At 64.5% G+C, this 56,124-nt stretch carries 54 protein-coding genes and 1 pseudogene (2 of these 55 running past the window's edge); 23 read left to right on the forward strand and 32 right to left on the reverse strand.

Annotation, left to right across the window (positions count from 1 at the left end):
• Window positions 1–362 carry the final stretch of a TCR/Tet family MFS transporter gene (locus tag ACFQX9_RS21425; RefSeq protein WP_247338069.1) on the forward strand. It extends 892 nt beyond the left edge of the window, so only the last 362 of its 1,254 coding nucleotides appear in the window; the start codon falls outside the window, past its left edge; it ends in the stop codon at window positions 360–362.
• A gap of 119 nt (window positions 363–481) precedes the next feature.
• Here the strand turns inward: ACFQX9_RS21425 and ACFQX9_RS21430 are convergent, their stop codons facing one another.
• The 7 genes from ACFQX9_RS21430 to ACFQX9_RS21460 all read right to left on the reverse strand — a co-directional run bounded on the left by ACFQX9_RS21430 (window position 482) and on the right by ACFQX9_RS21460 (window position 8,592).
• Entirely contained in the window at window positions 482–1,708 is a 1,227-nt protein-coding gene (locus ACFQX9_RS21430) for an ABC transporter substrate-binding protein (protein ID WP_377790378.1), read from the reverse strand.
• A gap of 169 nt (window positions 1,709–1,877) precedes the next feature.
• On the reverse strand, window positions 1,878–3,026 hold the full coding sequence (locus tag ACFQX9_RS21435; RefSeq protein WP_377790380.1) for a hypothetical protein: 1,149 nt from the start codon (window positions 3,024–3,026) through the stop codon (window positions 1,878–1,880).
• Between the two features lie 78 nt (window positions 3,027–3,104).
• Window positions 3,105–3,845, reverse strand: a complete 741-nt coding sequence (locus ACFQX9_RS21440; RefSeq protein WP_377790382.1) for an SDR family NAD(P)-dependent oxidoreductase — start codon at window positions 3,843–3,845, stop codon at window positions 3,105–3,107.
• Between the two features lie 144 nt (window positions 3,846–3,989).
• On the reverse strand, window positions 3,990–5,495 hold the full coding sequence (purF, locus tag ACFQX9_RS21445) for an amidophosphoribosyltransferase (protein ID WP_018459135.1): 1,506 nt from the start codon (window positions 5,493–5,495) through the stop codon (window positions 3,990–3,992).
• 28 nt (window positions 5,496–5,523) lie between these two features.
• Window positions 5,524–6,153: a CvpA family protein gene (locus ACFQX9_RS21450; protein WP_007592055.1), complete on the reverse strand. Its 630-nt coding sequence runs from the start codon at window positions 6,151–6,153 to the stop codon at window positions 5,524–5,526.
• Between the two features lie 165 nt (window positions 6,154–6,318).
• Window positions 6,319–7,764, reverse strand: a complete 1,446-nt coding sequence (gene radA / locus ACFQX9_RS21455; protein WP_377790384.1) for a DNA repair protein RadA — start codon at window positions 7,762–7,764, stop codon at window positions 6,319–6,321.
• A 102-nt stretch (window positions 7,765–7,866) separates the two neighbouring features.
• A complete protein-coding gene (locus tag ACFQX9_RS21460) occupies window positions 7,867–8,592 on the reverse strand; it encodes a sulfite exporter TauE/SafE family protein (RefSeq protein ID WP_094183584.1) in 726 nt (241 codons plus the stop codon).
• Window positions 8,593–8,786: 194 nt separating this feature from the next.
• Between ACFQX9_RS21460 and ACFQX9_RS21465 the strand changes: the two genes are divergently transcribed.
• The 3 genes from ACFQX9_RS21465 (at window position 8,787) to ACFQX9_RS21475 (ending at window position 11,566) form a co-directional block, all read left to right on the forward strand.
• Window positions 8,787–9,653, forward strand: a complete 867-nt coding sequence (locus tag ACFQX9_RS21465) for a L,D-transpeptidase (RefSeq protein ID WP_026233741.1) — start codon at window positions 8,787–8,789, stop codon at window positions 9,651–9,653.
• A 629-nt stretch (window positions 9,654–10,282) separates the two neighbouring features.
• Window positions 10,283–10,651, forward strand: a complete 369-nt coding sequence (locus ACFQX9_RS21470) for a GFA family protein (RefSeq protein WP_018459131.1) — start codon at window positions 10,283–10,285, stop codon at window positions 10,649–10,651.
• A gap of 99 nt (window positions 10,652–10,750) precedes the next feature.
• Complete coding sequence (locus ACFQX9_RS21475) at window positions 10,751–11,566, forward strand: DUF4886 domain-containing protein (protein ID WP_018459130.1); 816 nt, start codon at window positions 10,751–10,753, stop codon at window positions 11,564–11,566.
• A gap of 1 nt (window position 11,567) precedes the next feature.
• Here the strand turns inward: ACFQX9_RS21475 and ACFQX9_RS21480 are convergent, their stop codons facing one another.
• Window positions 11,568–12,338 (reverse strand): exodeoxyribonuclease III, encoded by a 771-nt coding sequence (locus tag ACFQX9_RS21480; RefSeq protein ID WP_377790387.1) that lies wholly within the window; start codon window positions 12,336–12,338, stop codon window positions 11,568–11,570.
• 40 nt (window positions 12,339–12,378) lie between these two features.
• Here ACFQX9_RS21480 and ACFQX9_RS21485 point away from each other — a divergent pair, with 40 nt between their 5' ends.
• Window positions 12,379–12,597, forward strand: coding sequence for a cysteine rich repeat-containing protein (locus tag ACFQX9_RS21485; RefSeq protein ID WP_247368419.1), 219 nt, complete (start codon window positions 12,379–12,381; stop codon window positions 12,595–12,597).
• 12 nt (window positions 12,598–12,609) lie between these two features.
• Here ACFQX9_RS21485 and alr read toward each other — a convergent pair whose 3' ends face one another.
• From alr to ACFQX9_RS21500, 3 genes are all read right to left on the reverse strand, one after another.
• On the reverse strand, window positions 12,610–13,890 hold the full coding sequence (alr, locus tag ACFQX9_RS21490) for an alanine racemase (protein ID WP_377791046.1): 1,281 nt from the start codon (window positions 13,888–13,890) through the stop codon (window positions 12,610–12,612).
• Between the two features lie 51 nt (window positions 13,891–13,941).
• Complete coding sequence (locus tag ACFQX9_RS21495) at window positions 13,942–15,450, reverse strand: replicative DNA helicase (RefSeq protein WP_018459126.1); 1,509 nt, start codon at window positions 15,448–15,450, stop codon at window positions 13,942–13,944.
• Between the two features lie 757 nt (window positions 15,451–16,207).
• Complete coding sequence (locus ACFQX9_RS21500; RefSeq protein WP_247368414.1) at window positions 16,208–17,458, reverse strand: cyclopropane-fatty-acyl-phospholipid synthase family protein; 1,251 nt, start codon at window positions 17,456–17,458, stop codon at window positions 16,208–16,210.
• A 281-nt stretch (window positions 17,459–17,739) separates the two neighbouring features.
• On the opposite strand from ACFQX9_RS21500, the gene ACFQX9_RS21505 reads away from it, so the two are divergent.
• Entirely contained in the window at window positions 17,740–18,768 is a 1,029-nt protein-coding gene (locus tag ACFQX9_RS21505; protein ID WP_204510985.1) for a hypothetical protein, read from the forward strand.
• Window positions 18,769–18,794: 26 nt separating this feature from the next.
• Window positions 18,795–19,033, forward strand: a pseudogene (locus ACFQX9_RS21510) (PaaI family thioesterase); the annotation flags it as partial.
• Between the two features lie 37 nt (window positions 19,034–19,070).
• On the opposite strand, the gene rplI reads toward ACFQX9_RS21510, so the two are convergent.
• From rplI to rpsF, 4 genes are all read right to left on the reverse strand, one after another.
• On the reverse strand, window positions 19,071–19,676 hold the full coding sequence (rplI, locus tag ACFQX9_RS21515; RefSeq protein ID WP_007609316.1) for a 50S ribosomal protein L9: 606 nt from the start codon (window positions 19,674–19,676) through the stop codon (window positions 19,071–19,073).
• Window positions 19,677–19,739: 63 nt separating this feature from the next.
• Window positions 19,740–20,717, reverse strand: a complete 978-nt coding sequence (locus ACFQX9_RS21520; RefSeq protein ID WP_204510986.1) for a hypothetical protein — start codon at window positions 20,715–20,717, stop codon at window positions 19,740–19,742.
• Window positions 20,718–20,845: 128 nt separating this feature from the next.
• Window positions 20,846–21,085 carry a 30S ribosomal protein S18 gene (gene rpsR, locus ACFQX9_RS21525; protein ID WP_007592020.1) on the reverse strand — a complete coding sequence of 80 codons (240 nt, stop codon included), beginning with the start codon at window positions 21,083–21,085 and terminating at the stop codon, window positions 20,846–20,848.
• Window positions 21,086–21,090: 5 nt separating this feature from the next.
• On the reverse strand, window positions 21,091–21,606 hold the full coding sequence (gene rpsF, locus ACFQX9_RS21530; RefSeq protein ID WP_085352909.1) for a 30S ribosomal protein S6: 516 nt from the start codon (window positions 21,604–21,606) through the stop codon (window positions 21,091–21,093).
• A 343-nt stretch (window positions 21,607–21,949) separates the two neighbouring features.
• On the opposite strand from rpsF, the gene ACFQX9_RS21535 reads away from it, so the two are divergent.
• From ACFQX9_RS21535 to gmk, 9 genes are all read left to right on the forward strand, one after another.
• A complete protein-coding gene (locus ACFQX9_RS21535) occupies window positions 21,950–22,654 on the forward strand; it encodes a TetR/AcrR family transcriptional regulator C-terminal domain-containing protein (protein WP_204510987.1) in 705 nt (234 codons plus the stop codon).
• Window positions 22,655–22,657: 3 nt separating this feature from the next.
• Window positions 22,658–23,683: a fatty acid desaturase family protein gene (locus ACFQX9_RS21540; RefSeq protein WP_204510988.1), complete on the forward strand. Its 1,026-nt coding sequence runs from the start codon at window positions 22,658–22,660 to the stop codon at window positions 23,681–23,683.
• A gap of 187 nt (window positions 23,684–23,870) precedes the next feature.
• Window positions 23,871–24,830, forward strand: coding sequence for an ACP S-malonyltransferase (fabD, locus tag ACFQX9_RS21545; protein ID WP_204510989.1), 960 nt, complete (start codon window positions 23,871–23,873; stop codon window positions 24,828–24,830).
• Between the two features lie 102 nt (window positions 24,831–24,932).
• Window positions 24,933–25,670 carry a 3-oxoacyl-[acyl-carrier-protein] reductase gene (gene fabG / locus ACFQX9_RS21550; RefSeq protein ID WP_085396013.1) on the forward strand — a complete coding sequence of 246 codons (738 nt, stop codon included), beginning with the start codon at window positions 24,933–24,935 and terminating at the stop codon, window positions 25,668–25,670.
• A 307-nt stretch (window positions 25,671–25,977) separates the two neighbouring features.
• A complete protein-coding gene (locus tag ACFQX9_RS21555; protein ID WP_006020277.1) occupies window positions 25,978–26,217 on the forward strand; it encodes an acyl carrier protein in 240 nt (79 codons plus the stop codon).
• A 108-nt stretch (window positions 26,218–26,325) separates the two neighbouring features.
• Complete coding sequence (gene fabF / locus ACFQX9_RS21560) at window positions 26,326–27,591, forward strand: beta-ketoacyl-ACP synthase II (protein WP_377790393.1); 1,266 nt, start codon at window positions 26,326–26,328, stop codon at window positions 27,589–27,591.
• Between the two features lie 125 nt (window positions 27,592–27,716).
• Window positions 27,717–28,991, forward strand: coding sequence for an endolytic transglycosylase MltG (gene mltG, locus ACFQX9_RS21565; protein WP_204510990.1), 1,275 nt, complete (start codon window positions 27,717–27,719; stop codon window positions 28,989–28,991).
• A gap of 118 nt (window positions 28,992–29,109) precedes the next feature.
• On the forward strand, window positions 29,110–29,997 hold the full coding sequence (locus ACFQX9_RS21570; protein ID WP_018459114.1) for a YicC/YloC family endoribonuclease: 888 nt from the start codon (window positions 29,110–29,112) through the stop codon (window positions 29,995–29,997).
• Between the two features lie 3 nt (window positions 29,998–30,000).
• Window positions 30,001–30,660 (forward strand): guanylate kinase, encoded by a 660-nt coding sequence (gene gmk, locus ACFQX9_RS21575; RefSeq protein ID WP_018459113.1) that lies wholly within the window; start codon window positions 30,001–30,003, stop codon window positions 30,658–30,660.
• Here the strand turns inward: gmk and ACFQX9_RS21580 are convergent.
• The 5 genes from ACFQX9_RS21580 to ACFQX9_RS21600 all read right to left on the reverse strand — a co-directional run bounded on the left by ACFQX9_RS21580 (window position 30,593) and on the right by ACFQX9_RS21600 (window position 36,197).
• Entirely contained in the window at window positions 30,593–31,801 is a 1,209-nt protein-coding gene (locus ACFQX9_RS21580; protein WP_377791047.1) for a hypothetical protein, read from the reverse strand. The genes gmk and ACFQX9_RS21580 overlap by 68 nt on opposite strands.
• Window positions 31,802–31,951: 150 nt before the next feature.
• Window positions 31,952–32,440, reverse strand: a complete 489-nt coding sequence (locus ACFQX9_RS21585) for a hypothetical protein (RefSeq protein ID WP_085395980.1) — start codon at window positions 32,438–32,440, stop codon at window positions 31,952–31,954.
• Between the two features lie 27 nt (window positions 32,441–32,467).
• A complete protein-coding gene (locus ACFQX9_RS21590; protein WP_085395981.1) occupies window positions 32,468–33,814 on the reverse strand; it encodes a caspase family protein in 1,347 nt (448 codons plus the stop codon).
• A 791-nt stretch (window positions 33,815–34,605) separates the two neighbouring features.
• A complete protein-coding gene (locus ACFQX9_RS21595; protein ID WP_247338059.1) occupies window positions 34,606–35,217 on the reverse strand; it encodes a protocatechuate 3,4-dioxygenase in 612 nt (203 codons plus the stop codon).
• Window positions 35,217–36,197 carry a tripartite tricarboxylate transporter substrate binding protein gene (locus tag ACFQX9_RS21600; protein ID WP_247368398.1) on the reverse strand — a complete coding sequence of 327 codons (981 nt, stop codon included), beginning with the start codon at window positions 36,195–36,197 and terminating at the stop codon, window positions 35,217–35,219. Before ACFQX9_RS21600 ends, ACFQX9_RS21595 begins: the two co-directional genes overlap by 1 nt.
• Window positions 36,198–36,310: 113 nt before the next feature.
• Between ACFQX9_RS21600 and ACFQX9_RS21605 the strand changes: the two genes are divergently transcribed.
• Together ACFQX9_RS21605 and ACFQX9_RS21610 are read left to right on the forward strand one after the other, a co-directional pair.
• On the forward strand, window positions 36,311–37,303 hold the full coding sequence (locus tag ACFQX9_RS21605; protein ID WP_377790399.1) for a LysR family transcriptional regulator: 993 nt from the start codon (window positions 36,311–36,313) through the stop codon (window positions 37,301–37,303).
• 166 nt (window positions 37,304–37,469) lie between these two features.
• Window positions 37,470–38,084 (forward strand): cupin, encoded by a 615-nt coding sequence (locus ACFQX9_RS21610; protein ID WP_377790400.1) that lies wholly within the window; start codon window positions 37,470–37,472, stop codon window positions 38,082–38,084.
• A gap of 63 nt (window positions 38,085–38,147) precedes the next feature.
• Here ACFQX9_RS21610 and ACFQX9_RS21615 read toward each other — a convergent pair whose 3' ends face one another.
• Both ACFQX9_RS21615 and ACFQX9_RS21620 read right to left on the reverse strand, forming a co-directional pair.
• Window positions 38,148–38,849, reverse strand: a complete 702-nt coding sequence (locus ACFQX9_RS21615) for a Crp/Fnr family transcriptional regulator (RefSeq protein ID WP_377790402.1) — start codon at window positions 38,847–38,849, stop codon at window positions 38,148–38,150.
• A 17-nt stretch (window positions 38,850–38,866) separates the two neighbouring features.
• Window positions 38,867–39,106: a hypothetical protein gene (locus ACFQX9_RS21620; RefSeq protein WP_018459104.1), complete on the reverse strand. Its 240-nt coding sequence runs from the start codon at window positions 39,104–39,106 to the stop codon at window positions 38,867–38,869.
• Window positions 39,107–39,264: 158 nt separating this feature from the next.
• Between ACFQX9_RS21620 and ACFQX9_RS21625 the strand changes: the two genes are divergently transcribed.
• Window positions 39,265–40,002 (forward strand): Crp/Fnr family transcriptional regulator, encoded by a 738-nt coding sequence (locus ACFQX9_RS21625; protein ID WP_018459103.1) that lies wholly within the window; start codon window positions 39,265–39,267, stop codon window positions 40,000–40,002.
• A 9-nt stretch (window positions 40,003–40,011) separates the two neighbouring features.
• On the opposite strand, the gene ACFQX9_RS21630 is transcribed toward ACFQX9_RS21625, so the two are convergent.
• From ACFQX9_RS21630 to lptF, 10 genes are all read right to left on the reverse strand, one after another.
• A complete protein-coding gene (locus tag ACFQX9_RS21630) occupies window positions 40,012–40,728 on the reverse strand; it encodes a Crp/Fnr family transcriptional regulator (protein ID WP_018459102.1) in 717 nt (238 codons plus the stop codon).
• 361 nt (window positions 40,729–41,089) lie between these two features.
• Window positions 41,090–41,326: a hypothetical protein gene (locus ACFQX9_RS21635; RefSeq protein ID WP_018459101.1), complete on the reverse strand. Its 237-nt coding sequence runs from the start codon at window positions 41,324–41,326 to the stop codon at window positions 41,090–41,092.
• A 71-nt stretch (window positions 41,327–41,397) separates the two neighbouring features.
• The gene (locus ACFQX9_RS21640; RefSeq protein ID WP_018459100.1) at window positions 41,398–41,559 is read right to left on the reverse strand and encodes a Flp family type IVb pilin; all 162 of its coding nucleotides are present in this window, start codon (window positions 41,557–41,559) and stop codon (window positions 41,398–41,400) included.
• A 90-nt stretch (window positions 41,560–41,649) separates the two neighbouring features.
• Window positions 41,650–42,708 (reverse strand): alcohol dehydrogenase, encoded by a 1,059-nt coding sequence (locus ACFQX9_RS21645; protein WP_377790407.1) that lies wholly within the window; start codon window positions 42,706–42,708, stop codon window positions 41,650–41,652.
• A gap of 16 nt (window positions 42,709–42,724) precedes the next feature.
• Window positions 42,725–43,585, reverse strand: coding sequence for a 16S rRNA (adenine(1518)-N(6)/adenine(1519)-N(6))-dimethyltransferase RsmA (gene rsmA / locus ACFQX9_RS21650; RefSeq protein WP_018459098.1), 861 nt, complete (start codon window positions 43,583–43,585; stop codon window positions 42,725–42,727).
• A complete protein-coding gene (gene pdxA / locus ACFQX9_RS21655) occupies window positions 43,582–44,598 on the reverse strand; it encodes a 4-hydroxythreonine-4-phosphate dehydrogenase PdxA (RefSeq protein WP_085352922.1) in 1,017 nt (338 codons plus the stop codon). The genes rsmA and pdxA overlap by 4 nt, the downstream gene beginning before the upstream one ends.
• Entirely contained in the window at window positions 44,598–45,524 is a 927-nt protein-coding gene (locus ACFQX9_RS21660; protein WP_026233734.1) for a SurA N- domain family protein, read from the reverse strand. The genes pdxA and ACFQX9_RS21660 overlap by 1 nt, the downstream gene beginning before the upstream one ends.
• A 69-nt stretch (window positions 45,525–45,593) precedes the next feature.
• A complete protein-coding gene (locus ACFQX9_RS21665; RefSeq protein WP_377790411.1) occupies window positions 45,594–48,077 on the reverse strand; it encodes an LPS-assembly protein LptD in 2,484 nt (827 codons plus the stop codon).
• Window positions 48,077–49,174, reverse strand: coding sequence for an LPS export ABC transporter permease LptG (gene lptG, locus ACFQX9_RS21670; protein WP_018459094.1), 1,098 nt, complete (start codon window positions 49,172–49,174; stop codon window positions 48,077–48,079). Before lptG ends, ACFQX9_RS21665 begins: the two co-directional genes overlap by 1 nt.
• Window positions 49,171–50,340 carry an LPS export ABC transporter permease LptF gene (lptF, locus tag ACFQX9_RS21675; protein WP_018459093.1) on the reverse strand — a complete coding sequence of 390 codons (1,170 nt, stop codon included), beginning with the start codon at window positions 50,338–50,340 and terminating at the stop codon, window positions 49,171–49,173. Before lptF ends, lptG begins: the two co-directional genes overlap by 4 nt.
• Window positions 50,341–50,680: 340 nt before the next feature.
• Here lptF and ACFQX9_RS21680 point away from each other — a divergent pair, with 340 nt between their 5' ends.
• The 4 genes from ACFQX9_RS21680 to ACFQX9_RS21695 form a co-directional block, all read left to right on the forward strand.
• A complete protein-coding gene (locus tag ACFQX9_RS21680; protein WP_085352926.1) occupies window positions 50,681–52,180 on the forward strand; it encodes a leucyl aminopeptidase in 1,500 nt (499 codons plus the stop codon).
• Between the two features lie 6 nt (window positions 52,181–52,186).
• The gene (locus ACFQX9_RS21685) at window positions 52,187–52,639 is read left to right on the forward strand and encodes a DNA polymerase III subunit chi (RefSeq protein ID WP_018459091.1); all 453 of its coding nucleotides are present in this window, start codon (window positions 52,187–52,189) and stop codon (window positions 52,637–52,639) included.
• A 166-nt stretch (window positions 52,640–52,805) separates the two neighbouring features.
• On the forward strand, window positions 52,806–53,297 hold the full coding sequence (locus ACFQX9_RS21690; protein ID WP_018459090.1) for a hypothetical protein: 492 nt from the start codon (window positions 52,806–52,808) through the stop codon (window positions 53,295–53,297).
• Between the two features lie 440 nt (window positions 53,298–53,737).
• On the forward strand, window positions 53,738–56,124 hold the 5' portion of the coding sequence (locus tag ACFQX9_RS21695) for a beta strand repeat-containing protein (RefSeq protein WP_377790414.1). It continues 460 nt past the right edge of the window; the window shows 2,387 of its 2,847 coding nt (coding positions 1–2,387); its start codon is at window positions 53,738–53,740; its stop codon lies beyond the right edge, outside the window.

The raw sequence follows: 56,124 nt of genomic DNA on the forward strand, positions 1-56,124 counted from the left end.
TGCTCGGCCTGTGCTGTGGCGCGATTGGCTTCGTGATCTTCGGCGCGGCGCCGACCGGGCCGCTGTTCTGGATCGGCATTCCCGTGATGTCGCTGTGGGGCATTTCGGGCGCCGCCATGCAATCGCTGATGACGCGGCTGGTCGCGCCCGATCAGCAGGGCCAGTTGCAGGGCGCGACCGCGAGCGTGCAGAGCGTGTCGCAGCTCGTCGGCCCGTTCCTGTTCACGCTGACCTTTTCATATTTCATCGGCGCCAGCGCGCCGTGGCAGCTGCCCGGCGCGCCGTTCCTGCTCGCGGCGGTGCTGATGGTGGTGTGCGTGGCGATCGCAGTGCGGGCGCTGGCTGTCGCCAAGGCGCCTTGAAGAGGGCCGTCATGGCCGGGCTTGTCCCGGCCATTCACGTTCTTCGTCCGGTCCAGAACGTAGATGCCCGGGACAAGCCCGGGCATGACGTCGTGGAGGCAGTTGCGCAAGCTACGCCCTTACTTCTTCACCAGCGGGCACTCGCTGTCCTTGAGCGGCTTGGCCGCATCTTCTGCCGCGATCGTGGCGATCTGCTTGTAGTAGTCCCACGGTCCCTTCGATTCGTCGGGCTTCTTCACCTCGAACAGATAGGCCGGGATGAGACGACGCCCGTCCTCGCGCAGCGGACCCTTGCCGAACAGCGGATCGTCGGTCGGAAGCTCCTTCATCTTGGCGACGACCTTGGCGCCGTCATGCGGATTGCTGCCGAGCGCATCCATCGCCTTGAGATAATGCAGCACCATCGCGTAATTGCCGGCCTGCGTCATCGACGGCATCGCATTCTTGTTGGCCAGCGCCGAGAAGCGCTTCGACCAGGCGCGGGTCTGGTCGTTCATGTCCCAGTAGAAAGATTCCGTGAAGGTCAGGCCCTGGGCGGTCTTCAGACCCAGCGAATGCACGTCATTGATGAACAGCAGCAGCGCCGCGAGCTTCTGCCCGCCCTGTACAATGCCGAACTCGGCGGCCTGCTTGATCGAGTTCGTGGTGTCGCCGCCGGCATTGGCAAGGCCCACGACCTTGGCCTTGGACGATTGCGCCTGCAGCAGGAAGGAAGAGAAGTCCGCGGTATTGATCGGATGCTTGACGCTGCCGAGCACCTTGCCGCCGTTCGCAGTCACGACCGCGGTGGTGTCGCGTTCGAGCGCATGGCCGAAGGCATAATCTGCGGTCAGGAAAAACCAGCTGTCGCCGCCGGCCTTGGTCAGCGCCTTGCCGGTGCCGTTGGCCAACATGTAGGTGTCGTAGGTATAGGAGACCGTGTTCGGCGTGCAGGCCTTGCCGGTCAGGTCGGCGGAGGCCGCGCCGGAATTGAGCAGCACCGAGTTCTTTTCCTTGACCAGGTTGCTGACCGCCAGGGCGACACCGGAATTCGGCGTGTCCGCGATCGCGTCGATCTTGTCGTTGTCGATCCACTGCCGGGCAATGTTGACGCCGACGTCCGGCTTGTTCTGATGGTCGCCGCTGATGACGTCGATCTTCCAGCCCTTCTTGAGCAGGCCGGAATCCTCGACCGCCATCTTGATCGCGACCACGGAGTTCGGGCCACCGATGTCGGCATAGAGGCTCGACATGTCGTTGAGCACGCCGATCTTGACAGTCTTGTCCTGAGCGAAGGCGGATGTGGCAAAACCGAAGGCGGCACAGGCCAGAAGGGCCGCAGAGCGGCGCGCGAACGTCGTCGTCATAAAAGGTTTCCTCCATTGTCAAACATGCGGACGGCTCTCTTGAACGGAGCCTTGTTCCGGCTGATGGCTCTACCGTGTCCCACGGCCGGCGGCAATGCGCCTAAAGCCGGATGACGCTGCGTCGCAGCGTCATCCCTCCGTTAACTTTTGGGCAAAATGCGCCGAGACGCTATTTCAGCGCGTGCGATGTCAGCTTGAATTTCTGGATCCGCTTTCCGGTGTCGACCTCGGCGGTATAGACGTTACCCTTGGCGTCGATCGCCATGGCATGCACCCAGTGGAATTGTCCGGCATTGCGGCCGTTGTGCCCGAAGCTGCCGACCACGCTGCCGTCCTCGCGCCTGATCACCCTGATCTCGTTGTTCTCACCGTCGGCGCTGAGCAGCCAGGTCTGCTTCGGATCGGGCCAGATCGCGATGTCCCACACCGCGCCGTTGCCGAGCGTGTTCTTCTCGAAGAAGAACTCCTTCACGAAGGTGCCGTCCGTCTTGAACACCTGGATGCGGTTGTTGATGCGGTCGCAGACGTAGACAAGCCCGTCATTGGCGAGCTTCACGCAGTGGACCGGATTGCCGAATTGCTGCGCAACCGGCGCCTTGGGATCGTAAGGAGCCTGCTTGGTATCGTCGGGCTTGTTGCCGTAGGCGCCCCAGTGCCGCTTGTAGGCAAGCGTGGTCGCGTCGAACACGATGACGCGGCGATTGCCGTAGCCGTCGGCGACGTAGATTTCGTTGGCGGCCTTGTCGATCGCGGTCTCGGCGGGCTTGCCGAGCTGGGTCGTGTCGTTGCTGCCGAGGCTCGGCGCGATCTTGCCGATCTGCGCGACGAACTTGCCGTCGAGCGTGAATTTCAGGATCGCGTTGTCATTGTCGGCATTGCCGCCGACCCAGACGAAGCCGCGCTCGTCGACTTCGATGCCGTGCTCGCGGCCAACCCATTCATAGCCTTCGCCCGCGCCGCCCCACGATCGCAGCAGATTGCCATCCGTGTCGAATTCGAGCACGGGCGGCGCCGAGACGCAGCATTTCGAGCGCGGCGGAGTGAGGCTCGCGCCTTTCTCGTCGTCGGTGAGCGAGCGGGGACGATGGATCACCCAGATGTGGCCCTGCCAGTCGACGGTAATGCCGCCGACCTGGCCGAGGATCCAGTTGTTCGGCAACGGCTTTGGCCAGGAAGCATCGACCGCGAAGGTCGGGACATCGCCGGCGGTCGCCGCGCCCGGAAGCGCAAACGCGACGGCCACGATCAGAACGGAGAGGACGCGAGAGACATTTGCGAGCGCACGCTTAAAGCCTGCGCGATTCCGCCATGGCGCCATGGCAACCTCCCTTTATTGGCTTGCGGCTTGCTGCCGCTTGAGCGCGGGCAGTCAATCGCGGGGAGGCCGTCAAGTCAATCAGGCCGGCGAGCGGAAGCTCATCAGGCTGCGGGTCTTGTAGTCGTAGAACTTGCCGGTCTCGGTCCAATCAGGCGCGCACATCGGCACGATGAATTCGGCGACCTGCTCGGCTGTATCGAGCGTCGTTGGGTCTTCGCCCGGCATCAGCGTCGCGCGCATCCGGGTGCGGACGGGGCCCGGATTGAACAGATTGACGCGCAGCTTGGTGTTCGCGGTCTCCTGCGCCCAGGCGCGCGCCAGCGTCTCCAGCGCCGCCTTGGAGGCGGCGTAGGGGCTGACATAGGCGGTCGCCTTGTTGGCGGCGCCGGAAGTGATGAACACCGCGCGACCGGCGTCGGACTGCTTGAGCAGCGGCTCCATGCAACGGATCAGCTGGAAGTTCGCGGCGACGTTGACCGCCATCACGTCGGTGAAGGCCTTCAGCTCGATATGGCCGATCGGTGAGGAGGGCCCAAGCACGCCGGCATTGCCGACGAGGATGTCGAGCTTACCGTATCGCTCATGCAGGCCGGCACCTAGGCGCGCGATGCCGTCGGAATCGGTGAGGTTGAGCGGCACCAGCGTGGCGCTGCCGCCGTCCTTGCGGATCTCGTCGTCGAGCTCTTCCAGCCCGCCCTGCGTGCGCGCGACCGCAACGATATGCGCGCCGGCCTTGGCCAGCGCCTTGGCCGTGGCGAAGCCGATTCCGCGCGAGGCGCCGGTGACGAGAGCGATGCGGTTGGCGAGGGGATTTGTCATTGAAAGGTTCTATCCAGCGTCGTCCTGGCGAAAGCCAGGACCCATACGCCGTGACGTTTATGGCTAGGGAAGATGATTGTCACACCTTCTTCGTACCAGAAAGGCCTGTGGTAATGGGTCCTGGCTTTCGCCAGGACGACGAGCCTAGCTCGCCTCCGCCAGCAACGACAATTGCCGCGGCTGCTGCTCGGTCTGGGTCTGGTCGGTGAGGTGGGTCGGATAAGCCCCGGTGAAGCAATGATCCGAGAATTTCGGATTGGCGGGGTCGCGGCCGGGCTCGCCCATGGCGCGGTACATGCCGTCGATCGACAGGAAGGCGAGCGAGTCGGCGCCGATGATCTCGCGCATCTCTTCCAGCGAATGTGTCGCCGCAAGAAGACCACCACGGTCCGGCAGATCGATACCGTAATAGTCGGGATAGAGGATCGGCGGCGAGGCGAGGCGGAAATGCACTTCCTTGGCGCCGGCATCGCGCATCATGCGGACGATCTTCTTCGAGGTGGTGCCGCGTACCAGCGAATCGTCGATCAGGATGATGCGCTTGCCTTCGATCGCGGCGCGGTTGGCCGAATGCTTCATGCGCACACCGGATTCGCGGATCGCCTGCGTCGGCTGGATGAAGGTGCGGCCGACATAGTGGTTGCGGATGATGCCGAGTTCGAACGGGATGCCGGAATGCTGGCTGTAGCCAACCGCCGCGGGCACGCCGGAATCCGGCACCGGCACCACGACATCGACCGGCACGTGGCTCTCGCGCGCAAGCTGGGCACCAAAGGCCTTGCGCACCTCGTAGACCGAGCGGCCGTGGACGATGGAATCCGGACGGGAGAAGTAGATGTACTCGAAGATGCAGGGACGCGGCGCGATCGGCGGGAACGGCTTGTGGATGTCCTGCCCGTTCTCGTCGAACACGATGACCTCGCCGGGCTCGATGTCGCGGACGAAGCGTGCGCCGATGATGTCGAGTGCGCAGGTCTCGGAGGTCAGGATCGGACAACCATCGAGTTCGCCGAGCACCAGCGGACGGATGCCGCGCGGATCGCGCGCGCCGACCAGCTTCTTGTTGGTCAGCGACACCAGCGCATAGGCGCCCTCGATCTCGCGCAGCGCGTCGATATAGCGCTCGATGAAGCGGCTGCGCCTGGAGCGCGCGACCAGGTGCAGGATCACCTCGGTGTCGGTGGTCGACTGCATCATCGCGCCGTTCCTCACGAGCTCGCGGCGCAGCGTCAGGCCGTTGGTGAGATTGCCGTTGTGGGCGACCGCAAGGCCGCCGGCATTCAGTTCGGCGAACAGCGGTTGCACGTTGCGCAGGATGGTCGCGCCGGTGGTGGAATAGCGGACATGGCCGACTGCCATTGTGCCGGGCAGGCGGTCGATCACCTCTCGGCGGGAGAAGGTGTCGCCGACGAGGCCGAGGCGGCGTTCGGAATGAAAGCGGCCGCCGTCATAGGAGACGATGCCGGCGGCTTCCTGGCCGCGGTGCTGAAGGGCATGGAGGCCGAGCGCCGTGATGGCGGCGGCATCGGGGTGGCCGTAGATGCCGAAGACGCCGCATTCCTCGCGCAGCGTATCCCCCTCCAGATCGTCTTGAAGTTCCAGCGCGGCCGGGCCGAGATCAAGTAGGGCGTCCTGGTCAGGATTTCGCATCTCGTCCGAGCCTCTCGTTAGGGCTTAATCAACGCGCCGCGGGTTTCTCGATCAGCTTTTTAAGGCTGTCACGAGCCGGTTTGCTGTATCCGTCGCCACTGCCCGAAGGCTGCTGCTCGGAATCAGTTTGCTCTTCATCTGGTTTGTTTTTCTTGAATCTCTTCAAGATGGTGTTCTCGGGGTCGTCAGGCAAGAGGGCCATCAGCCAATCCCCGGTTCCCTGCAGCACCACGCGGGATTTGGCCCCCGTGACCCAATCCGGGCGCTGCTTGTCCGGCACGAGCCAGGTGAAGAACAGGAAGGCGACCACGACGATCAAAAGTCCGCGCGCCAGCCCGAACAGAAAGCCGAGGGTGCGGTCCAGTGCGCCGATGCGCGAATCCAGGATCATGTCGGAGATCCGGACCGTGATCACGGAGACCACGACCAAAGTGCCCACGAACACGCCGGCAACCACGACCACGCTCGCGACGGTATCGTTGTTGAAATAGGTCTTTGCGGTCGGCAGCAGCTTCGAGAATGAATAAAGCGTGACAATCGCCGCCGTGCCCCAGGCCGCGATCGACAGGATCTCGCGCATGAAGCCGCGAACCATGGCGAGCAGGCCCGAAATCAGCATCACACCGAGCAGGATCAGGTCGAGGATGGTTACTGGCATCGGCTGGTCTGGTCCGCTCGTACTTCAAGGTGCTCAGCGAATCGGTGCTTGGCCGCCGCCCTAAGTGAGGGCCAGACGACGTTCCCGGCAAGGCCGCAACCACGCAATCCCATGCTGCTTTTGTGACGGCTGTATAGCGGCGAGGGCGGGGGACGTCACCACCGGCTAACCCTCTCCACGGCGGAATCTTGCTGGTGTGGCATTTTTCTCTGCCGGTGCGCTCGAGTCGCCCCGCCGGGAGCCGCGTGCGGCGATCTCGGCGACCAATGTCGTCAGGCTGTTGATCGCGTTCAGCGACAAGCCGGCATCGCCGCCGGCTTCGCCCCGGGCCGATTCGGGCAGAACGGCACGCTGGAAGCCGAGTTTTGCCGCTTCTTTCAGCCGGGCCGGGGTCTGCGCTACCGGGCGCACCACGCCGGACAGCGAGATCTCGCCGAAATAGACCGCATCGGAGGGCAACTGCGCATTAACCAGCGAGGACACCAGCGCCGCCGCGGCGGCCAGATCAGCCGCGGGCTCGTGGATGCGCAGGCCGCCCGCGACGTTCAGATAGACGTCGTGGCCGGACAGCTTCACCCCGCAATGGGCTTCCAGCACCGCCAGCACCATCGATAGCCGGCTCGGATCCCAGCCCACCACGGCCCGGCGCGGGGTGCCGAGCGAGGTCGGCGCCACCAGTGCCTGCAATTCGACCAGAACGGGTCTTGTACCCTCGATACCCGCGAAGACTGCGGTGCCGGGCGTGCCGAGATCGCGCTCCGACAAAAACAGCTCGGAAGGATTGGTGACTTCGCGCAGGCCAAGCCCGGTCATCTCGAACACGCCGATCTCGTCGGTCGGCCCGAAACGATTCTTCACGGCGCGCAGGATGCGGAATTGCTGCGAGCCTTCGCCCTCGAACGACAGCACCGCATCGACCATGTGCTCGACCACGCGAGGGCCGGCGATCTGTCCGTCCTTGGTGACATGGCCGACCAGGATGATGGCCGCGCCGGTCCTTTTGGCAAAACGGATCAGGGCCTGCGCCGAGGCGCGCACCTGCGTCACCGTGCCGGGTGCCGATTCCACCGTGTCGGTCCACATGGTCTGGATCGAATCGATCACGATCAGCCGCGGCACCGCGCCCTCAGACAGCGTCGAGACAATGTCCTCGACCGACGTTTCGGCGGCGAGCTGCACCGGCGCATCCGACAGCCCGAGCCGTTCGGCGCGCAACCGCACCTGCGCGACCGCCTCTTCGCCGGAGATGTAGACGACGCGGTGTCCGGTGCGCGCGAGCAGGCTTGTGGCCTGCGTCAGCAGCGTCGACTTGCCGATGCCGGGATCGCCGCCGACCAGCAGCACCGAGCCGCGGACAAAGCCGCCGCCGGTCACGCGATCGAGCTCCGTCATGCCGGAGGACAGGCGCGGGGCGTCCTGGGTTTTTCCGGACAGGCTCTCGAGCGCGAAGGTCCGCCCCTTGCGCTTGGAGCGGATCGACACCGGCACGCTGCCGGTCGTGTCCTCCTCCGCGAGCGTATTCCACTCGCCACAGGACTCGCACTTGCCCTGCCAGCGGTTATAGGCCGCGCCGCAGTTCTGGCAGACGAAGGAAAGTGTGTTCTTGGCCATGGGGACAGCGAGTCCGGGGACAGCGAGTCGGGGGTTTCAGGTTTGCTGATAGCACGGAATGACGGGTCGAGAGAGTGAGTCCGGGCGCTCCCCGAAGCCCGGCTACGGCTGCGCCGCGTTCCAGAGCATGGAGAGGCCGGCCGCGATCATGATTGCGTCCATCACCAAGCGGAACATCTCCGGCTTCAAGCGCAGCACGAAGCGTTTGGCGATGAAGGCGCCGGCCATCAGCGACGATCCTGCGACCAGGCCTTTGACGAACACATCGCCGGTCAGCGCGCCGAAACGTTCGAAGGTCACGGATTTCGCAACATAGAGCCCGAGCGAAGATGCCGCTTCGGTGGCGAGGAAAGCGCCGCGGGACAAGCCGTAGAACAGGAATAGCGGCACGCTGAGCGGGCCGGTGGAGACGACGATGCCGGTGAGATAGCCGATGACGGCCCCACCGATCGCCAGATGCCAGAGATTGGCCTTGAGATCGTGCCGCGCCAGCCAGTGCCGAACCGGCACCATCGCGATCAGGAATACGCCGATGGCAAGATCGACGGCGTGCGAGGGCAGCGCCAGCAGTGTCCGCGCGCCGAGCACGGCGGCTGGAATGCCTGTGACCGAATAAGCCGCGCAGGCGCGCCAGTCGACCTCGCGCCACCACGCCAGGATTCGTGAGAAGTTGGCCATGACGGCGGCCACCGCCATGATCGGCACCGCCTCCTTTGGCCCATAGGCATAGACCAGCACCGGCATCAGCATGATCGACGAGCCCGTGCCGACGATGCCGGAAATGGTGCCTGCGACGAGGCCGACGATGAGGACGAAGAGGAAAGCCAAAACCGTCTCCACGAATCGGGAGAGTTTAGCCGCGGCCCGCGGCGCGGGCGATCCGCGAGGCGAGAGAACCTTATCTTGCCGAGAGCCCGGCGTTAACCATCGCCGACGGTTCCAGTCTGAGCGAAATCGCTTCGAAGTTTCTTAAATCTTACTGGGTACCTCTCTTGGGCATAGTGACCTGGGGGAAGAAGAGTATGGGTAAGCGAGCCAAACGCGGAAAGGCGCAGACGTTCGCAATCCCGATGGCAGCGCGAGTTGCAGTTGGCGCCGTCGCCGTCGCAGCGTTGGGGTACGGCTTGCTGTCCCGACCGGCGAACGTGCAACCGGCACGAAAGCCGTCCGCGCACGAAGCCCAAGCGTCATCAACTCCGGTTTACGTCTCAACGCCTGTTCATGCATCAGCTCCGACGCCGGCTTCGGCTCCGCTTACGGCCCCGGCGCCTCTGGTCGAACCGCCCAAAGCGGCTGACGTTCCCGGAGCATTCGTGCGGCAGGTGGTTGACTACGCCAGCCGCCAGACGCCGGGCACCGTGATCATCGATACCAAGAACACATTCCTCTATCTCGTTCTGAACGACGCGCAGGCACTGCGCTATGGCATCGGTGTTGGCCGCGAAGGTTTCACATGGTCCGGTGAGCAGACTGTGGCTCGTAAGGCAGAATGGCCGGATTGGCATCCGCCTGCGGAGATGGTCTCGCGTCAGCCTTATCTGCCGCGGTTCATGGCCGGAGGTCCTGGCAACCCGCTCGGCGCTCGGGCGATGTATCTGGGCGAGACCGAATATCGAATTCACGGCACCAACAAGCCCGATACGATCGGGAAGCGGGTCTCGTCCGGCTGTATCCGACTGACCAATGAGGACGTCGTTGACCTCTATGATCGCGTGAAAGTCGGCGCGAAAGTGATCGTGCTTCCGACGACCGTTGCCCGCCGAGCACCCCAAGGAGCGCCAGCCGACGCCGCGTTCCGGTTACCGGACCCGGCATCACCGCCGAACCGGCCCTCGGCAACTCACGCGCAGATGCCGTCATCTGGAGCGAAGATCGCCGAGGCGCAGTAATTCGTCCTCCGTCCTCATCCTGCAACGGAGGACAAGGAGGCAATTCAAGTCGCCTACGAGGTCATCCGGTCGGAAGCTTGTGACAGGCACAAACAATTTATGGCTTGTAGGGCGGAGGACAGACCACCACCTCGCCCGAAGAACTTCTCCGGCACGGCTCAGTCACCCCGATTGCGGTATGAGTATAAGCGTAGCTCAGAGCTGCGCCGGTTAGAGCAGCACCAAGGATTGCAATTTGCCATCGCAATTTCATGCCGTCGACGTCCCCGAAGAGGGGCGTCGACGGGCTGCCCCTTCATATCGAAGCCCGAGCTGTCTCCCGTAGGCCCTTCGCATCGCATGACGCGCTGCTGCGATGAAGTCCACGCTCCACCGTGTCGACGACCGCTTCTGAAAACATCCCGCCAGTGTTTGCCCGACGCGTCAAATCAGTGTTTCGGAGCATGCGTAACCCATTGATTTGCCAGCCATCGGCTACTGTGCATGGGGTTGTTTTTCATGTTTTTGTTGAGTTGGCGGGGCAAGTCGGTGCTCGCAGCACATGGGGCAAGTCCGGCTGCGCGCTGCTGACAGCATGTTGGCAGCAGGGTCCGGCTACGACCATCTCCTGACAAAACAAAGAGTGGGTCATGCGGGTCGAGGGAAGCTGTCATTGCGGTGAGACGGTGTTCGAGGTGACGGAGGCGCCCGCGAGCGTCACCCGTTGCACCTGTTCGCTCTGCGCCAAGCGCGGCGCGTTGTGGGCCTATTACACGCCGGCGCAGTTTCGGCTGCTGTCGCCCGCGGAGAACCTCGCGACCTATCTCTGGGGCAGCCGAACGGTCAAACACCATTTCTGCGCAAGCTGCGGCTGCGGTACCTATTCGGAGTCGCCGGACTGGTCGACCGGCAAGCCCGATTTCGACAATCCGAGGGTCGCCGTCAACGCGCGCCTGTTCGACGAGTTCGATCTCGAGACCGTGCCGGTGACCATGATCGATGGCAAGAATTTATGGTGAGCATGCGCTCTCGCGCATGTCTGCTGCTCGTCCGTGCTCTTGAGGCCCTCTTGAAAAGCTGATCTGTTTCCGGCCCGACAGAAAAAGGGGAGGAAGCCGATGATGCGTCTTTTCGCGCGAGTGATGCTCGCGATGTGTCTGGCCGTTGTAGCCGGCTTCAATGCGCAGGCGCAGACCAGGCCCAAGGTCACGACATCAGGACCGGATTTCCCCAAGGCCGCGCTGTTCGTCGGCAACAGCTTCTTCTATTACAACAACGGCATGCCCGGGCATCTCTCCTTCATGGAGCGGGCTGCGGACCCTGAAAACAAGACGGCCTATCGCAACACCATGGCGACGATCGGCGGTTCCGGCCTCGATTGGCATGACATGGACAACCTGCTGCGGCCGGGTGGCCTCGGCGCCTATTCGTTCGACGAGCAGAACAACGTCGTCTTCAACAAGCCGGGCAGGCAGTACGACGCCGTCGTGATGATGGATTGCAGCCAGTGCCCCATCCATCCGCAATTGAAGGACGCGTTCACGACCTTCGTAAAGAAGGACAGCGAGATCGTCCGCGCCAACGGCATGCGGCCGGTCTTGTTCATGTCCTGGGCTTACGCCGACAAGCCTGAGATGACGGAAGCGTTGGCCGAGGCCTACACAATCGCAGGCAATGCCAATGATGCGCTGGTGATCCCCGCAGGTTTTGCCTTCGCGCGCGTGCGCAAGCTGCAGCCCGAGCTCAATCTGTATGCGCCGGACAAGCGGCACCCGAGCCCCGCAGGCACATATCTGGCGACCTGCGTGACGTTCGCCGCGCTGACCGGCCGCTCGCCGGTCGGCAATTCCTACACGATGGGACTGGACGGCCCGACGGTGGAGCTGCTGCAGAAAGCAGCGTGGGACACGGTGCAGGAGTATTACGGGCGTTGACCTAGCGCAGCACGACCCACGCCGGTGCGTGGTCGCTCGCGCCTTCTTCGCCGCGAACCTTCTTGTCCACGCCGGCTTTTGCCAGGCGTGAGACGAGGGTAGGGCTGAGCAGGACATGGTCGAGCCGCAGGCCCGCATCTCGCGGCCAGCGGTTTCGCTTGTAATCCCAGAAGGTGTAGATGCGCTGCTCGGGGTGCAGTTCGCGGATCGCGTCACACCAGCCTTGTGCCAGCAGCGAGGCAAAGGCCGCACGGCTCTTCGGTTGGATCAAGGCATCCTTGTCCCACGAGCGCGTCGGATAGATGTCGAGCTCATCAGGTGCAACGTTGTAGTCGCCGGCGAGCACCACGGGCAGCCCCTGCTTGAGCAAGGTTCTGGCATGGCGCTTGAGCCGCGCGAACCAGTCGAGCTTGTAGTCGAATTTCGGTCCCGGCTGCGGATTGCCGTTCGGCAGGTAGATGCTGGTGACGATGACACCGCGTACCGCGGCCTCGATGTAGCGGGCTTCGTGATCGGCAGGTTTTCCCGGCAAGCGATCGCGGGTGAGAATGGGCTCGGCATTGCGGGCCAGGATGGCGACGCCGTTCCAGGTCTTCTGTCCACACCACACTGCGCCGTAACCGGCCTTTTCGATCGCGGTCGCCGGAAATTCGCCATCACTTGCCTTCAACTCCTGAAGTGCGACGACATCTGGCTTCGCCGTTCGCATCCATGCCAACAGATTGGGCAGGCGGCGATTGATGTTGTTGATGTTGAATGTCGCGATCTTCATGTAGAGCTACCGGCTCCTGCCTTCCGTTACCGGAGAAACAATGTCCAAGTTGAGCTTTGCCGTCATCGCCGTCGCCGTTGCGTTCTCCGGGGTTGCCTCGGCACAATCATCCGATCCGCGCGGCGCGTGCAAGGCCGACTACGACAAATTCTGCGCCGGCATTGCGCCGGGCGGCGGCATCGTTGCCTGCCTCAACGGCAAGCGCGACAAGCTCAGCGCAACCTGCAAGACGGCGCTGGACAGCAGGAAAAAGAAGTAGGCGGCAAGCCGCTCAGCCCGGCAGCGGCGGCGGGCTTGTGGGCTGTTCGACCGATGGCGGAGCGGGCGTCTGCTGCTCGACCGCCTGCGCGGAAGCCGGCCTGGCCAGCGGCTCCACCACGTTCCCGCCCTTGTAGATGCGGGCGTAGCGGCGGCCGAGGCTGGTCAGCACCTCGTAGCCGATCGTTCCGAAATGATGCGCGAGCTCGTCGACGGTGATGCCCTCGCCGAGCAGCGTGACCATGTGGCCGCGCCGCGCCGCGTTCGGCGGCAGATCGGTGATGTCGATCGCGATCAGGTCCATCGAGACGCGGCCGGCGACCGGACAGCGCTTGCCGGCGACGATGACCTCGGCGCCGCGGGTGCCGTCATTGGAGCTTGCGGCGCGGAAATAGCCGTCGGCATAACCGACCGCGATGATCGCGAGTTTCGTCGGCCGCCGTGCCGTCCAGGTGCCGCCATAGCCGACGCTCTCGCCGCGCTCGACATTGCGGATCTGCACGATGCGGGCCTTGAGATCGACCACCGGCTGCATCGGATTGTCGGCCTCGGGCGTCGGGTTGACGCCGTAAAGCGCGGCGCCCGGCCGCACCATGTCGAACTGGAAGGGCGCGCCGAGGAAGACGCCGGACGAATTGGCGAGCGCCGCCGGCACGCCGGAGAATTCGCTGGCGATGCCGCGAAAGGCCGCGAGTTGCTTGGCATTCACCGGGTTGTTGAGCTGCTCGGCCGAAACCAGATGGCTCATCACCAGCGTAATGCCGTGATCGCCGGCGTTGATGCGGGGGATGATAGCCTGCGCTTCCGCAAGCGTCAGGCCGAGCCGGTTCATGCCGGTGTCGATGTGGATGGCGGCGCCACCGGTCCAGCCGGTGCGGCGGCAGAACACGTCCCATTCGGCGAGCTCGTTGAGATCGCCGATCACGGGGCGGCAGTTGATCTGGGCGTAGTGCTCGCCGGTGTTCTGGAAATAGCCGCCGAGCACGTAGATCGCAGGCTCCGGCACCGCCGCGCGCACCTTGCGCGCTTCCCCGATGGTGGCGACGAAGAAGGTCTTGCAGCCGGCCTTGTTCAGGGCACGCGCGACTTGCTCGGCGCCGCAGCCATAGGCGTCTGCCTTGATGACCGCCGAGCATTCGGCCGGCACCGCCGTCTTCTCGAGCTTGCGCCAATTGGCGATGATGGCATCGAGATCGACGGTGAGCACGCCGCCGAAGGTCGCGAGCGCGGCAGCCTGATTGGCCTCCGCGGAGAGAAGGCCGGATTGCGGGATCATTTTCGGGTCGGACGCCATTGTCATGGCGCCGTTTTACGCAAGAGGCCGGTCAGGTTCAACCCAGGGAACTCAGTAGTCGCCGCCGCCGCGGTCCGGCACCTGGCTGTCCGGCGCAAGGTCGCCGAACCGGGTGACCGACGCTTCGAAGGCCAGATCGACGGTGCCGGTGGGGCCGTGGCGCTGCTTGCCGATGATGACTTCGGCCTTGCCGTGCGCAAGATCCATGTCCAGGCGCCATTTTTCGTGCTCGGGTGTGCCCGGGCGCGGCTCCTTGTTTCCGAGGTAATATTCCTCGCGATAGACGAACAGCACGACGTCGGCGTCCTGCTCGATCGAGCCGGATTCGCGCAAATCCGAGAGCTGTGGCCGCTTGTCGTCGCGTGATTCGACCTGGCGCGAGAGCTGCGAAAGCGCAATCACGGGCACGCTGAGTTCCTTGGCGAGCGCCTTCAGACTGGTCGTGATCTCGGTGATTTCCTGCACGCGGTTTTCGCTGCGCTTGCCCGAACCCGACAAGAGCTGGATGTAGTCGATGACGATGAGGTCGAGGCCCTTCTGCCGCTTCAGCCGGCGGGCGCGCGCCATGAGCTGCGCAATCGAGAGACCGCCGGTCTCGTCGACATAGAAGGGCAGCGACTGCAGCTCGATCGAGACCTCGCGGATCTTCTCGAAATCGGCCTCCGAGATGCCGCCGCGGCGGATCGACGAGGAGGGAATGCCGGTGCGCTCGGCCACGATACGCGTGGCGAGCTGGTCGGCCGACATTTCGCAGGAGAAGAAGCCGATGACGCCGCCATGGGCGGCCTTCATGGTGCCGTCGGCCTGGAGTTCTGGAACGTAGGCCCGGGCGACGTTGTAGGCGATGTTGGTCGCCAGCGACGTCTTGCCCATGCCGGGGCGGCCGGCGACGATGATGAGGTCGGAGTGCTGCAACCCGCCCATTTTGGTGTCGAGGTCGCGCAGGCCCGTGGAGATGCCCGACAGCTTTCCGTCGCGCTGGAACGCTTTCGCGGCCAGATCGACCGCAAGCGTCAGCGCCTGCGAAAATTTCTGGAAGCCTCCGTCATAGCGGCCGGATTCGGCGAGTTCGTAGAGGCGGCGCTCGGCGTCCTCGATCTGCGCCCGCGGCGCGAAGTCGACCGGGGCGTCATAGGCGACATTGACCATGTCCTCGCCGATGCCGATCAGGTCGCGTCGCAATGCCAGATCGTAGATGGTGCGCCCATAATCCTGCGCATTGATGATGGTGGTTGCTTCGGCGGCGAGGCGCGCCAGATATTGCCCGATGGTCATGCCGCCGATGTCGGTGTCGGCGGGCAGGAAGGTCTTCAGGGTGACGGGCGTCGCGATCTTGCCCATCCGGATCAGGCTGCTGGCGGTCTCGAAGATGGTCTGGTGCAGCGGCTCGAAATAATGCTTCGGCTCCAGAAAATCGGAGACGCGGTAAAACGCGTCGTTGTTGACCAGGATCGCGCCCAGAAGGCTCTGTTCCGCCTCGATGTTATGCGGCGCGCTCCGATAGGCGGGGGTTCCGGCTTCGGGCGCGAGTTTGAGAACGTTCGAATCAGTCAGGGCCATGGTCGAGCGATAGCAATTTTCTGGGGCGGATGCGGGGCCGGGATAAAGCGCCGCCTCAGCCCAAAGCGGAAGCAAAAGCTCGCCGCTATCAACCGATCATTAAAATGGTGGATGATTGACCGCCGCAGCACGCGCCGCGCTTGACGGATTTTCGTGGAACCAGGTCGCGGCCTGGAAGCGGCCGCTACCGCGCCACGGAAAACGCCGGATGAAGTGAACCTGATGGGGTGCCGGGCAGACACATCGAGACGCGCGCGAATGACCCACGGCCAGGCGCTTTTGGCTCGGTTCAGACCAGCAGGAGGTAGACCAGTGCAACCAGGGCCGCCCCGACGCCGGTAGCGATCAGGGCGTAATCGGTGCGGAGGTCGTCCTGCACGTCGAATGAGGCTTTGGTCTTGTTGCTCATGGCGACGGTCTAACCCAGGGCCGACGAGACTTATGTGAAGCAGATCACATCTCCCCGGGTTCTTTCGGGGGTACAGCCGGAACAGGTTAGCGGGCGGGGGGTTGTCTCCTGATCTGCCACCAGGGAACGAGGCAAGCGATGCGGCCAGAACGGCAGCCCCGGAATTGGCGAAGCGAAGCAGGCAGCCGACTTTGGCTGTCGGGGCTGATCGCGGCCATGGAGCACGCTGAGCGGCCGGAAGTGCGTCGGGAACCGGTCGCCCCTGAAATCCTGAAAGCGCTGCGGATGCAATTGGCCTTAACGGCCTCTTCCCCGTCTACTCCGGTTTCGACCCTGCGCCACTAGGACTCATTCACCAGCCAGCTTCAGCCTCGGCGTGGCGCCGGCTTCGACGGCCCGCAGTCGGGCTTCTTCACGCGCGATGTAGTTGCGCGTCATCGGCACGACGCCCTGACGGCGGGTGAGTTGAATCTGGAAGTTCATCATATGCTGCTTGCGGAACGTCATCTCGCTGGCTGCTAGGTAAAATTCCCACATCAGCGCGAAGCGCTCGTCATACAGCTGCACGGCTTCTTCGCGTCGCGCCATGAAGCGCTCGCGCCATGCCTTCAGGGTTTCGGCGTAATGAAGGCGCAAAATCTCGATGTCGCAGACCAGCAAGCCCGCCCGCTCGATCGCCGGCAGCACCTCCGAGAGGGCGGGGATGTAGCCGCCGGGAAAGATGTATTTGGCGATCCAGGGATTGGTGGAGTCCGGGCCCTGCGAACGGCCGATCGAGTGCAGCAACATGACGCCGTCCTTATCCAGCAGCTCGGCGCAGCGCCGGAAGTAGGTGTCGTAGAAGCGGGCGCCGACATGCTCCAGCATGCCGACTGAGACGATGCGGTCGAACGGACCGGCGATGTCGCGATAGTCCTGAAGCAGGAATTTGGCCGATCTGGTCAGGCCCTTTTCGGCTGCGCGCGCATTGGCGATCTGCAACTGCTCGGTCGACAACGTTATGCCGGTGACGTCAGCACCTGCGATCTCGGCGAGATAGAGCCCAAGTCCGCCCCAGCCCGAACCGATGTCGAGGACGCGCTGGCCGCTCTTGACGAGCAGCTTTGCGGCGACGTGCCGTTTCTTGGCAAGCTGTGCATCGTCGAGCGTGCTCTCCGGCGTCTCGAAATAGGCGCAGCTATATTGCTTGTCGGCGTCGAGGAAGAGCGAATAGAGCCTCGCATCGAGATCGTAATGATGTGCGACGTTGCGGCGGGATCGCGGGCGCGGATTGAACTGCTTCAGGTGCCGCACCAGATAGCGCAGGTGCCACCAGGGTTTTGCCCAGTGCGGCAACAGGTCGGGTTGACCGAGCAGGATCGCGAGAGCATCAGCTATGGTGCCATGCTCGACAATGAACTCGCCGTCCATATAGGCCTCGCCAAGCCCGAGCTCGGGATTGACGAGGATCTTCCGCTCTGCGTCCCCGGTGACGAAGCGGACTGCGACCGGTTCGCCCGAGCCGTCGCCGACGGTGAACTTCGAGCCCTTCGCCGTGGTCACCGTCATCGACCCGCGGCGGATGAATTGAGACAGGAATTGACGCAACAATCGGTCCATCGGCACCCATCCTCTCGAGCGAACCCGAAGAGATGCGACTAACCCGGCCTTTCACACCCTACGCCCGGGCATCTCAGCGGTTCCTATGCGCTTGCATCTAGATCTAGGGAGGTGTCCCGGGCCCGCTATTGCGCTGTGCTCAAAGCGGATATTCCAAAACCGCTTAATCACATCCTTGCGCGCGGTGCCTGCTTCCATTCGCGGCTCAATCGGATAAAAGGTGACCCGCCGCGGCGCCGCCTGCCGGCTGCACCTCTCGGAATTCAATGGAGATGATGGGAATGTCGAGCCGAGCGCTCAGCCTCGCGACGATCTTGCTTCTGATCGGCTTCGGCGCGACCGATACCGTTTTCGCGCAGGCGACGAACCTCGAGGCCGGCAAGGCCCCATCCCAGCTTTTCGCGCAGACCTGTAATGCATGTCACAAGAGCCCGCGCGGCCTTTTGAAAACAGTGGCGCCGGGCTCCTTGCCGGGCTTCCTGCGCCAGCATTACACGACCAGCCCCGACATGGCCGGCGTGCTTGCCTCCTACCTCGTCTCCAACGGGGCCACCGACACCCGCTTCCAGGCGAAGGACGGCCATAAGGACGGCAAGGACAAGAAGGACGGCGCCAAGGATAAGGACAAGGAAGCCAATACCAATCCCGCGCAGTCTCCTGAACATCAGGGCCGCCGGCAACGTTCCCAGGAGTCCGCCAAGCCGGAAGGCGAGGGTGCCGCTCCCGCGGCCGAGGGCGCGCGTCAGAAGCGCGCCGCGCGGCCGGCCGAAGAAGGAACGAAGGAAGGTGCGAAGCCCGAGGGCCAGGCTGTCCCCGAAGGGCGCAAGGCCAAGCGTCTCGGCAAGCGCGGCAAGCCGGGAAGTGATGAGGCGCCGAAGGTCGATGCCGCGGCGCCGACGGCAGACGACAAGAAGAGCGAGCCGAAGGTCGAGTCCAAGCCTGAGACAAAGCCCGAGACTGCGAAGGTGGATTCCGGCGAAGCTAAATCCGAAGGCAGCAAACCCGAAGGCAGCAAGCCGTCCGACAAGCCCGCCGAGGCCAAGCCGGAAAGCGCCAAGGTGGAGCCGCGCGGCAGCGAAGCTCCGGCGTTGCGGCCCGATCCGGTGCCGCAGGTGATGCCGGCCGCACCGTCCGCCGCGAAGCCCCCCGAGCCAGCTGCGCCCAAGGCGGCGGAAGAGGCTGCTCCCAAGCCCGCCGCGAGCGCCGAACCGCCAGCGAAGTCGCAGGAACCGGCGCCGCCCGCGACCGCTGCGACTCCACCGGCGCCAGCCGAATCGTCCGGTCCGCCGACGCCGCCGATTTCGCGATAGGCGACCACATTTTTAGACATGCGAAGGCCGCGCTCTCGCGCGGCCTTCGTCGTTTCGGCTACAAGCTCAATCTGTTGTCGCCCGCGGTCGGCGAGAAGCGGATCTGCCGGGCGAGGGTGATCAAGTCGGGCCGTCAGGTCTCCGTCGCCGCAGCCGGCGTTTTCTGCGTCAGCGCCGGGGTCGAGACCATACGGCGACGGCGCTCGCGTCGATCGCGATGCTGAGCAAGGATTGTGCCGCCACAACGAAAAACCCGGCCGCCTGAGGCGACCGGGCTTCGAAAGCCTGCGCGAACGCGAGGCTTACTTCTCGGTCTCTTCCGCGGCCGGCGCCGGCTCGGCGTCGTCCTGCAGGGCTTCCGGGTCGAAGAACTCGCCGGCGGCTGCGATCGCTTCGGCCGCAGCATCCCGGTCTTCGTTCCGGCTCGAGATGTCCTCGCCGCGGTTGATGCGCTCGGCCTCGTCCTGGCTGCGCGCCACGGTGACACTGATCTCGACCTCGACCTCGGGGTGGATGGCGACCGTGATGGTGTGCTTGCCGATGGTCTTGATCGGCGCATCGAGCTGAACCTGCGGGCGGGACAGCGAAACGCCGTCGGCTTCGAACGCCACGACGATGTCGCGCACGTTGACCGAGCCGAACAGTTGACCGGCTTCCGAAGCTTGACGGATCACGATGATGTTCTTGCCCTGGATCTTCTCGGCGACCTTGGACGCCTCGCCCTTGGACTCAAGGTTGCGAGCCTCGAGCTCGGCCTTCATGCCGTCGTACTTGGCACGGTTGTCGGCGGTGGCGCGCAGCGCCTTGCCGCGCTTGAGCAGGAAATTGCGGGCATAGCCGTCGCGAACCTTCACGACTTCGCCCATGTGACCGAGCTTGTTGACGCGTTCCAGCAAAATGACTTCCATATTCGTTCTCCTTTGATGTGTTGAGTGAGGTGGAATTTCGAACTTGAACTTTCGGACTTGAACTCAAGAGGTCGGCAGCGGCGGTGGCTGGCGCGTGCGAAGGAAGCGTTCGCGGAGGCCGAACACGGCATCGGCGAGGCCGAGGATCACCATCGCGATGACGGGCCATCCGAACACGACGACGACGGCGTAGGTCGAGCCGAGCCAGAAGGTGCGGCTCTTCAGCGCCAGCGTCAGCGTATGCAGCACGGCAAAGCCGGTCAGCGCGTACCCCATCATCAGCGCAGCCGTCGCGATTTGCGCCGCGATCGCAAGCAGTCCGCCGGTGAAGCAGAAGGCGAGCGCGACGCAGAGCGCCACGAGCGTCATCGGCGGCAGCTCCGCGGTCATCAGGTCCGGCCAGGGGCGCCGCAACCGGCCCGACGTCGCCGTCACCTTGGTGCTGAGCCAGAGGTTGAGGGTCAGCGTCATCATCGCAACGATGGTGGCACCCGCCGGCAAGATACGCACCAGTGCGCCGACGAATTGGTCGGTCTCGCCGGAGCTCTGCGGGTCGGCGGCGCGGAGGAGGCGCATCAAGCCACGGCGCAGCGTGCCGGTGATGGTCTCCGCGTCGGTGCCGATCGTGAGCAGCGCGGCGATCGTGGTCAGTGTGGCGAAGCCCGCGATCCACAGCAGGATACGGCCGACCGGATACCACTCCAGCGCAGGCTCGGTGGGCGGCTCGGCGGCGGGCTCCGGCGCGGCGGCTCCGACCGGCCGGCTGAGCAGGACGAGATGGCCGAGCCACCAGGCCGGCAATGCGACGGTGAGGGCGAAGGCGATGCAATAGGGCAGGCCGAACAGGGCGCCGAGGCCAAGCGCGGCGGCGATGCCGCCGAGGCTCGCGCAAAGCGGTCCCCAGCCGATCGAAGCGACCATCAGCGGCAGCGGTGCGAGATAGAACAGGACGAGCGAGATCAGCGCGCCCGAAATGATCGAGGCGAACATCAGGGCCGACGCAGCGCCGGCGATCAGGGCTATCAGTCCAAAGGCCATCATCAGCTGTCCCGCTCCCTTCGAGCGGTTAGAGGCATCTCGCCCCAACCATCGGCGACCGGACGACCCGGAAGCCTTATGAGAAACTAGGTCGTACGGCCGGCGGCGTGTCGCCGCCGGCCGTATTCGTCTTAGCGAATGACGTAGGGCAGCAGGCCCAGGAACCGCGCGCGCTTGATGGCGCGGGCAAGCTCACGCTGCTTCTTCGCGGACACCGCGGTGATGCGGCTCGGCACGATCTTGCCGCGCTCGGAGACGTAACGCATCAGCAGCTTGGAGTCCTTGTAGTCGATCTTCGGAGCATTCGCGCCCGTGAACGGGCAGCTCTTGCGGCGACGGAAAAACGGGCGGCGTGCACCAGCTTCAGCCATTGTTCTTACTCCCCATCCGTCGTGGTGGTGGTGGTGGTTTCAGCGTCTTCACGCGGACGGCGCGGACCGCGGTCACCGCGGAAGCCGCCGCCTTCACGATCGCCACCACGGAAACCACCCTCGCGGTCGCCACGGAAGCCACCGCCTTCGCGATCGCCACGGAAGCCGCCGCCACGGTCGTCACGCTCGCGGTCACGGTCGGCCTTGCGCATCATCGCGGACGGGCCTTCCTCGAGCTCCTCGACGCGGACGCTGAGATAGCGGATCACGTCTTCGCTGATGCGCTCCTGGCGCTCGATCTCGGCGATCGCCGCGGACGGCGCGTCGATGTTGAGCAGCACGAAATGCGCCTTGCGGTTCTTGTTCATGCGGTAGGTGAGGGAGCGTACGCCCCAATTCTCGGTCTTGGTGACCTTGCCGCCGAGACCTTCGACGATGCCGGTCATCTGCGCAGTCAGCTCTTCGACCTGCTGCGTGCTCGCGTCTTGGCGCGCGAGAAAAACATGCTCATAGAGAGCCATGGAAGTCCTTTCCTCATGTTGGCGCATCGCCCGGCGTCAAGCCCTTAAGAGGCCTTCGGAAAGGACTCTGGGATTAAGCTCAGAAGGCGGAAACACGGGACGACGGGCCGACTGGCCCTGCCACACCAAAATCACGAATGATTTGCTGAGACCGTCCGTTCAGCTCCCGGCCGGGGTCTGCGGATGGGCGCCTTATACGGATTTCGGCTGACTTGGCAAGGTTGCAGGCGCCGTTTCGGCGCGGGGATCGCAATGCGGGCGGCCGGATCCGCCGCCGACCATCATACCGGCTTGATTTATTTGTTTGTATATCATACAAATAAATCAAGCGGAGCGAACTCCAATGGCAGAAAAGCCGGCCCACGAGCCCCTCAAGGAGGCAGGCGATCCCAAACACGCCGCCCGCGCCACGCGGTCGGCCGGCCGCAAAATGCGCTCGCTGCTGCTTGATGCCGCGAGCCCGCTGTTTCGGGAGCGGGGGCTGTCGGGTACGGCGATCACCGACATCGCGGCCGCTGCGAACGCGTTCCCGAGCCAGATCACCTATTATTTCCGTACCAAGGAGGCGCTGTTCGTCGAATGCGCCTGCCGCGAGCTGCTGTATCTGGCGCGGGCGACCGAGCAGGCGGCGCTGAAGGCGCGCGCGCCGCGGGATTATACCCACGCGCTGGCCGAGACCGTGACGACGAGCGATTCGGTGGCCTTCTTCGCCGAGGCGCTGACGCTGACGCGGCGGCGCCAGGATCTCGCGCCGCTGGTCGAGCGCACCATCGAGCGCCTGCACAGGGAAGGTGCGCGGGCCTATGCGAGCCAGGTCGCGCGGCACGGCTGGCGCTCCCTGCGCGCGCCCGACGAGAGTTCGCGGCGGTTCTGGGCCGTCGCCATCGGCGTCATCCTTGAGGGCTACGCCATGGGCCGTTCGCCCGAGGCGCTGTGCGCCGAGATGCTGCGCGTGCTGGGCGAACAGGCGAAATCCTCTGATGACACTGCGCGGCTGCGCCTCGTCGACGCGCGCGACGCATCGAGCAATTCGAATGAGGAGGATTAGGCCATGACTGCGCTTCGCATGCGTGCCCGCGATTTCCTGACCGACGAGCAACTTGCCGACGTGCGCCGGCGCGTGACCTGGAAAGGCGTCGCGCTGATCGCGCACGCCTGGGCGCTCATCATCGCGGCAATCGCCTTGGTCGCGTGGTGGCCCAATCCGATCACTTATGTGCTCGCCGTTGCCATCATCGGCTCGCGCCAGCTCGGGCTCGCGATCCTCATGCATGACGGCGCGCATGGCTGCCTGTCCCCCGACGAGAAGACCAATCTGACCCTAAGCCAGTGGTTCTGCGCCTATCCTTTGTTTGCGGAGACGCGCAGCTATCGGCGCTATCACCTTCAGCACCATGCGCGCACCCAGCAGGAGGACGATCCCGATCTCGTGCTGTCGGCGCCGTTTCCGATCACGAAGCTGAGCTATCGCCGCAAGTTCATTCGCGACCTCACCGGGCAGACCGGCTACCAGCAGCGCAAGGCGCAATTGCTCAACGCGCTCGGGCCGAAGGACTGGCCATCGCGGCAGCGCGCGGCGCATTTGTGGGAGAAGCTTGGCCCGCAATGTCTGGTCAATGGCGCGATGTTCGCAGCGCTCACGGCGGCCGGCGTGTGGTGGGCCTATCCGCTGCTATGGCTGCTGCCGCTCCTGACCTGGATGATGGTCATCACCCGCATCCGCAACATCGCAGAGCACGCGGTCGTACCTGACAGCAACGATCCCCTGCGCAATACCCGCACCACCTATGCCAATTTCCTCGAGCGCTTGTTCATCGCGCCGTACTACGTGAACTACCACCTCGAACATCATCTCCTGTTCTACGTGCCCTGCTACAATCTGCCGAAGGTGCACCGCTTGCTGAGTGAGAGCCGGCATGCGGGCCGGATGGAGGTGCAACCGAGTTACGCCGCCGTGCTGCGGCTTGCGACCGCGAAGCCGAACCGCGATGACCGGCCGGGGCAATTGGTCAACAGCGCGCGCCGTGCGCAGGCGGGGTCCGAGGTCGATGCCAACCAGACGGCTGGCGGATTCTAGGAACCCGTCACTCCGGTTGAAGGCTGCCAGTCGAAGGCTGATCGAAGTTCCCATCTTGGCTTGACATTCCGGCCCCGGACAGTGTCTACGGCCCCCTTTGGAGCTTGATCCGGAACCATGGCCTAAGGCCGCGAGTCATCGGCTGCCGGTTCTCGCAGGGATCACGCCCGACAAGCAGGGAGCGCCGATGACGGCAGCATTCACATTTCCGGGGCAGGGTTCCCAGGCGGTCGGCATGGGCAAGGCCCTGGCCGATGCCTTTCCGGTGGCGCGCGCCGTGTTCGACGAGGTCGATGCCGCGCTGGGGGAGAAGCTGACGGCGACCATCTGGGATGGTCCGGCTGAAACCCTCCAGCTCACCCAAAACGCCCAGCCGGCCCTGATGGCGGTGTCTATCGCCACCCTGCGGGTGCTGGAGGCCGAAGCCGGGTTTTCCGTGCGGCGGGATGCGGCCTTCGTCGCCGGCCACTCGCTCGGCGAATATTCGGCGCTGGCCGCGGCCGACAGCCTGACGATTTCCGACACGGCGCGGCTGCTTCGCATCCGCGGTCTCGCAATGCAAAAAGCTGTGCCGGTCGGCGTCGGTGCGATGGCCGCTCTGCTCGGCCTCGACTACGAGGCCGCCGTGGCGGTGGCGGAGGAGGCCGCTCAGGGAGAGGTCTGCCAAGCCGCCAACGACAATGGCGGCGGGCAAGTGGTCGTCTCCGGCGACAAGGCTGCGGTCGATCGCGCCGTCGAGATCGCCAAAACCAAGGGCGCTAAGCGAGCAATGCTGCTGCCGGTGTCCGCACCGTTCCATTGCAAACTGATGCAGCCGGCTGCCGACGCAATGGCGGAGGCGCTGGCCGGGGTCACGATCAAGGCGCCGGCCGCCCCGCTGGTGTCGAATGTGCTGGCGAGCGCGATCACCGATCCCGACGAGATCCGCCGGCGCCTGGTCGAGCAGGTCACCGGCACTGTGCGGTGGCGCGAGTCGGTTGCCTATATGGCGGGGCAGGGCGTCACCCGTTTCTTTGAGATCGGTGCCGGCAAGGTGCTGACGGGCCTGGTCAAGCGTATCGCAGACGGTGCCGTCGGCGTTGCGGTCGGTGGTCCCAACGACATTGCTGCTGCCCAAGATGCATTGGCTGCTGCCAAGCAGGCCTGAAGCGCGATAATTCGTCGTCGCGCGCGAGTTCTACAGTTGACGCACGACCCTTTCGGAAAACCGCTGCGCGCGTTTCCGGATCGTGCCTTGGAGGAGTTATCGATGTTCGATCTGACTGGCAAAAAGGCGCTCGTCACCGGCGCAACCGGCGGCATCGGCGGCGCGATCGCGCAGGCGCTGCACGCGCAGGGCGCCACCGTCGCGATATCGGGGACGCGCAAGGAAGTGCTGGATGAGCTTGCAGGCAAGCTCGGCGAGCGCACCCATGTGCTGCCCTGCAATCTCTCCAAAGTCGAGGAGGTCGAAGCGCTGGTGCCCGCTGCGGAGGCGGCGATGGGACAGGTCGACATCCTCGTCGCCAATGCCGGCATCACGCGCGACAATCTCTTCGTGCAGCTCCGTGACGAGGACTGGGAGGAGGTCATCAACATCAATTTGACCTCGACCTTCCGCCTTGCCCGCGCCGCAACCAAATTGATGATGCGCAAGCGCTTCGGCCGCATCATCGCCATCACTTCGGTGGTCGGCGTCACCGGCAACCCGGGGCAGGGCAATTATACTGCGTCGAAGGCAGGCCTGATCGGGATGATCAAGACGCTGGGTGCCGAATACGCCAAGCGCGGCGTCACCGCGAACTGCATCGCTCCCGGCTTCATCAAGACCCCGATGACCGATGCGCTCAACGACAAGCAGCGCGAAACGATTCTGACCAAGGTTCCGGCCAATCGCCTGGGGACGCCAGAGGACATCGCGGCGGCCGCCGTCTACCTGAGTTCGAACGAAGCGGCCTATGTCACCGGCCAAACCATCCACGTCAACGGCGGCATGGCCATGATCTGACGCCTCATGCCGCACCGCCCCTTGGGCAGCCGAATGCGGCAAACGGCCGTTTCCGGAGCGAAATGAGGCTTGTAGTCAACGCAATTGAAGTATGATAACCGGACCTTCAACGGATGGGCAAAGAACGCCATTGCAGGTTTTTGAAACCCTGTATATTGGCGATGCGGAGCCTTGGCCGTCATTCGCCGGGCCTGCATCGGTTAGGATGGGGCCAGATCAAAGTTCGTAAGCGAAGGCAGTCAACGACCACGACGGCTCGTATCGTCCCGGGGGGTCGGGTCTACAGGGAACAACACGAGGTTATGCAATGAGTGAGATTGGCGAGCGGGTTAAGAAGATCGTGGTCGAACACCTTGGTGTTGAACCCGAGAAGGTTGTCGACGCTGCGAGCTTCATCGACGACCTCGGCGCCGACAGTCTGGACACCGTCGAGCTGGTGATGGCGTTCGAAGAGGAATTCGGCTGCGAGATTCCGGACGATGCCGCGGAAACGATTCTCACCGTCGGCGACGCCACCAAGTTTCTCGAGAAGAACGCGAAGAGCTAACGCTCTTCATTTTCGCGGGGACAACATTGAAACCGGACGGACCGCCCAACAGCGGTCAGCCGGTTTCTTGTTATTGGCCGTGAATCTTTCGATGCGGAGTTTTCGGACATGAGGCGGGTTGTCGTTACGGGTCTTGGCATGGTTTCGCCACTCGGCTGCGGAGTCGAGCCGACCTGGAAGCGCATCCTCGACGGCGAAAGCGGCGCACGCAAAATCGAGAGCTTCGATGTCTCCGATCTTCAGACCAAGATCGGCTGCACGGTCGTGCGCGGCGACGGCACCAACGACACTTTCAATCCCGACATCTGGATGGAGCCGAAGGACCAGCGCAAGGTCGATGACTTCATCATCTTCGGCATGGCCGCAGCCGGCCAGGCGCTCGACGATGCCAACTGGCATCCCGAGACCGAAGAGGATAAATGCGCCACCGGCACCATGATTGGATCCGGCATCGGCGGCCTCAACGGTATCGCCGAGACTGCGGTCCTGCTGAAGGAACGCGGGCCGCGCCGGGTCTCGCCGTTCTTCATTCCGGGCCGCCTGATCAATCTCGCCTCCGGTTATGTCTCGATCAAGCATGGGCTGAAGGGGCCGAACCATTCGGTGGTCACGGCCTGCTCGACCGGCGCTCACGCGGTCGGCGATGCCGCCCGCCTGATCGCGCTCGGCGATGCCGACGTCATGGTTGCGGGCGGCGCGGAATCGCCGATCGGCCGCATCGGCATTGCCGGCTTCAACGCCGCGCGTGCACTCTCGACAGCCTTCAACGAAACGCCTGAGAAGGCCTCGCGTCCCTACGACAAGGACCGGGACGGCTTCGTGATGGGCGAGGGCGCCGGCGTTCTGGTCCTGGAAGAGCTCGAACACGCCGAGCGCCGCGGCGCGAAGATCTATGCCGAGGTGATCGGCTACGGTCTCTCGGGCGATGCCTACCACATCACCTCGCCGTCACCCGACGGCGACGGTGGCTTCCGCAGCATGGCGGCAGCGCTCAAGCGCGCCGGCCTCACCGCGTCCGATCTCGACTACATCAATGCGCACGGCACCTCGACACCGCTCGGTGACGAGATCGAGCTCGGTGCGGTCGAACGTCTGCTCGGCAATGCCGCTTCCAAGGTCGCGATGTCCTCGACCAAATCGTCGACCGGTCACCTTCTGGGTGCGGCTGGCGCGATCGAGGCGATCTTCACCATTCTCGCGATTCGCGATAATGTCGTGCCACCGACCATCAACTTGGACAATCCATCGGTCGAGACTGCGATCGATCTCGTGCCGCACAAGGCGAAGAAGCGCGAGGTCAACGTCGCGTTGTCGAATTCTTTCGGTTTTGGCGGTACCAACGCGTCGGTGATCTTCCGGCGTCCGGTCCAATAGTTTGTGTTTGCGACGAATCCACCGTTTTGCCGTATTCGGCGATAGTCATACAAGTGGGCGCGTGTACTTGGCCAGACAAGCGATTGTCGGGTCGCATTTGAACCGGCAGGATTCAGGTTGCTTCGATGAGTGAAAGGCCGCCCATTTCGCCCCGGAGCCCGCGGGCAGCGCTCGAGCCCGAGCAGGTCCCGCCGCCGCCGAAGCGATCGGACCGCGCGCGCAATCCGTTCGTGATCGTCGGCAACGCCATCATCACCCTGCTGCTGATTGCAATGATCGGTGCGGGCGGCGTGTACTATTACGGCCGGCAGGTGCTCGAGGCGCCGGGACCGCTGAAGGAAGACAAGATCGTCAATATCCCGCAGCGCGCCGGCAAGCGCGACATCGCCGAGACGCTGAACCGGGAAGGCGTGACCGACGTCAATCCGTGGGCGTTCATTGCCAGCGTCGCTGCGTTGAAGGCGAGCTCGGACCTCAAGCCCGGTGAATACTCGTTCCAGAAGAACGCGTCCTTGCGCGACGTCATTGCCACAATCGTGGAGGGCAAGGTGGTGCAGCATGCCGTGACGATTCCGGAGGGCCTCACCTCCGAGCAGATCGTGGCGCGCCTGTCCGACAACGACATCTTCACCGGCAGCGTGCGTGAGCTGCCGCGCGAAGGCACGCTGCTGCCCGAGACCTACAAGTTCCCGCGCGGCACCCCGCGGGATCAGGTGATCCAGCGCATGCAGCAGGCGCACAAGCGCGTGCTGACCGAGATCTGGGAGCGCCGCAATCAGGACATTCCGGTCAAGAGTCCGGAGCAACTGGTGACGCTGGCCTCGATCGTCGAGAAAGAGACCGGCAAGCCTGACGAGCGCAGCCGTGTCGCCGCGGTGTTCGTCAATCGCCTGAAGCAGAGGATCAAGCTGCAGTCCGATCCGACGATCATCTATGGCCTCGTCGGCGGCAAGGGCACGCTCGGCCGTCCGATCAAGCGCAGCGAGATCACGCAGCCTTCGCCCTACAACACCTATGTCATCGAGGGCCTGCCGCCGGGCCCGATCTCCAACCCCGGCCGCGCCTCGCTCGAGGCTGCCGCCAACCCGGCCCGTACCCGCGACCTCTATTTCGTCGCGGATGGTACCGGCGGGCATTCCTTTACCGAGACCTACGACGCGCACCAGAAGAACGTCGCCAAGCTGCGCGCCATGGAAAAGCAGATCCAGAACGACACGGTCGAGCCGGCCGAGGACGCGCAGCCGCCGGCCGGCGCCGCGCCCGGCGCCGCCGATACGCCGACGGCGACGACGCCGGCACGCCCCAACCAGCAGAAGAAGCCGCCGGCCGCTCGCCCCGCGGGTCCGCCGCCGGCCCGACAAGGCGCGGTGCAGGCCTCGCCCCCGGTGGTGCAGCGCTAGGCCTGCGCGTAGACCTGCCCCGCGGGACTTTGCGGATTACATTTTCCTGCAAAATAGTCTTAAGATTCGCGTGGCTTGATGGCCGCGCGAATCCCGTGCTTCTGGAGAAATTGACCTGATGGCGTTGTCGTCCATGACCGGCTTTGCCCGAAGCCACGGCGCGAGTGGGCCGTATACGTTCGAATGGGAATTGAAGTCGGTCAATGCCAAGGGCTTTGACTTGCGGGTGCGGCTGCCGCAGGGGTTCGACGAGCTTGAGGCTCATGCCAAGAAGCGCGCCGCCGAGCTGCTCTCACGAGGCACCGTCTACGCCAATCTGACCGTCAAGCGGGCCAATGCAGCCACCAGCGTCCGCGTCAACGAGGACGTGCTCAACGCCGTCCTCAAGGCCGCCGCCGTGATCGCCGGCAAGGTCGATGCGGTCGCGCCGAGCGTCGACGGGCTTTTGGCCATCAAGGGGGTCATTGAGGTCGCCGAGCCCGAGGGCGACGAGGAGGAGGACAAGGCCGCGCGCGCCGCCGCCGCGGATGCCTTCGACAAGGCGCTCGCCGAACTCGTCGAGATGCGCAAGCGTGAGGGGACCTCGCTCGGGCAGATCCTGATCCAGCGCGTCGACGAGGTCGAGCAGCTGGCGAAGAAGGCGGAGGCCGCGCCCGGTCGCAAGCCCGAGGCGGTCAAGGCCAGGCTCGCCGAGCAGATCGCGAGCCTCCTCGACACCTCCGACCGTTTTGATTCCGACCGCCTGATGCAGGAAGCGATCCTGATTGCGACCAGGGCCGACATCCGCGAGGAGCTCGATCGGATCGCCTCGCACATCGCGCAGGCGCGCGAGCTGATCGGCAAGGGCGGCCCGGTCGGGCGCAAGCTCGACTTCCTGGCGCAGGAGTTTCACCGCGAAGTCAACACCTGCTGCTCGAAGTCGAACGACATCGAGCTGACCAATACGGGGCTCGCCATGAAGAACGTGGTCGAGCAGTTCCGCGAACAGGTCCAGAATCTGGAGTGATCGATGACGATTGGCGGTCACGGAACTGATGGTGTCGAGCGGCGCGGATTGATGTTCGTGCTGTCCTCGCCGTCGGGCGCGGGCAAGACGACGCTGTCGCGCATGTTGATCGACCGTATGCCCGGCCTTCGAATGTCGGTGTCGGCGACCACGCGGGCGATGCGGCCGGGCGAGGTCGACGGCAGGGATTATTCGTTCGTCGACAAGGCTACCTTCGGCGCGATGGTGAAAGCCGACCAGCTGCTGGAATGGGCGACCGTGTTCGACAACAGTTACGGCACGCCGCGTGCGCCGGTCGAGGCGGCGCTGTCAGCCGGGCAGGACGTGCTGTTCGACATCGACTGGCAGGGCACGCAGCAGCTCCGAGAGAAGGCGCGCGCCGACGTCGTCAGCGTGTTCATCCTGCCGCCCTCGGCTGCCGATCTCGAGAAGCGGCTGCATTCGCGCGCGCAGGATTCCGACGAGGTGATCCGCAAGCGCATGAGCCGCGCCAGCCACGAGATGAGCCACTGGGCCGAGTACGACTACATCGTCATCAACCACGACGTTGACGAGGCCTTCGCCGAGGTGCAGTCGATCCTGAAGGCCGAACGCCTCAAGCGCGAGCGGCAGACCGGCCTCGTGGGCTTCGTGCGAGGTCTGCAAGGTCAACTTCAAGGCTAGTAGGCTGCGTCAGCCGCGGCCCGTCCTTCGCCAACCGTTCCAGCATCGTCGTGATCACGTCGATGTCGATGGCGTTCTCGACTCCCGCGTCGTCATGGCCGGCCGGCTCTTCGTCATTCACGTCGTTGGCCGCGAGCTGCGGTGCGGCCTCGATCTGGAATTCTCCGTTGAAGATATCGGCCTCGTCGAGCTCTGCGGCCTCGACGTGGACTTGGTCTTGCGCTTGCGGGGCGAGCTCGTCGATCACATCGATCTCGCGATCGATCGCGGCGAGCTGCGCGGTCTTGAGCTGGGTTGACTGCGGACGCAGGGCATCGAAATCCACCGGGCGGGGCTGCCGAGCGTGCGGCGCGCCGGCGGGCGCAGCGTTGAGCCAGGGTGCACGGCCATCGTCGTGATCGTGCGGCTCAAAATTGTCCCAGTTGACGCGGCGCTGGTCGGCCTGGACGCGCATGCGTCCACCGGCGAAGCGGTAGATGACGCTGGCGAGGATGCCGGCAAGCGCCAGCGCGCCGCCGATCACGAGCAGCAGCATCTGGAGCGAGCCGGTCTGCTTGTCGGAGGTGCTGTCTGCCCCGGCCAGAGCCATCGGAGCAGGGGACTTCGCCGGCTTCGCGGTCGGCTGCGCGGCGGCCGCGACAGGTGCAGGCGACGGCTGCTCTGTGGGCGCGGCGGACGCCGTGGAGGCGTCGGGCCAGCGCCCGGCGACGGCGGGCTGCTGTGCGTTGGCGTCAGCGGAGGGGTTCGCAGCTTGCGGCGTCGGCGCCGGTCCCGCCTGTGCAGGCGTCTTCACGGCGGCGATGCTCTGCGGCGTCAGATATTCGGCGCGCGCGTCCTCGACCGAGTGCTGCTGCGGCACGGCTGAATCCGCTGCAGGCGTATCGGGCGCAGTCTGTGCGGTTTGGGTGGCCTTGCCGCCTTCGGCGCGCAGATACCAGCACTGCCGCTTGGTCGCGCGCTCGAGGCGATAATGCCAATGCTGGCCCTGCGGCGCGGCGCCCTTTGGCGAGCCAAGGCAGTCGCTCGCGGCATTTGCCGTGCTCGGTGGCGTCGATGCATTCTGCGACACGGCGGCAAGTGGCGCGCCGGCAATGATGCTGCCTACGAGGGCAGATAAGAATTTTGCGGTGCGGTTGCCCATCCTGGTCTCCCGATTACGCATGACGCAACTCGTTACCTTCCCTTTGTCGTCAAAGACTTGGGTGGCAATGAGCCGCAAATCCGGAGAGGATGTGGCCTGAATCGGGCTTGCGCGGCGTTCGTTCCCCCGCGAAACCAGACTTTTTCGCTGCTATTGCTTGGTCGAAGTCCAGGTTCCGCCGCAGCCGTCCGAGCGGCGGAAGGAACCGGAGCCGCTGCGGGCAGCGAGGCGGCCCGAGCCGGTAAAGGTCACGCCATCGCCTTGACCGAACGTGCTGACCGCGCCGCTCGCGCTGACGGTACCCGTGACGCCTTGGCCTATGACCTTGCCCGAGGAGACCACGACCGCGCCGGACGTGGTGCCGCCGCAGCCGACGCTGACGACCATCCAGGCGCCGTCGAAACTCACGCCACCGCCTCCACCACCGCGTCGCGAGGAGCTGCGCGGCTCCTCGGCGGGCTTGCTGCGGCGCGCCGAGGGCGCCGGCTCGGCGGAACGATCCGACCGCGAGCCGGACAGCGACTTCTCTTCATTGCCGATCGAGCCGCCGGCGCTGCCGGACTGCGCAACGGCGGACGGTGGAGCGCCGACGGCGGACAGGAAGACGGTCAGGGCAATCGCAGGAATGGCGGCGCGCATGGGCTAAATCCAAAATGAAAAATCGTATCAGCGGCCGGAGCCGTCGGCGCAGACGGAACCGATAATGCGGCAAGCTTTGCCAGCCTTGCCGCATTCGTCAAGCGCGGCATCTTTCGCGCGCTGCACGCTGTCGCGCTGGACCAGCGACCAGGATTTGTCGGAGATCGCGAACGCGCCGCAGCGGTTGCCATAGAAAGACAGCTCGATCGGACATTTGGCGCCGGCGCAATTGCCGCGCGCATCCGCCACCGCCGCGCGCCGCGAGGCGTGGTTCCAGGAGATGCCCCATTTGCTGCCGTCGGGGCCGTAGACGATCGAGCCCCATGGCTTCAGGTCCTCCATCTTGCGCATCCGCAACAGCAGGCCTTCGGTGGCTTCGCCCGTCGGCGCCATGGAAATCCGCTGCTGGAGTTTCGTGATCGCGCGGGTCAGTCCATCAGGGCTGTCAGGATCGAAATTGAGCTCGTAGAGCCGCTCGCTGAGTTCGCTCAGCAGGGCGGCATCGCGCAAGGGGACGCGGTCCGGATCGGCGCGCAGCCGATCCGCCGGCAGCGGATCGGGCTGCATCGCTGCGACCTGCGGCGGCGCGGTTTGCGTGGGGGCGACGAAATAGAAGGTGCCGTCGATCGGCGAGGACGACACCCAGGGCTGCTGCGCGCCGGACGTGGCGCGCTTCACCGCGAGGCCGACCTGGTTGAAGGTCTGGAACACGTCGAGGCCCGCGGTCCGGACCGTCGCGGCCAAGGCCTTGGTGTAGGGGCTGTGGCCGTCGCTGCCGTCCTGGGCGACGTTGCCGGGTTGGGTTGCGTAGGAGATCAGCGTGCCCTCGGGCGCGCGCATCTGCGCGAGGCCGCCATCGGAGGCGCGCAGGCCGCGTGAGCCGAAGGGGTTGTTGCGGCAGGCGTCCAGGATCACGAGGTTGAGGCGCGTGCCCGATCCCTGCATCTGGCGCAGCACGAGGTTGACATCGGTCATCTGGAAGTCGACGTCGGCCTCGCGGGTCGGATTGGCGCCGACCGGCACGAGATAGTTGGCGCCCGAGACCTGCACGCCGTGGCCGGCATAATAGAACAGCGCGACGTCGGCGCCCTGCACCTGCCGGCCAAAGCTCTGCACCGCCAGATCCATCGCGCCCTTGTCAAGATCGAGTTGGGCGCGGCCTCCGACCAGCGTAAAGCCGAGCAGGCCAAGCGTGTCCGCCATCAGGCTCGCGTCCTTGGATGGATTGTCGAGCGGCGTGATGTTCTTGTAGGCGGAGTTGCCGACCACGAGCGCGACGCGCTTCTCGGCCGATGCCGGGTGCGTTGCGACGACGAGCAGGGCTGCGACCAGCATCGCCAGCCCCGGGACGCGATTGAAAATCCTCGCGCGCATCAAAATTCCCCAAACAATATCGCCATTCTACCAGCTCGAGGCGCGGGCGAAAAGCGGTGCGACCGTGTGTACAGCGTTGGCCGGTCGCGCCGGGGAGGGCGCACGCTTGCGCGTTCCCGCGGCAGATTCTGCCCGAACCTTGCTGCCGTTCATCGCCCAACTGGAGGCCAAAGGGCGCAGGGAAGGCCGGGCGCCGGCGGCACCCGTTGGTCCGTGCGCTACAGGAATGCACACGGGGTGGACCGATAGGGTGGCCGATCGCCCGGCCTTCCCTGCGCGGATGGTTTTAACGGTGTCCTTCGTGCTCTCCCCGGGGAGCGATGCACTATTGCCCCCGTCGCCTGGCCGATCGCTGATGCGCGCGCCCGGTCGGGCCGGCACATCACCGCGAGGCTTGACGCACAGACCCCGGGCGTCAGGACCACACGACTTCTCCGTCCGCGGACGCTCCGGCCGAAATCATCGAGGGCTTGCGTGTGCTCACCCCCGATGACCGACAAGCCCGCTCTCCAGCGCCGTGTCGTACGCGTCGCGCGAGGACTCACGGTTGCCCGCCCTGTCGTCACGCCGCCCGCGCCGTCGCTGCCGCGTCCACCGCCACCCGGCCCGCATGTCGTGACGGTCGCGAACGCCCCTTTGGCAGGGCCAGGATGACGGGCGTATGCCACAAATCCGAAATTCGGAAAAGCGAAATATTTTTGCGCGGAGGCCTTGACGGGGGTGTTTTGCCCGACGCGTCAGCGCCGGTGGCGAACGACCCAAATCGGGCTTGGAGCCACCTGAAACGCTTGTCATCCGCTGGCAAGAACAATGTCGAAATGCGCGACCAACGCATGCCTCTCAAGGCGTGATGGCGAATTTTGCAGAGTAACGATTAACCTTTCCGGATGCGGGGCCGCATTGAGCCAGCGGTCGGTCACGTTTTCTTCTTCGCCAGCGAAATACAACTGGGTCACCAGGCAATCGAACCGCCCCTCAACGGTGAGATGAATGTGCGGCGGCCTGACGTCGCCCTCTGCTGTCGGATAGCGGCCCGGTTTGACGGTACGAAAGCTGTAGTGCCCGGCCGCATCCGTTGTGAGACGCGCGAAGCCTTTGAAATTGGGATCGAGCGGCGCCGGATTGATATCACTCGGATGACGATATTTCCCCGCCGCGTTGGCTTGCCAGATGTCAATGCGTGCATGCGGCACCGGCGCTCCCGAACGCGTGAGCACGCGTCCGCTGAGATGGATGAGCTGGCCCAGCGCCTCAGCGGTGCTGCCGCTTGGACGCGCCAGATCGGTTGCCAGATCGGGGTGCTCCGAGACCGGGTAGAACGGGCCGACGATCTGGGGCGGCGTGATCGCCAATGCTGCTGCATCGCGGCCACTCGTCTGGGCTTTGGATGGGGTCTGGCTCATCAAGGCAGCTTGATATCCGCATCCTTGACGACCTTGCCCCAGTGGGCGATGTCACTCCGGATTCCCTCACCAAATTCTGCGGCGGTGCCACCCACGGCTACGGCTCCTATCTTGTCGAGCGAAGCGCGGATCTTCGGCTCGAGAAGTACCTTGTTAATTGCCTTGTTGAGCTGCGACGTTACTTCCGCAGCCGTTCCACGCTTCGCTGCAAAGCCGATCCAATCGGCTGTCACCAGATCGGGAAAGCCTGCCTCGATCACAGTGGGAATGTCTCCCAGGGCAGCAATCCTGGTGGGGGCGGTGACGGCAAGCGCTCGCAACTTGCCGGTCGCAATGAGGTCAATAACCGGAAGCGTGGTGACAAACATGTATTGGACGTTGCCGCTGATCAGATCGGTGATTGCTTGGGAAAACTGCTGGTAGGGCACGTGGGTGGCGCGCACGCCCGCCTGCAATGCAAACATTTCGCCGATCAGGTGCGAGGGGGTGCCGAAGCCCGCGGAAGAGAAGTTGAGCTTCCCTGGCTTGCTCTTGAGCAACGCCACCAGACCGGCTAACGAGTCGACCGGCAAGGAAGGCGTTGTAACGAGCACGGTGTAGGATTTCGATATCTTGATCACCGGATCGAAATCCACATCCGCCCGTGTCTCCGCCTTCGGAAGCAGGGCCGGGGTGACCGTCATCGGAAGGCTCATGGTCAGCAGTGTATAGCCGTCCGCCGGACGACCGCTCACGTCGTTCATGGCAATGGTCTGCAGCGCACCGGGGCGATCTTCCACCACAAGTCGCCAGCCTTCATTGGCCGCGAGCTCGTCGGCGATCATGCGGCTGATGATGTCGGGCGGTGTCCCCGCGCCGGCAGGGACGACAACACGTATGAGATTGGACGGATAAGGCTGCGCGGCGACCTTGCCGGGCAGCAACAGTCCCGCGAGGCTTCCGAGCAGGAAGGTGCGACGGGGTACGTGAATGTTCGACATGGCTGCTCCAATCCTTGGCGGTGGAGGGTAATGCGAATTGCAGCTTGTCCCGCGGACCTATATAAGAAAAGTTCTATTTCTCGATAGTTCTATTCCATTTCGGAAAGGGTCGCATGCTCGATGCATCCCAGATCAGCCGTCGGATCAAGCTGCGGCAACTGAACGTGTTTATCGCCGTCGTGGAATACGGGAGCATGGCGAAGGCGGCCGAGCACCTAGCAATTTCTCAGCCTGTCATATCCAAGATGATCGCAAGCCTGGAGCAAACGATCGGCCTTCCGCTTCTGGAGCGCAGCCGGCTCGGCGTTGAGCCCACGCTTTACGGCAAGGCCTTGCTCAAGCGCAGCATTGCTTTGTGCAACGATTTGCGGAGTGGCGTCGACGAGCTGCAATCGCTCGCTGATCCCGCGATGGGTGAATTGCGCATTGGCAGCACCGAGCCCGTGATGGCCGGACTACTGCCCGTCATCATTGACCGGCTATCCCGGCAATATCCGAGGCTCGCGCTTCACATCATCGAGGGCGAACCGCCGGAGCTTCAGGATCGTCATCTGCGCAATCACGACATCGACCTCATGATAGGGCGCCTGCCGAGCCCGACACCGGCTGCCGATACCGATGTCGAAGTGCTGTTGCACGAAAGCGGTGTCGTTGTCGCAGGCTTGCACAGTCCGTGGGTGGGGCGGCGCAAGATCCGCCTCGACGAGCTGGTCGACGAGCGTTGGTGCCTGCCGCCGCGCGAAAGCTTTCCGGGCGGCTGGATTGCCAACGCATTTCACGCCTCCGGGCTGGAGGTGCCACGTGCCAGCGTAACCGTGTATTCGATCCTTATGCAGTCGGCGTTGCTCTCGTCGGAACGATTCCTGAGTTTCCTTCCGGCATCGATGTTGCACTTCAGCGCGAAGCGGCTGTCGATGAAGGTTTTACCGGTGGAAATGCCTATTCAGATGTGGCCGATCGGGATCATTGCGATGAAGGGCAGAACGCCAAACCCTGCTCAGCGGCTGCTCGTCGAGTGCGCCCGGGAGGTCGCAAAGCCGCTCGCAGGTAAGCGAAACGCGCGTCGTTCCGCTCCCGCGCGGCCATCGTCGGCTACCCCGGGGTAAGGCGGTGGCCGGGCGAGCGCAGCGAGCATTCCGGAGTGCTGCCGCGGAACGATTTCTGGAATGCTTGTCTTCGCCGGAAATGACGCCGAGGAGATGGCGGTCCAACCGGATCACCTCGGGAAACTTATCCTTCCGGCCGTCGTTTAATTGCGGCTGAGGAGACGCCATGCCGATCAAGGACCAGATCAAAAATCTCGCCAAGAAGTTCGTTGAGGATCACCCCGACGCGGCAACGCTGCGGGCGCTCGTGCGGGCTCGGAAGCCGACAGCCATCCGTTTCCAGGACGATGGCATCGTGCCGAATAACCCGCATTTTCCCGTCTTGCTCTATCGCGGCGCGGTGAACCTGAAGACCCGGCGTTTTGCTCCAGAGGTCATCATCGACACGCTGTTCGATCGTCAGGGCTGGGGCCGCTCTTGGCGCGATACGGTTTATGACTTTGTCCACTATCATTCGCAGATCCACGAAGTGATGGGCGTGGCACGCGGCACGGCCAGGATCGAGTGCGGCGGGATCAAGGGGCGAATCCTGAGCGTGAAGGCCGGAGATGTTCTGGTCCTTCCCGCAGGCACCGGACACCGACTGATCGAGTCCAGCCGGGACTTCCTGGTCGTCGGAGCGTATCCGCAGGAGGGGACGTATGACGAGTGCACCGACACGCGAGAGCGTCCTGACGCCAGCAAACGCGTCGCCAAGGTCCGCAAGCCGAAGACCGATCCCGTGCTGGGTGCCGGCGGCCCGTTGCTCAAATCATGGCGGATAAAGCCGTCGCGATCGTGAGGCGGGGGATCGCTTTTGCTGTGCCGGTTCGAATGTCGTTCGTTGGAACGCCGCCCGTCTTTGTCAGGTCAGATAATCCGGCGTGAAATCCGCGAGCGCGCGGAGCTCGTCGGGTTGCAACAGCTCGATCTCGCTTCCCTCCCAGGCAATCAATCGGCGCCCTCTCAGCTCCTGGATGGTGCGATTGACGTGGACGATCGACAAACCGCAGGCATCGGCGACATGCCGCTGCGTCATCGGTATCTGGAAGCGGCCGTTATTGACGAGGCCCACGACCTCCAGCCTTGCGGCGAGCTCGCAGATCAGATGCGCCACCTTCGGCAGTGCCGCCTGTGCGCCGAGGCGCGCGATCCATTGTCGCGAGATCGCCGCATCGATCAGCGTCTCGCGCCAGAACGCGCGGGTCAGGTGAATGGAGCCGTCGAGCAGCTGCTTGAGTTGGCTGTGTGCGACGTAGCCGACGAGGGAAGGGCCAAGACCGACGAGGTCCGCATCCATCGGCGAGACCAGCAGCGTGTGGAGGCACGGCATGTCGCCGGGAACGTGGAAGGCGAGGATCTGGCTGCGATCGCCGACGATGCGCGCCTGATAGAGGAAGCCGCTGACGACGAAAACGCAGCGAGAGGTATCTTCACCCTGGCGCAGCAGGGTCTCGCCGTCGGAGACCTGGCGCAGCGTGGACGGCAGAGCCGCGATCTGGCGGCGTTCGTCGTCGGAGAGGCCTTCAATCGCCTGGAGATGTCCGATGAACTTGGGGTGCGGCATGGAGAGGAGGAGGTGTTTCAGTCGTCACCCGGCATCGCCGGCTCGAGCAGGCATCGTGAGAGTTTCGCGATGGTCCAATCGGACACGGGAACCGCCTGGAACTCCCGGATGGCGCGCGCAAGCTCCTGATCCGACATCGGCCGCGCCGGCTCCTTCAGCGTGCCTCGCTGGAAGGCAGCGCTGATACTGTCCAGGTGCTCGCCCGACTCCGATGCGAACAGGTGGCGAATGCGCTTCAGGATCGTCGTAGAGCTCATGCGAATGGCGGGCGCAGTCAGCGATCGAGGGACGGTGGGCTGCGACCAAGTAATGTCGCAGACCGGTAGCAACCTGTGCTTCCGACCCGCGTTCTAGTCCGCTGGATACGGGCCAGATGTATCATTTGATCGAACCGGCAGGATTTTTGGCGGGACACATGGAAAAAGCGCATGACGTGCTGATCCGGAACTTGGGCGAGCACACCGCGCTCGCCCAGGAGGATGTCGCCGAAATTCGCGGGCTGACCTTTGTGCAGCGCGAGTTCGCGCCGAACGAGGATTTCATCCGTCAGGGCGACGAACCCGAGCATTCGGCGCTGGTCGTCTCCGGCATGATCGCGCGCTACCATTTGCTCGACAGCGGCCGGCGGCAATACCTCGCGTTCCATCTGTCCGGCGACCTGCCGGACTCCCAGGGCTTGTTCATCGACCAGATGGACCATGGCCTCTGCGCCCTCGGGCCTGCCTCGGTGGCCTTCATCCCGCATCGCGAATTGTTCATTGCCTTCCGGCGACGGCCGACCTTCGCACTGTCGGTTTGGCGCGAGACCCTGCTCGATGCCGCGATCTTTCGCGAGGCCATCACCAACAACAGCGCCCGGCCGATGCACGCGCGCATGGCACACCTGTTCTGCGAGCTGTTCTACCGCGCCCGCGCAGCGCAGCTCGTCCGCGGCAATCGCTGCCGCCTGCCGCTCAGCCTGGCGCAGCTCGGCGAGACCTTGGGTATGGCGATCGCGACGGTGAACCGGACGCTCGCCGACCTCAGGCGGAGCGGGACCATGGACATGCACGACGGCGAGCTCATCGTCATGAAATGGCGCGAATTGCAGCGGCTCGGAGGCTTCAGTCCGACCTATCTGCACTTGAAGCGCCAATCGCCGCCGCATGCGTGAGACCTAAAGCTAACCGTCCGCGGCCGTGCGTCCCATCACCTCGTCAAAGTGCTTCTTCACCCAGTCGTTGCAGGAGCAGGCTCTGGCTTCGAGCGCCGGCGCATCTAGGATCAGGATGGCGCCGCGGCGTGTCGCGAGGATCCGCCTGGCCTTGAACATCTGGATGACGCGGCTGGCATAGCTGCGGGACACGCCGAGCATGCCGGCCAGCTGCTCATGGGTGAGGGGGATCTCGGGGCCGCCGACGTGCTCCTGCGCGGAGATGATCCACTTGGCGGCGCGCTGCTCGATCGAATGCGCGGCATTGCAGGCCGCGGTCTGGAGCAGCTGCGCGAACTGGCAGTCGGCGTAGCGAGAGAAGATTTGCAGAAGCGTGGCCGACCTCTGCTGGGCCTGCTCGAGCACGCGCGGCGGCAGCCGCAGCAGGGTGCCGCCCAGCTTCACGACGATGCGCGAATAGGCCAGCGAGGCGCTGCGGCCGGCGGCAATGCCCACCGCGCCCTCGCGCCCGACCAGCAGGCTTTCGACCTCGCGATCGTCCTCGACCGGCACGGCGAACGACACGAGCGTGGAGCGGCAGGGAAAATGGACCGCCGCCACCTCGTCGCCGGCATGATAAAGGATGTGGCCCGCCTCGAGTTCGACCGGCTGGAGGTGCGGCGCGAGCAGTTCGAAATCCGGGCGGCTGAGCTGCTGGAGAAGATCGTTCTGGGGCCGACCGGTCACATGTCTTGCTCTGGCCGGGAATCGGCACCGGCCAGAACCCTACGTTTCCGTGACGGAGCCGACGGTTCCAAAGTGCACACAAGGCGTTTTTCAGCCGTTGAAAAATGGCCTCCGGCTTGCGGAATTCCAGAAAGTTTTGGCGAGGCATGGGACGAGGCAATGGCGCAGCCGAACCCAGCGGCCTTCAACATTGCGAGCTCTGTGCAGGAGTGCACACAGCAGGGGCGCGGCTCCAGCGTAGCGCGCTCGTCGCGGAGCGCCGCAGCCCGTGCGCTCTGCCCGACGGACCGCCGGCCTATACCTCAACGCCGCCGGGCCGGCGGGCCCGAGGGCGGCCGGGATGTTCATCACCCGAAGTTCGTCACCCGAAGCGTGCTTCGCAATCGTGCGCGGGCCGGCCTTTTTCCGCGTGGGCGCGATAGGCATCGATCGCCCTGTTGGCGAGCATCAGTTGCCGGCGCTCGCCGGTCCTGAGCTGGGCCTCAATGGCGTCGAGCAGGACGTTCGCCGTCTCGTCCGGGGAGCCGAGCTCTCCGCTCTGCTCCAGGAAACTCCAGGCGATGAAGAATGCGTTCTCGACGGTGCAGCGAATGGACATGGCTGCCAACGCGGCGCGGCCGTTGCCGTTCCGCGGGACAGACGAATGCTTTGAATTGGCGCGCGTGCCCGCTACTTCAGCGAGCTGCCGATCGAGGTGAACTTCTTGTTCAGCGTCGCGCCGAGATTGTTGACGACGGCGATGATCGCAAGCGCAATGCCGGCGGCGATCAGGCCGTACTCGATCGCTGTGGCGCCGGACTCGTCGGCGAGGAAGCGGCGGATCGTCTGCATGGTTGCCAGAAATCCAAAAAGAGAGCTGGCGAGGACCGTATTCTGCAGAGAGCGGGTTCCCCAATTTGGAACACGGGTCTGCGTCAGTTTCTAGTTCTTGAGCACGATGCGGCCGACGACCTTGCCGGCGCGAAGCTCGTCGATCCATGTTTGGACGTCGGCCATCGGCTCCTCGCGCATCGGCGTCGGCTTGATCTTGCCGGCGCGGGCGAGCGCCATCAGCTCGTGAGCCTCGGTGAGTGTGCCGACCATGAAGCCCTCGATGGTCATGCGCTTGTAGACCCATTGCACCATCGGCAACGTGAACTGGCCCCCCATCAGGCCGGAGACCACGATCTTGCCGCCGCGCGCGGCGACGGCGACCGCGAAAGCCATGGACTTCTCGTTGCCCGCGAAGTCGACGATCTCGTCGAAGCCGCCATCGGTTTCCTTGAGGATGCGCTTGACCACGTCGGGCTCGGCCGGATCGTAGGCCACCGCCGCGCCGTTCTTCAGCGCGGTTTCGCGCGCGGCACCGCTGAGGTCGGCGACCGTGATCGGCTGCTTGAACATGGCCGTCGCGAAGGAAAGGCCCATCATGCCGACACCGCCGAGGCCGATCAGCAGGAGGTTGCGCTGGCGCGGCCGGTCGACCAGGCGCTTGAGCGCGCCGTAGGCGGTGACGCCGGAGCACATCAGCGTCGCGGCCTGGTTGACGGGCAGGGGATCGTAGTCGAGCAGATATTTCGCGTCGGGCACCAGCACGTGGGTGGCGAAGCCGCCGTCGATGGAGACGCCGAGAAAGCGCTGTCTGGCGCAGAGATTCTCGTCGCCATTGGCGCACTCGCGACACTGGCCGCAACCGATCCACGGAAACACCGCCTTCTTGCTGCCGACGAGACCGGCGAATACCTCGGGGCCGACTTCGTCGACCACGCCCGCGATCTCGTGGCCGAGCGTGAAGGGCAGCGTCATGCCGCGCGTGGTGTCGAGCTTCTTGCCGCCGCCGAGATCGGCGTAGCCGTCCTGGATGTGCAGATCGGAGTGGCAGAGGCCGCAACGCTCGATCCGCACCAGCACCTCTCGACCTTGCGGCTTCGGCGTCTCGACGATGGTCTCGCACAGCGGCGCATCGAACTTGACGAGGGACTGCCGACGCATCAACGCCATATTTCTTCCTCCGAAATTATCTCTCTGTTTCGCTGCGTATATTGGCCAATTCACGGGCCATGGCAACAAAGCCGGAAATCGGAACGGTCTCCGCGCGCCGCGTCGCATCGACGCCGGCAGCTGCGGCGAGCCGCGCGGGATCGGCGCCGAGCGCCTTCAGGCTTTGCCGCAGCATCTTGCGGCGCTGGCCGAAGGCGGCGGCCGCGACCTGTTCGAGCAGCTTGCGATCGCAGGCGAGAGGCGTTTCGCGCGGGATCAGTCGCACAACGGAAGACGTAACCTTCGGCGGCGGCACGAAGGCGGACGGCGCGATGTCGAACAGGATCTTGGTCTCGCAGCGCCAATTGGCGAGCACGCCGAGTCGGCCGAAGGCCTCTTCGTCCTCGCGCGCCACGATGCGCTCGCCGACCTCGCGCTGGAACATCAGGACCATCATTTCGTACCAGGGCGGCCAGGGTTCGGTGGTGAGCCAGCCGACGAGGAGGTGGGTCGCGATGTTGTAGGGCAGGTTGGCGACGATTTTTGCTCTTTCGCCTGATAGCAGCGGGCGCGGGTCGAAGGTCATGGCGTCGCCATGGACGATCTCGAGACGGCCGGGATAGCGCGCAGCAATATCCTGCAAGGCAGGGATCGCGCGCTCGTCATGCTCGATGGCGATGACGCGTCTGGCGCCGAGCGCGAGCAGGGCGCGCGTCAGCCCGCCCGGGCCGGGGCCGATCTCGATGATGGTGGAATCCTCGAGTGGAGCCGCCGCACGCGCGATGCGCGCGGTGAGATTGAGGTCGAGGAGGAAGTTCTGGCCGAGCGATTTGCGCGCCGACAAGGCGTGCTGGCGAATGACCTCGCGAAGCGGCGGGAGGTCATCGATCGTGCTCATCGGGTTTTCGCAGCCGCCATCCGGCTCGCAAGCCTCAACGCAGCGATCAGGCTTGCCGGATTGGCCTTGCCGGTGCCGGCGATGTCGAAGGCGGTGCCGTGGTCGGGCGAGGTGCGGATGAAGGGCAGTCCGAGCGTGACGTTGACCGCGTCATCGAAGGCCACAGTCTTGATCGGGATCAGCGCCTGGTCGTGGTACATGCAGACGGCGCAGTCATAGCTGTTTCGCGCGGCTTCGTGGAACATGGTGTCGGCGGGGAGCGGTCCCTTCGCCTCGATACCGTCGCCCCGCAACGTCTTGATCGCCGGCGCGATCACGGTCTGCTCCTCGTGGCCGAGCGAGCCGTCCTCGCCCGCGTGCGGATTGAGGCCGGAAATCGCGATGCGCGGATTCGCGATGCCGAAGCGGGATTTGAGTTCGGTCGCGACGATGCGCACGGTCGAGACGATCAGCTCGCTGGTGAGCTGGGCCAGTGCATCGCGCAAGGAGACGTGGATGGTCACGGGCACTACGGCGAGCCGCGGCGACCACAGCATCATCACCGGCTGCGGCGTGGGGCCGTCTTCCGCGGCGAGCTCTGCGAGGAATTCGGTATGGCCGGGATGGCGGAAGCCGGCACGATAGAGCACGCTCTTGGCAATCGGATTGGTGACAACGGCGCCGGCGCGGCCCTCGCGGACATCCGTGACCGCCTGGCGGATCGAGGCGAGCGCGGCCGGCGCGCTCGATGCGTCGGGCTTGCCGGGCGCGGCGCTCGCGGGCTCGCCGGACGCAACCACGGGCAGGGCCTCGGGGAAGGCGGCCTCGGCCTCGCCGGTGGTCACCGAAGCGATCCTGACGGCAGCGCCGAGCGCCTTGGCGCGGCGGGCGATCAGCGCCTCGTCGCCGAGCAGATAGAAGGCGGGCAGGTCCAGTTCGCGGCGCTTGAGCCAGGCTGCGATGGTGATGTCGGGGCCGATGCCGGCAGGCTCTCCCAGCGTCAGGGCGAGGGGCTTGGCAGGCTGCTTGGCCATCAGCGGTTGCGATACTCGATCATCGCCGCCTTGCGGAGCTCCTCGAGATAGGTCTTCTGGGTCTTCTCGTACTTCTCCTGATACATCTTCTCGCGGACCTCGCGCTTCTTCGGCGTGTCGATCATGGTCGGCTTGCGCGAGCACAGCACCACCATCTCGATGCCTGCCTTGGTCGTCTCGGGCGCGGTCAGGTGGCCGATCGGCGTGTCGTCGAGCACCTTACGCAGCGCCTCGGGTAATTCAGCGGTGGTCTTGGTGACGACGTCGCGGATGGTGGCGTTCGGCGTGGAGCGGAACAGCGAATTGGCTTCTTCGCAGCTTCCGACGCGCGAGCGATACTGCTCGGCTTCCTTATGCCGTGTCTCCAGGAACGCCGGCGACGAGCCCCGTGGCACGATCAGCACGATCGGCTGCATCTTGTATTCGGTGCCCTCGATCTGCAGCTTGTCGCCGGTCTGGGCCTGCACGGCCTGCGCGACGTCCTTCTCGCCGACCAGCAGCTTCTCCTTGAAGCGGCCGCGCACGAGGCTGGTCCAGACCATCTCGGCCTTCATGCGGCTCTTCAGGGTTTCGGGGCGGACGCCCTTGACCTCGAGCGACTTGGTGAGCTGGTCCGGCGAGATGCGCATGCGCTGCGCCATGCCCTCGTAGGACTGGTTGATGTCGGAGACGCCGGGGTCGACACCATATTTCTTGCCTTCCTTCATCTTCACCCGGTCGTCGATCAGCTCGTTGATGACGTCCTGGCGGGCCGGTGTCTTCTGCGTCGTCAGCTGGTCGAGCTTGGAGCGCTGCTCGATGTCGAAGTCGGTGATGGGATCGCCGTTGACCATCAAGACGATGTTCTGCGCACGCAACGGCGCGCCGGCCAGCAGCAGGGCGGCGAGGATGAGGAAGAGGCGGAAGACAGGCAATGGGATCGTCATATTTGTCGCTCGCATGTCAGCCGAGGTGAACCTGCGATCGGGAACACGCGGCCGGCACCTTCAAACCGTTCACTGGAGTCCGCCGCCGGAACTGCTGGTGGTCGCTGTGTTCGCCAGCGTGCGCAGGCCGATCTGGAACATGATCGCGTGGTTCAGCACGGGCGGGGTCGAGCCTGCGGAATAGCTATACGCAGTTACATAGTTCAAGCCGAGCACAAAACAATCGTCGACGTAGCCGGCACCGAGCACATACTGGTTGATCTTGTTGGCCTCAAGGTCCCAGCGCGCCGAGCCCGTGACCACCCAATTGGCCGCGAGCTTGATCGAGCCTGACGTCAGGATGCCCTCGCGGCGGGTTAGATAGCCGAGTTCCGGCTGCGCCGCGTAATTGCCGTACAGCATGCTGACTGACCAGCGGTTGAAGTTGGCGCGGCCTTCCGCCTCGAAGCGCTGCACGTTCCAGGTCTGCTCGTCCATGCGCGAGCGAACGCTGAACGTATAGGTGCTGTTGGGCGAATAGGCGGCGCTCGCCACATAGTCGGAGCGCGGCCTTTGCAGGCCGGAATCCACGCCGGTATTGATGGAGTCCTGGACCGCGAAGGAGTTCATGCCGAACAGCTGGTAGGACTGGCCGAACAGCGTCTTGATGGCTCCGCCCCTGTCGAACTGCGTGGTGGACTGCACGCCGACATTGGCGCGGCCGCCGCCCTCGACACGGTCGTAGCCGGAGAACTTGTCGACGCTGAACAGGTTCGAGGCGTCGAACACCATGCTCTGCGCGTCCTCGTTGGGGAGCTTGCCGGCATAGGTCTCGTTCGGCCGGATGATGATCTGCGCGATCGGCTCGATGGTGGTCGAACCCCAGGGCTGAACGTTGATGAAGGGGTAGCGGTATTCGAGGCCCACGGTCGGCATCAGGCGGAGCGCCTGGGTATCGCCGACGGGCAAATAGTTCGACACGCCCGGCTGGTTGGAGACCGAGGAGTTGATCGCGTCGGCGCGGAGAATGGCGAACGGCGTCCAGATTTCACCGAACGGATCGGTGAAGGACTTGCGCCACTGCGCTTCCGCCGTCAGGCGGGTGTAGGTACCCGGGAAGCCGCGCAGCAGGCACTGCGACGGCGTACGCGCGAGCGGATCGGCCGACACCGTCGTGCACAGGCTGTTGGTGTTGGCGAGCGTCGTGATCGGATCGAACACCGCGGTGTCACGCGACAGGTTCACGAAATTGGTCTTGTAGCTGAACTCGCCGCCGAAGACTGGATAGTTCAGCACGTTCGAGTAGTCGATCACGGGGTAGACGACCGGCACCTGGTTCTGGTTGCCCGAGTAACTCAGCCAGTACATCGTGCGCGCGTCGAAGAAGCTGCGATTGCCGACACCGGTCAGGTAAAGCTGCGAGAGTGCATCCGTCGGCAGATACAGGAACGAGCCCAGCGGATCGCGATATTGCGACAACCGATAGTCCGAGAAGAAATAATAGTCGGACATCAGGACACCGTCCCAACCCCAGACCCATTTGTCGTTCAGCGCGAACTGACCCTTGGTGTCGACGGCGCCGCGGAACTGCTTGTCGCCGGGCTGGCCAGCGAGCGCGCTCCGATCGAGCTGGTCGATGCCGTAGACGCGGATCTGATAGGCGCCGTCCATCAGGCGCTGGCGAAATTCGGCCTGGAACAGCACGCCCTGCCTGGACGTGATGCGCGGGTTGAAGGTGGCGTCCATGTCGGGCGCGATCGCCCAGTAGAACGGAACCTCGACGCCGTAGCCGAACGGCGTATTCGACGTGAAGCCCGGCATCAGGAAGCCGGTCTTGCGCTTCACGGTCGGGTCGGGCGTCGAGAAATAGGGCATATAGGCGATCGGCACGCCGAAGAATTCGAGCTGCGCCGTCTCGAAATACAGCATCTTCTCCTGCTGGTCGTGGATGATGCGCGCACCCTTGACCTGCCAGAGCGGCGGCTTCTTCGGATCGTCCTTGCACGGCGCGCAAGCCGTGTAGACGCCGTTCTCGAACACCGTGTAGTTGCCGCTGGAGCGATCGGAGCGGCTCGCCGCCATGCGGGTCTGGTCGGCCGTATCAACGCGCAGCGAATCGACGAAGCCGTCACGGTAGTCGTCGGACAGGTCCAGGATCTCGGCATAGGTGATCTTGCCGTCGGCATCCGTCATACGGATGTTGCCTTCGGCATGGAGCCGCTTGGTCTTCTGGTCGTAGATGACCTTGTCGGCCTCGACGCTGGTGCCGTTGTAGAACAGCTGGACGTTACCGACCGCGGAGACGCGCGAATTGTTGTAGTCGTAATCGACCTCGGTCGCCTGAACCAGCATCTGGTTGTCGTTGACGGCCTTCGGCGGCTTCGCACGCGGCGGCAGCGGATTGTAGGTGAAGCTCTGGGCGGATGCCGGCGCGGCAACGTCCATCACGCCACCGAGCGATGCCACGGCGGCGACAGCAAGCAGGAATCTGCGAATGGACAAGCCACACCCGTTCGCGCGCACCAATGTGCGCCGCGTCAAACGAGACACGGGCCCTCGGTGGACGGCCGTCACTATCCGTCCTCCTGATACAGCAAGGCCAAAAAGCCGGTGAGGCCGCCCACCACCACGGGCAACCACGCCGCAGCGATCGGATGCATCAACTCAGCCTTGCTCAAATCTTCAGTCACTTTCGACAGAACGTAGAGCAGAAAGCCTGCGCCCACGCCACTCAAAACCATCTTCTGCACGCCGCCCATCCGGAAGAAGCGCAACGACACGGAGGCCGCGAGCATCACCATGGCTGCAAGCAAAAACGGCTGTGCCAGAAGCTTCTGATACTGGAGTCGGTATCCGGCTGTCGCGAAGCCCGAGCTTTCGGATGAGCGGATGTAGCTCGGTAGTTGCCAAAAGGACACAGTCTCGGGTGTGGAAAAGCTGTTGCGGACCTGGGCCTCGGTCAGCGTGGTCGGAATCTCCAGGCTGGCCTGATCGACCGGCGGCGAATCCAGCGAGAAGCGGCGGACGCCCTTGAACAGCCAACGGCCGGCCTCGAGCGTCGCCTCGCGCGCCTCGACCCGTTCCTTGAAGTGCTGCTCTGTGTCAAACCGGAACAGCGTGAGTCCGGTGAGCCGGATACCCTGCTGCTCGCTGCGCGCCGCATTGATGATCGTCTCGCCGTCGCTGGTCTTCTGGTTGAGCCAGAAGCCGGAGGCGTCCTGAATGCCGCCGCCGGGCGCCGAGCCGAACAGCTCGGCTTCCATGCGCTTGGACAGCTCGCGCAGATTGGCCGACATCGGATTGTAGGCGACGGTGGCGATCACGCCGATCAGGAGCGCGCTGCCGAGCGCCGGCGAGATGAATTGCCATGCGGAGACGCCGGCGGCGCGCGCGACGACGAGCTCGAGCCGGCGGGAGAGGGCGAGATAGCAGGTCATGGCGCCGATCAGCATGCAGAACGGCGTCAGCTTCTCCAAAAGCTGCGGCACGCGGAACAGCGAGGTCTCGGCCACCATGACTGCGGAGGCGGATGCGAGCCCTGAGGTCTTGCGCACCATCTCGATGTAATCGACCAGCACCAGCAGCAGGAAAATGCCGGCGAACACGCCGAGCGCCGCGACCACGAAACGGCCGGCGAAATAGCGCCCGAGTGTGTTGGTGAGCATGCTCATGCGGTGGCCGGCCGTCCGAACAGCCGCGCGATGCGCGCGTTCGACCTGTTGATGGCCTCCATGAGGCGCGGCGGCGGTTCGACCACAAGGCCGCCAATGATGATCGCCAGCCCGACGCCGATGGCACCAATGACCATGGCATATTGGACCAGCACCGCGCCCGGCGATTTCACCGCCATCACCGAGCAGGCGAAGCCGGCCATGCGCAGGCCGAACACGGCAAGGATCGAGGAGCCGATCGAGAAATTGCGGCTCTGGCGCGTGGTGCGAGGCGCACCCAGAAACGCAAAGGTCAGCACGGCAAAGGCGAAGGGATAGATCGGCGCCAGCAGGCTGTCATGCAGGGCCGAGCGGAACTGGCCGGGAATCTGCTTGTAGACGGGATCGTCCTCGGACGGCGAGAGCAACTCCCAGAGATAACGCTCGCGGATGCCGAGGGTGACGTCGCGGCCCTGGCCCGAGAACTTGGACATGTCGAAGCCGTAGCGGCCGAACGCCACCAGCGCGGGATCGCGCTTGCCGGCCTCGAAACGCTGGAGATTGCCGGTCTCCAGCACCAGGAACGATCCGGTCTCGTTCTTCACGACTTCGCCGTGCTCGGCGACGATCGAGACCCGCTCGTTCGGATCGCGGCGGTCGTCGATGAAGATGCCGGCGAGGATGCCGCCGGGCTGGCGTTCGCGAATCCGGATCGTCAGGTTCTTGTCGAGCTGGGCGAAGCGGCCGGGCTGCAGGATGTTGGTGAGCACGTCGGCGGTGATCTCGGCGTCCCACTGCTTGATCCGCCGCATGCCGTCGGGAGCGAGATAGGCCGCGATGAAGGCGACCAGCAGCGCCACCACGCAGGTGGCGTAGAAGAACGGATAGAACAGCCGGAATGGCGAGAAGCCGGCGGCATTCATCACGATGATCTCGGAATCGGTCGCGAGCTTGTTCAGCGTATGCGAGATCGCGATCATCAGCGCGATCGGCGAGATGATCAGGACCAGCGCGGGCACGACGAGGCTGGTGATCCCGAGGAAGGTCAGGATGGTCTGACCCTGGCTCGTCATCAGGTCGATGCCGCGCAACGCTTGCGTAATCCAGATCACGCCCGTGAGGCTGACCAGGACCAGCGCAAACGACGCGAGCGTCGTGCGGAAGATATACCTATCGATTGACCCCATGCGCTACCGCACGAATCCCACCAAGTCCCCAATGCCGGCCGGAATTCCGGCTGTCCAACCAATCCCCGCAAGGGGATCCCCAAGGTCGGCCAACCATCTCATCCGCCGGCTTACTCTCTCAGTACCATCCCTTTGATCCGTCAACAAAATGGCTGCCCCGTGGCACCCTCAATATATGGTTAATATTTCCCTCGTTGTGGCCCCTCGGCCACGGGGGGTGCTTGGCATCTGCCGGGCCGGTGGCCCATAGTGCGGGACGCTCAGTGAATCGCCGTTCAGCTCCGGCCCGTGGCCGGGACCGCCGATCGGTAAAAAGCGCAATGTTTTTGAGGAGTTACTCATGTCCGATGCCATTAAGGTCGGCTTCGTTCCATTGTCTGCCGCCGCCCGTGGCATCATGGTCGTGTTCTGCGACGACAGCCTGAAGCTCGGCCCGGCGACCGCCAAGGCGCTCGGCGGGGCCACCGAACTCGTGAAGCGGGCGGCCACCGCCGCCGCCTTCAAGGGCAAAAGCGGCGCGGCGCTCGACATCCTTGCGCCCGAAGGCGTGAAGGCCACCCGCCTGATCGTGATCGGCGCCGGCAAGGCGACCGGTCTGAAGGCGAACGACTTCCTCAAATTCGGCGGCGTGGCGGCGAGCAAGCTTCCGGCCGGGGCGGCGGCCATGACTATCATGGCGGAACTTCCAAACGGCGCCATGACCAGCGAGCAGGCGGTCGCGATCGCCTCGGGCCTGCGGCTGCGCACCTACAAGTTCGACCGTTACAAGACCAGGAAGAAGGATGGCGAGGAGGGCGGCACGCGCGCCGACGTCTCGTTTGCGGTCGGCGACGTGGTCGCCGCGAAGAAGGCGTTTACATCGGCGGCTGCGATCGTGGACGGCGTGATCATTGCGCGCGACCTCGTCAACGAGCCGCCGAACGTGCTTTTTCCCGAGGAGTTCGCGCGCCGCGCAGGCCTGCTCCGCAAGCTCGGCGTCAAGATCGAGGTCCTCGACGTCAAGGCCATGGACAAGCTCGGCATGGGCGCTCTGCTCGGCGTCGGCCAGGGCTCGGCGCGGCCGAGCCGCACCGTGATCATGCGTTGGGACGGCGGCAAGAAAGGTGAGGCGCCGGTTGCCTTCGTCGGCAAGGGCGTCTGCTTCGACACCGGCGGCATTTCGATCAAGCCGGCCGGCAGCATGGAGGACATGAAGGGCGACATGGGAGGGGCTGCCTGCGTCGTCGGCCTGATGCATGCGCTCGCGGCACGCAAGGCCAAGGTCAACGTCGTCGGCGCCATCGGCCTCGTCGAGAACATGCCGGACGGCAACGCGCAGCGCCCAGGCGACATCGTCACCTCGATGTCGGGCCAGACCATCGAGATCATCAACACCGACGCGGAAGGCCGCCTGGTGCTTGCCGATGTGCTCTGGTACGTCGCCAAGAAAACCAAGCCGAAATTCATGGTGGATCTGGCGACGTTGACCGGCGCCATCGTGGTCGCGCTCGGCACCGAGCATGCCGGCATGTTCTCCAACAATGACGAGCTTGCCGAGCGGCTGCTGGCGGCCGGCATCGAGAGCGGCGAGAAGGTCTGGCGCCTGCCGCTTGGCCCCGAATACGACAAGCTGATCGATTCCCAGTTCGCCGACATGAAGAACACCGGCGGCCGCCATGGCGGCTCGATCACCGCGGCACAGTTCCTCCAGCGCTTCGTGGACGGCACGCCCTGGGCGCATCTAGACATCGCTGGGACCGCCATGGGCGCGCCGAAGACCGACATCAATCAGAGCTGGGGAAGCGGTTACGGAGTTCGCTTGCTCGACCGTCTGGTCGCCGACCATTACGAGCGCAAATGACCCGAGATGACTGAAGTCCTTTTCTACCATCTGCAAAACATGACGGTGGAGAACGTGTTGCCGCCGCTTCTCGAGAAATCGCTCGAGCGCGGCTGGCGCGTCGTGGTGCAGTCGAATTCGCCGGAGCGCGCCGATGCGCTCGACGCTCATTTGTGGACCTATCGCGACGATTCCTTCCTGCCGCACGCGACATGGCGGGTGAGCGACGCCGCCGATCAGCCGATCGTGCTGGCGGTCGAGGAGGACAATCCGAACGGTGCCAATGTCCGCTTCCTCGTCGACAACGCCGCGGTGCCGCAGGACGCGCAGGCCTATGAGCGCATGGTGCTGCTGTTCGACGGCGACGATCCGGACGCGCTTGCGTTCGCCCGCAGCGCCTGGACGGATTGCAAGGCGCGGGGATTTGATGTCACTTATTGGCAGGCTGACGAGCGGGGCCGGTGGCAGAAGCGGAATTAGCGGTCGCTCGCAATTAATGATAATTTGCACTTTTCGGGTGATGATGGCTTTTGTCACCTTCGTGCCGCAAAGTGATGTTGCTACAATTGCTTAGGGCCGATCCTTCACTCGGGGATTTTAGTTTATCGTGCGACATCAAAAGCTTCCCAGCTCGCTCATAATTGCGTTGGCGGCCGTAGCCCCGCTGGTTGCGGGCTGTTCGGGCGGGACCGATCTGTTGTCCAGGGATGCCCAGTGGTTCAACACGCCCAGCCGCCTGTTCATCAAAAGCATCTCGATTGAGTCGCCGCCGCTGACCCCCGACAAGCCGGTTGGGGCCGAGGATCTGGTCAGCGCCGACGGGGCTTGTGCCGGCATGGCGCCGCCGCCCGGGCCGGCTGATGCGAATGCGTCGACGACCGCGCCGGCTCCCATGGGCGGCACCGTCGCGCTCGGCCACACCGAATGCGATGTGGTGCGCGGCATCGGCGCGCCCTCGAGCGTCAACCTCTCCGGTGATGCCGCCGGCAGGCGCGTTGCGGTCGTGACCTGGACGACCGGTCCGCGCGCTGGCATCTATACCTTCACGGCCGGTCGCCTGTCCTCGATCGAGGGCACGCCGGAGGCGCCGGTCATGCCGAAGGCGACCAAGCCGAAGCCGAAGAAGAAGTCGGCGTAACACGGGTCGACCTTTTGGCCTGAAGCTGGTTGCGGCTGTCGATGCGATCAGCCGCGCACTCCTATCCCCATCATCAAGCGGCTTTGCATTCCTTGATCGCGGTGGCCGAGGCGTGAACCGTGATCTCTCCCGTTCGCGCTCGCCGGCGATCTTGTTCGCGAGTTTCGACATCGCGGATGCCGACCTTCGCCCAAAGTGCCTTCATTGCCTCGAGCTGCGTTCTTCCGCGCGCGTTGAAAATCACGGGGGCGTTACGCGTGATCCGTGATCAGGCGGTTCGTGATGAGCAAGCCTTCGCATCCGCTGTCGGAAACTGCCCCGAAGCAAAACTGGAGGAAATCTCCAGAATAATCACGCGCGTCTCAAGCAACGGTTCAAGAATGTCATGTGCGCGAATGCTACGCGTCGAAGGGAGGGGCTAGGTCGGAAGGATCATTTGGATGTCCATTACCTCTGTGTTTTCCCCGGTTACGGGGCAACTCATCATTTTCGGCGACAGCGCGAATAACGGCCTCGTGATAAGTCGCGACAAGTCCGGCGGCATCCTGGTTGATAACGGGCACGTGAAAACGGTTGGTGGCGAACCCACGGTCGACAACACCACCGCGATCGACATCTTCGGTCAAGGCGGTGACGACACGATCACCGTCGACGAATGCCACGGACCGATGCCGGCGGTGCACATCTTCGGCGGCGACGGCAATGACAGGATCACGGGCGGCTCGGGAGCCGACCTCCTGTTTGGTCAGGCCGGCAACGATTTGATCAAGGGCGGCGGCGGCAACGATCTGCTGTTCGGCGGAGCGGGTAACGACGTCCTGGACGGCGGCAGCGGCGACAACCAGCTGTTCGGCGAGGCCGGCGACGACGTCATGACCTGGAATCCCGGCGGCGGCACCAACCTGTTCGAAGGTGGTGAGGGCAACGATACGGCTCAGGTCAACGGAAACAACGCCGCCGAGACGTTCACAATCACGGCGAACGGCACCCGCGTGCGGCTCGACGGGACGGGCGCGGCGCCGTTTTCGCTCGACATCGGCACGACTGAAAATCTCGTCTTGCACAGCGGCGGCGGCGACGATGTCATCACCGCGGGCAATGGGCTCGGCAGCCTGATCTCGCTGACGCTCGATGGCGGCGCCGGCAACGACCGGATCATCGGCGGCGACGGCAACGACCTCATCATCGGCGGCAGCGGCGACGACATCGTCAATGGCGGACGCGGCAACGACGTCGCCCAGCTCGGGAGTGGCGACGACACTTTCATCTGGAATCCCGGTGACGGCAGCGACACGGTCGAGGGCGGCTCGGGCAGCGACAAGCTGCTTTTCAATGGCGCTAACATCAACGAGACCATCAACATCTCGGCCAATGGCGGCCGGGTGCGCTTCACCCGCGATGTCGCCAACATCACGATGGATCTCAACAGCGTCGAGCAGATCGAATTCGATGCGCGTGGCGGCGCCGACAACATCACCGTCGGCGACCTCACCCGGACCGGCGTCAAGCAGGTGCTGGTTGATCTCGGAGCCGTTCCGGGAGGGACGCAAGGCGACGGCGCTGCTGATACGGTGACCGTCAACGGCAGCAACGGCAATCAGCACATCGAGGTCACAGCCGCGGGCACAACGGTCACGGTCACGGGGCTGCCGGAGGTCGTGACGATCGCAAATGCAGAGGCCGGCAACGACCGGCTGGTCGTGCAGGCGCTCGGCGGTAACGACGTGATCGATGCATCCACGCTCGGCGCGGCGATCGGGCTGACCATCGACGGCGGTGCGGGCAACGACACCATCACCGGCAGCCAGGGAGCCGACACCCTGATCGGCGGCGACGGCAACGACAAGGTCATCGGCGGCCGCGGCAATGACGTCGCGCTTCTCGGCGCAGGCGACGACATCTTCACGTGGAATCCCGGTGACGGCAGCGACACTGTCGAAGGCGGCACGGGAACCGATACGCTGGTGTTCAACGGCGCCAATGTGGCCGAGACCATGTCGATCTCGGCGAACGGAAGCCGTGCGCTACTCACCCGTGACGTCGGTGCTATCGTCATGGACCTCGCCGGCGTCGAGCACGTGCAGATCGCGGCGGCAGGCGGCGCCGACAACATCACCGTCAACGATCTGACCGGGACAGGAATCACGCAGGTTGCCATCGACCTCAGTGCCGGCCCCGGCAGCCAGAGCGGCGATGCCGCGGCGGACCGCGTGACCGCGAACGGCACGACCGGTGACGACAACATATCGGTCGTGACCGCCGGCGGATCGATCGTGGTCAACGGCCTCGCTGCGCAGGTGACGATTGCGCATGCGGACGCCGGTGATGTGCTCGGCATCAACGGCGGCCAAGGCAATGATGTCATCGATGCGTCTTCCATCAAGGCGGGACAGTTGTTCAGCCTCAACATCAATGGCGGCGACGGCAACGACACCATCACAGGCAGTGCCGGCAATGACATTGTGAACGGCGGACGCGGCAACGATTTCGCCAATCTCGGTGCGGGCGACGACACCTTCGTCTGGAACCCCGGCGACGGCAGCGATACCGTCGAAGGCGGGAAGGGCACCGACACTCTGGCATTCAACGGCGCCAATATCAGCGAGAACATCAACATCTCGGCCAATGGCGGCCAGGTGCTGTTCACGCGAGATGTTGCCGCCATTGCGGTGGACCTGAACGGGGTCGAACATGTCGACTTCAATGCTCTCGGCGGTGCCGACAACATTACGGTCGGTGACCTCTCCGGCACCGGCGTCAGCCAGGTCGACCTCGATCTCGGCGCCAATGACGGCGCCGCGGATACCGTGACCATCAACGCAACCGA

This window comes from Bradyrhizobium sp. GCM10028915 (genome assembly GCF_042666195.1).
GTDB lineage: Bacteria > Pseudomonadota > Alphaproteobacteria > Rhizobiales > Xanthobacteraceae > Bradyrhizobium > Bradyrhizobium canariense_D.

Bases quoted from the DNA above. Each gene is read 5' to 3' on its own strand.
- ACFQX9_RS21430 (WP_377790378.1), bottom strand. From the start codon at position 1,708: ATGACGACGACGTTCGCGCGCCGCTCTGCGGCCCTTCTGGCCTGTGCC.
- ACFQX9_RS21435 (WP_377790380.1), bottom strand. From the start codon at position 3,026: ATGGCGCCATGGCGGAATCGCGCAGGCTTTAAGCGTGCGCTCGCAAAT.
- ACFQX9_RS21440 (WP_377790382.1), bottom strand. From the start codon at position 3,845: ATGACAAATCCCCTCGCCAACCGCATCGCTCTCGTCACCGGCGCCTCG.
- purF (WP_018459135.1), bottom strand. From the start codon at position 5,495: ATGCGAAATCCTGACCAGGACGCCCTACTTGATCTCGGCCCGGCCGCG.
- ACFQX9_RS21450 (WP_007592055.1), bottom strand. From the start codon at position 6,153: ATGCCAGTAACCATCCTCGACCTGATCCTGCTCGGTGTGATGCTGATT.
- radA (WP_377790384.1), bottom strand. From the start codon at position 7,764: ATGGCCAAGAACACACTTTCCTTCGTCTGCCAGAACTGCGGCGCGGCC.
- ACFQX9_RS21465 (WP_026233741.1), top strand. From the start codon at position 8,787: ATGGGTAAGCGAGCCAAACGCGGAAAGGCGCAGACGTTCGCAATCCCG.
- ACFQX9_RS21470 (WP_018459131.1), top strand. From the start codon at position 10,283: ATGCGGGTCGAGGGAAGCTGTCATTGCGGTGAGACGGTGTTCGAGGTG.
- ACFQX9_RS21475 (WP_018459130.1), top strand. From the start codon at position 10,751: ATGATGCGTCTTTTCGCGCGAGTGATGCTCGCGATGTGTCTGGCCGTT.
- ACFQX9_RS21480 (WP_377790387.1), bottom strand. From the start codon at position 12,338: ATGAAGATCGCGACATTCAACATCAACAACATCAATCGCCGCCTGCCC.
- ACFQX9_RS21485 (WP_247368419.1), top strand. From the start codon at position 12,379: ATGTCCAAGTTGAGCTTTGCCGTCATCGCCGTCGCCGTTGCGTTCTCC.
- alr (WP_377791046.1), bottom strand. From the start codon at position 13,890: ATGGCGTCCGACCCGAAAATGATCCCGCAATCCGGCCTTCTCTCCGCG.
- ACFQX9_RS21495 (WP_018459126.1), bottom strand. From the start codon at position 15,450: ATGGCCCTGACTGATTCGAACGTTCTCAAACTCGCGCCCGAAGCCGGA.
- ACFQX9_RS21500 (WP_247368414.1), bottom strand. From the start codon at position 17,458: ATGGACCGATTGTTGCGTCAATTCCTGTCTCAATTCATCCGCCGCGGG.
- ACFQX9_RS21505 (WP_204510985.1), top strand. From the start codon at position 17,740: ATGTCGAGCCGAGCGCTCAGCCTCGCGACGATCTTGCTTCTGATCGGC.
- rplI (WP_007609316.1), bottom strand. From the start codon at position 19,676: ATGGAAGTCATTTTGCTGGAACGCGTCAACAAGCTCGGTCACATGGGC.
- ACFQX9_RS21520 (WP_204510986.1), bottom strand. From the start codon at position 20,717: ATGATGGCCTTTGGACTGATAGCCCTGATCGCCGGCGCTGCGTCGGCC.
- rpsR (WP_007592020.1), bottom strand. From the start codon at position 21,085: ATGGCTGAAGCTGGTGCACGCCGCCCGTTTTTCCGTCGCCGCAAGAGC.
- rpsF (WP_085352909.1), bottom strand. From the start codon at position 21,606: ATGGCTCTCTATGAGCATGTTTTTCTCGCGCGCCAAGACGCGAGCACG.
- ACFQX9_RS21535 (WP_204510987.1), top strand. From the start codon at position 21,950: ATGGCAGAAAAGCCGGCCCACGAGCCCCTCAAGGAGGCAGGCGATCCC.
- ACFQX9_RS21540 (WP_204510988.1), top strand. From the start codon at position 22,658: ATGACTGCGCTTCGCATGCGTGCCCGCGATTTCCTGACCGACGAGCAA.
- fabD (WP_204510989.1), top strand. From the start codon at position 23,871: ATGACGGCAGCATTCACATTTCCGGGGCAGGGTTCCCAGGCGGTCGGC.
- fabG (WP_085396013.1), top strand. From the start codon at position 24,933: ATGTTCGATCTGACTGGCAAAAAGGCGCTCGTCACCGGCGCAACCGGC.
- ACFQX9_RS21555 (WP_006020277.1), top strand. From the start codon at position 25,978: ATGAGTGAGATTGGCGAGCGGGTTAAGAAGATCGTGGTCGAACACCTT.
- fabF (WP_377790393.1), top strand. From the start codon at position 26,326: ATGAGGCGGGTTGTCGTTACGGGTCTTGGCATGGTTTCGCCACTCGGC.
- mltG (WP_204510990.1), top strand. From the start codon at position 27,717: ATGAGTGAAAGGCCGCCCATTTCGCCCCGGAGCCCGCGGGCAGCGCTC.
- ACFQX9_RS21570 (WP_018459114.1), top strand. From the start codon at position 29,110: ATGGCGTTGTCGTCCATGACCGGCTTTGCCCGAAGCCACGGCGCGAGT.
- gmk (WP_018459113.1), top strand. From the start codon at position 30,001: ATGACGATTGGCGGTCACGGAACTGATGGTGTCGAGCGGCGCGGATTG.
- ACFQX9_RS21580 (WP_377791047.1), bottom strand. From the start codon at position 31,801: ATGGGCAACCGCACCGCAAAATTCTTATCTGCCCTCGTAGGCAGCATC.
- ACFQX9_RS21585 (WP_085395980.1), bottom strand. From the start codon at position 32,440: ATGCGCGCCGCCATTCCTGCGATTGCCCTGACCGTCTTCCTGTCCGCC.
- ACFQX9_RS21590 (WP_085395981.1), bottom strand. From the start codon at position 33,814: ATGCGCGCGAGGATTTTCAATCGCGTCCCGGGGCTGGCGATGCTGGTC.
- ACFQX9_RS21595 (WP_247338059.1), bottom strand. From the start codon at position 35,217: ATGAGCCAGACCCCATCCAAAGCCCAGACGAGTGGCCGCGATGCAGCA.
- ACFQX9_RS21600 (WP_247368398.1), bottom strand. From the start codon at position 36,197: ATGTCGAACATTCACGTACCCCGTCGCACCTTCCTGCTCGGAAGCCTC.
- ACFQX9_RS21605 (WP_377790399.1), top strand. From the start codon at position 36,311: ATGCTCGATGCATCCCAGATCAGCCGTCGGATCAAGCTGCGGCAACTG.
- ACFQX9_RS21610 (WP_377790400.1), top strand. From the start codon at position 37,470: ATGCCGATCAAGGACCAGATCAAAAATCTCGCCAAGAAGTTCGTTGAG.
- ACFQX9_RS21615 (WP_377790402.1), bottom strand. From the start codon at position 38,849: ATGCCGCACCCCAAGTTCATCGGACATCTCCAGGCGATTGAAGGCCTC.
- ACFQX9_RS21620 (WP_018459104.1), bottom strand. From the start codon at position 39,106: ATGAGCTCTACGACGATCCTGAAGCGCATTCGCCACCTGTTCGCATCG.
- ACFQX9_RS21625 (WP_018459103.1), top strand. From the start codon at position 39,265: ATGGAAAAAGCGCATGACGTGCTGATCCGGAACTTGGGCGAGCACACC.
- ACFQX9_RS21635 (WP_018459101.1), bottom strand. From the start codon at position 41,326: ATGTCCATTCGCTGCACCGTCGAGAACGCATTCTTCATCGCCTGGAGT.
- ACFQX9_RS21640 (WP_018459100.1), bottom strand. From the start codon at position 41,559: ATGCAGACGATCCGCCGCTTCCTCGCCGACGAGTCCGGCGCCACAGCG.
- ACFQX9_RS21645 (WP_377790407.1), bottom strand. From the start codon at position 42,708: ATGGCGTTGATGCGTCGGCAGTCCCTCGTCAAGTTCGATGCGCCGCTG.
- rsmA (WP_018459098.1), bottom strand. From the start codon at position 43,585: ATGAGCACGATCGATGACCTCCCGCCGCTTCGCGAGGTCATTCGCCAG.
- pdxA (WP_085352922.1), bottom strand. From the start codon at position 44,598: ATGGCCAAGCAGCCTGCCAAGCCCCTCGCCCTGACGCTGGGAGAGCCT.
- ACFQX9_RS21660 (WP_026233734.1), bottom strand. From the start codon at position 45,524: ATGACGATCCCATTGCCTGTCTTCCGCCTCTTCCTCATCCTCGCCGCC.
- lptG (WP_018459094.1), bottom strand. From the start codon at position 49,174: ATGAGCATGCTCACCAACACACTCGGGCGCTATTTCGCCGGCCGTTTC.
- lptF (WP_018459093.1), bottom strand. From the start codon at position 50,340: ATGGGGTCAATCGATAGGTATATCTTCCGCACGACGCTCGCGTCGTTT.
- ACFQX9_RS21680 (WP_085352926.1), top strand. From the start codon at position 50,681: ATGTCCGATGCCATTAAGGTCGGCTTCGTTCCATTGTCTGCCGCCGCC.
- ACFQX9_RS21685 (WP_018459091.1), top strand. From the start codon at position 52,187: ATGACTGAAGTCCTTTTCTACCATCTGCAAAACATGACGGTGGAGAAC.